The sequence below is a fragment of the Staphylococcus pragensis genome (assembly GCF_004785665.1).
Taxonomy (GTDB): Bacteria; Bacillota; Bacilli; order Staphylococcales; family Staphylococcaceae; genus Staphylococcus; species Staphylococcus pragensis.
The window spans coordinates 1-57,671 of sequence record NZ_SRPJ01000003.1 but is presented as its reverse complement, the minus strand read 5'-3'; the positions used below and the strand labels follow the sequence as shown (position 1 = coordinate 57,671).

Sequence of the window (57,671 nt, the reverse complement as noted above, 5' to 3'; positions counted from 1 at the left end):
TTACCAATTTCTTCATGATCAAAGCCGCCAATTGGATTTGTATCATAACCATGTTGTTTTGCTACTAACATAAGTTGCATTGCTGCGAGACTGCTATCCACTTTGACAATATCACTCATTGATTGGCGCGTACGACTTTTATAATTTTCAAGCACTATTGGAAGCATTTGCTCTTTCACTTCTTGAGGCATATGCCCATTTTTTACAGCTTGCTCATAAATATATTCGCCTTCTTCATAACATTGTAAGTCTCCAAATATAATAATCATTGCAGAAGATGTATCATTTTGATTGGTATTAAACTGAATTAATGGACGCAACTTCGCTTTCGCTTCATCACTTTCTACTACAACAAAACGCCAAGGTTGCATATTAACTGAAGACGGCGCTTTCGTCGCTTTAGCTATCATCTCGTTCATTTCTTCATGTGGAATTTTATATTCTGAATCAAATCCTTTAACAGATTTTCTATTTTCTAATATTTCATTAAAATCGTTCATTTATTCTTCCACTCTCCTTTAATTTCTATAATTTTTCGTATTCTAGATTATTACTGAATTTGAAAAGGATGAGAAGAAATATGCTTACAAAAAATTAATACTTATTTATTCAGAAAAAGTTTAAAGTTTTTCTGAATAAATGTATAATATAGTTACCATTTATACTAAGAATTGATTATTATTAATTAAATAGGGTATCATTAATTTTGGTAAAATAAATAATTTGTATTTTAGAAAAATTATTTATGATATAACAAAGGGTATACAACTTACAGTCATTATATTCAGTCATACATGTACCCACGAAAGGGAAGAACATTATGGCAGATAAGCTGCAAAGAGAATTAAGCAATAGGCATATACAACTTATTGCGATTGGTGGCGCGATAGGAACAGGGCTATTTTTAGGAGCCGGTGCTTCAATTCATTTAGCAGGTCCATCAATCTTGTTAACCTACGTCATCGTAGGATTTATTTTATTTATGTTTATGCGAGCAATGGGAGAAATTTTACTTTCAAACCTAGGATTTAAATCATTTGGTGATATTGCTCATCACCACATTAACCCAATGGCTGGATTCATGGTAGGTTGGACTTATTGGTTAACATGGATTATTTCAGGTATGGCTGAAGTAACAGCCGTAGCTAAATATGTAAGTTATTGGTATCCAAACATTCCAAACTGGATTACAGCTGCATTTACTATTTTAGTATTAATAGCTTTAAATTTATTTAGTGCGAAATTATTCGGTGAACTTGAATTCTGGTTATCACTTATTAAAGTTATTACTATTTTAGCTTTAATCGGTGTTGGGATTGTCATGGTTATCTTCGCTATGAAGACGTCATACGGTCCTGCTAGAGTTTCAAATATTTGGGAATATGGAGGCTTTTTCCCTAATGGCGTATCAGGTTTCCTTATGTCATTCCAAATGGCTATTTTCTCATTTATTGGTATTGAATTAATAGGTATCACAGCTGGGGAAACGCAAAACCCTCACAAAACGATTCCTCAAGCGATTAATAACGTACCATTCCGAATTTTAATATTCTATATTGGTTCATTAGCGGTTATCATGTCAGTCGTACCATGGCACAAATTAAACCCTGAGGAAAGTCCTTACGTTAAATTATTTGGTTTAATTGGTATCCCATTTGCCGCTGGTATTATCAACTTTGTAGTATTAACAGCAGCTGCTTCATCATGTAATAGTGGTATCTTTGCTAATAGCCGTACGTTATTCGGTTTAGCTGGCAGAAAACAAGGTCCTGCATTTTTACATAAAACAAATAAAAATGGTGTGCCGTTTTACGCTATCTTACTTACATGTGGTTTATTAAGTATTGCAATTATTCTAAATGCTATATTTAAAGATGCGACGAAGGTATTCGTTCAAATCACCACATTCTCAACGGTTTTAAATATTATGATATGGACATGTATCATGATTGCTTATTTAGGATTTATTAAAAAGAATCCTGAATTGCATAAAGAAAGTAAATTTAAAATGCCAGGTGGTAAATACACAGCTTATGGTATTTTAGTATTCTTCGCATTTATATTCATTGTATTATTAATCAATAGTAGTACACGTTATGCTGTATTATTCGCACCTGTTTGGGCGATTATCTTAGTAATTATGTATCAAAAATATAAAAAAGAATCTGAAAAAGCGAAGATTGAAATGGATGATGAAGATCGCGAACTTCAAGATAACGCTTAAATCGCGAACTTCAAGATAACGCTTAAAATGATGTAAGGGAGAGATACAGAAATCTAATTTATAAATAGGTTTCATTGTTTCATCCTAATTTACTGAAAGAGGTTACGATATTATTAAATATCGTAACCTCTTTTAATCTTCTGATAGGAACTAACGCCCTTTCAAGTAAGCACTACTTATTACTTGAAAGGGCGTTTTCTTCTATTTATTTTTCTGTTAAACGGCCATCTTCCATATGAAAGACTTTGTCACAGAATTGAGTTAAGCGTTCATCGTGTGTAACGATAATACATGTTTTATTGCGTTGTTTAGACTGTTCTTTCAAAATTTCCATTACTGCCATTGCATTTTCTGTATCAAGTGATGCTGTAGGTTCATCGGCTAAAATAATTGAAGGTTGCGTATAAATTGCCTTTGCAATGGCTACACGTTGTTTTTGCCCTCCAGATACTTCAGAAGGTAATTTATTTTCAAGTTCTTTTAAGCCTAAATCTGATAATAATTTATTATATTCTTCAGTATTCAACACATCTTTTTTATAATTTTTCAATAAGTGAAACTGTTGTTTAATTGTTAAAAATGGCACTAAGTTGGTCGATTGTAAGATAAATCCAATTTCTTGCATTCTTAATTTGGCTAATTGTTTTTGACTTAACTTAGAAATTTTCTTGTCATTAATATAAATTTCGCCCGATGTTGGCGTTTGTAATGCACCTGCCATGGTTAGAAATGTACTTTTCCCAGAACCTGAAGGGCCAACAATCGCTATGAGTTCACCTTTATTAAAAGATAATGTAGTAGATTTAACCGCTTCAATAATACGATTTCCATCTTTGAATTCTTTTGTAACTTGATCAAATTTTAACATTGTGGCACCTCCCTAACCGATTGCCTTGAGTGGATCAATTTTGCGAATAGATAATACTGAGAATAAACTGCCGATAAGTGACGTCACAATCAATACAATTCCAAAGATAATTAGCGTGCCAATATTAAACTGTACAGGCACAGCATCCGGTAAGACGAGACTTGTAAGTAATGTAAGAATGAGACCGATCAATGTTCCAATTAAGGCTAGAATAAATGTCTGAGCTAAGACCATTTTCATTAAGAAACCATTAGTAAATCCTTGCGCTTTTAAAACGCCGAATAAATTCTTCTTCTGCAAAGTAATGACGTATAGAAAGACACCAATGACTGTTGCAGAAATGACAAACAAGAATGTTATCATAAAGTTCATTGTTAAATTTTGTGGTTTATAACCTGGTAAATTTTCTATAAAATTATCTATTCCTACCACTTCGAGATGATTATCTACTTTTTTATTTTTCCAATTACTGTCTTTTACGACCACCGCATTGGTTTTATCAGTTGATAATGCTGGGTTTATCTTTTCAATAGTCTTATTATTTGCGAAAATAACGGGCGAGGCATTGTATTTAGCACTTTCTGAGATACCTACAATATGTAATTTTTCGTCAGACTGCGATAATTTTATCGTGTCTCCTATTTTAAATCCTTTGTCTTTTAACGTTTGGTCAATGACTACATCATTATCCTTATGAAATTTCTTGCCATCAATCATTTTAGGCATTAAAAAAGAATCCTCAGTAATACCAAAAAGTAACGCATTCTCCTTACTATCACCATTTGATGCAATGACACCTATTTGTTTTAATGGTGCTTCTTCCTTAAAATCACCTTTGACTTTAGACGTCTTAAATACAGACTGTTGCACTGTTTGGTTCGCATCTTTATTTACGACAATCGCATCTGCTTTCCACTTTTTAATGCCTTCAGTATTCATATTAATCAAGCCATTCGCTAACCCAGATAGTAAAAAGAGTAAATAACTAATTAAAACGAGTATACCGATAATTAATCCAAACTTTAGTTTATTACGCTTAATTTCATTCCATGCTAAAAACATTTAACCCCTCCTTTATTTAATTAGTCATTATTATATCAATAATATGGAAATGAGGAGCTTCGCTTATCGATAATTTATCATATAATCAAGTTCTACAAATTGGTTATATTGTGTGACGTTACGCAATTTTAAATCTACTTTGTTATCAATTTCATTAAATAATGAAACGCCTCCACTCAAGATTGTTGGTGCAATGGTGAGTTGAAGTGACGTTAATAGATTTAAATTAATAAGTTTAGAAATTAAATTTCCACCGCCTACAATCCATACTTTCTCTTCAGGCTTAAATTGCTCGAATAGCTGGTTTAAATCTCCATTGTAAAATTCAATATCCCAATCTATTGATATTTGTTGTGAACTTATTACGACCACCCTTTTATCTTTATAAGGATTCTCTTTAACATCGTTATCAAGCAACCATCTAAATGTCTTACCACCCATGATGACCACATCTACACTTGCATAAAACTGCGCATAGCCGTTATCACCTTGACCTTCCACTTCTTCTAGAAATTGCACGCTTTCCGATTGGTTTGCGATATATCCATCTACCGACGCTCCTAAATAAGCACAAATCTCTGCCATCTTGATTCACTCACTTTTCTTTATTTTTTGAACTTTAATCTAACTATACTGGTAAATGCCAATTAAACAAAGAAAAAGGCCAGAAGGACGAATTCACTTTAAATCCGTTCTTCTGGCCTATTCTTCCTATGATATTTATTTTACACGTTGCCAAACTAATTTTTGGTTAGGTACATTGCCATTTACAATACTAAGTGTATCGCCTTCCAATTCAAATTCACGAGGTTGTGTATCCCCTAACCAAGTAGGATTCATACTTACTTCCATTGTATGATAAACCGTTGAATTCTCTTCATCTAATTCAAAGCGGCCAGCATATGCAACATAACCGTGTGCTGCCTCAGCCATTTCATCTTTCGTACCAGTGTGTAAATCTCCAGAAGCATAGGGTTTACGACCTTGTTGCATTAATTGAGCTGACATATAACCATCTGGATTATACATAATAAATCCTTTTGCATCTTCGCCTAGTGGATAAAAAATATTGCCATCTTTATCTTCATCTTGATATCTCACTAATTTCCAAGTTCCAATTAATTGATCTTTAAGTTCTGCCATTCTAAATACATCCTTTCTTCATTTTTAATATATTTAATAATTATGCGTTTGAACCACCAGAAACACTAATTGTTTCTCCAGTAATTGCTGTAGCACCTCCTGAAGCTAAGAATATAACTGTAGCCGCAATCTCTGAAGGTTCTAATAAACGATTCATTGGCATTTTTCCTGTGATATATTTTTCCATTGCTTCTTGTTCTGTTGAGTCATCTTGTTGAGCAAGATGTTCTAATTGGTTTTCAATTAATGAGGTACGCACTGGACCAGGTAATACAGCATTTGCTGTTATACCATCTTTAACTGTTTCAAGTGCCACAGTTTTTGTAAAACCGATTTGCGCAAATTTAGAAGCTACATATGCAGATTTAAATGGATCTGCCATTTCTCCGTGTGCTGAAGAAATTGTGATAATGCGTCCACTTTGTTGTTGTTTCATTGACGGTAATACATGTTTCGTCATTAAGAATGTACCCGTTTGAATCACGTTAATTACTTTATTCCATTGTTCTAATGGGAAATCTTCTACTTTATCAATATGTTGAACGCCTGCATTATTAACTAATACATCCACTGCACCATATCGTTCAGTTACATCTTTAATAGCACTTGAAACTTCATCTTCATCCGTAATATCTACTTTATATGCCACACCGTTGTTTAATGAGTTAGCTGCTTTATCTGCCGCTTCTTGATTCATGTCGAAGATGAAGACTCTGTCATTCTCTTTATCAAATGCCTGTGCGATAGCATATCCTATACCTTGTGCTGAACCTGTTACGATTACATTTCTTGTCATCATTCATTACCCCTTTATCTTTGTATTGAATTTCCCTGAAAATGAATCACAATTTAAAGTAGTATAATATGTGTAATTTCTATTATTACGTCCACTTCTATTGTCTAACCAATTTCGAAGAATGTAAAAGACGTTTTCAACTATTAAAGCTATAACTAAAAAGTTATAGTTCCAAATATAAAATCTAGAAAGGAATGGAAGGTAATGTCCTATAAGCACGCCATCAGTTATTTAGAAGCAGTGCAACGTTATGGTAATATCTCGCATGCAGCGAAACATTTATACATTTCTCAACCCTATTTGAGTCGTTATATTAAAAACATAGAGGATGATTTAGGCGTCACTTTGATTAATCGTGACAGTAATCCATTAGAACTGACTTATTCGGCCGAACGTTTCCTTGAGTATTTACATGAAATTGAAGAGATTGATACTCAAATGCGTGAAGAATTGCAGACGATTTCTAATTTGAAAAAGGGGCGTCTCCGTATAGGGGTTAATCCAATTTTAGCAACACATACGTTATATAATATTTTGCCGAAATTCATTCAGAATTATCCTGGTGTGGAAATTGAACTTGTAGAGGAAGTTGCTCACAGAATCGAGCAAATAGTAGCTGATCAACAAGTGGATATTGGTGTCACTATCTTGCCTTTATATAATGAAGATTTATCTTATGATATTTTATATACTGAAAATATTTATTTAGCATTACCTCCGGGACATTCATTGCTTGATGAAGCTAGAACACATGCAGATGATGGCGCATTTCCTTTTCACTTATTAAATAATGAAAAATTCATTCTACTTAAACCTGAAATGACACTACGTCGCCTATCTAATCAAATCTTACAAGATTATAATGTTTCACCTAATATTATGCTAGAAACAATGAGTGTGGAAAACGCTCTACGCCTAGTCAATGAAGGCATCGCAATGACGTTTGTCCCTAAAAGCGTTAAAGATATGACTGCAGATCATTTTAATGGCACCTTTGTTCAACTTAATCCTAATCATTATTACAACCAAGTTGTATTAGCTTATAAAGAGAATGACAAAACATGCTTATCTAAAGCAGCGCAGACGTTTATTCAAATGGCAAAGTCAGAAGGCAACTGAAACTCGAGACCATATCTTGCTAAATCATTTAGATGAAAAGAAAAAATAGACCTCATCATCTAAATATAAATCTAGACATTGAGGTCACTACAAATATTATTTATTATATAAGACTAAATTCTTGTTAATTGTATTCATCTTCAATATCTCCGACGATTTCTTCCAGAATATTTTCTAAGGTAATAATGCCTTGGAACTCAGAATTACTATAAACTGTAGCGATATGAACTTTTTCTTTCTTCATTATTTCTAATATATGTTTCAATGGTGTTTCGATCTCAGCATTAATAATTGGATTAATAAAATGTTCTAAATCAGTAGGTTGTTCCACGTTAAACAATGATTTGGAATGAATAAATCCTATAATCTCATTATTCTTCGTAACAGGATATCTTGTATAAGCATTTCTTTTTATTTTTTGAATTGCCTCTTCGAAATGATCATTTATATCAAGCGTTTTGACATATTGTCGTTCAATCATTACATCTTTAGCAACTAAATTATCAAATTTGAAAGCTTGATTAATATGGTGAAGTTCACTTTCATTAATCTCGCCACCTTCATGACTATCATAAATCAATTGCTTCAATTCTTCTTCAGTGTGAAAGACTTCGCTCTCTTTCGCAGGTTTCATGTTAAACATCTTCAAGATAATGCGTGCAGCTCCATTTAAAATATAAATAAACGGATACATGATCTTATAGAAAAAGATAATTGGTTTGGCAAAGGCTAATGTGATAGCTTCCGCCTTTTGTATAGCGACCGTCTTAGGTGCCATCTCTCCAACGACAACATGTAAAAATGTCGCAATTACAAATGCGCCACCAATGGTAAACGGATGTATCCAAGACTCCGGAATACCCACGCTACTGAATAGTGGATGTAACATAAATTCAAATGTTGATTCACCAACCATACCAATACCTAAAGCGGTGATGGTAATACCTAGTTGACAAGCTGCTAAATATTCATCTAAATGTTCAATAACTTTCTTAGCCGCTACAGCTTTGTTGTCTCCAGACTTTGACAGCTGCTCAATCCTGGTCGATCTAACTTTAACAATCGCAAATTCCATTGCTACGAAAAATGCCGTTAGGACTAATAATAAAATAAAAGTAATAAGACTAAATGTGGTCCCCAAATATTTTCCTCCAAAAATTAAAATATTGTAGATATACTACTATACTAATTATATCTTTTTCATAAAATTATTCAAAATATTTAAATTATTATATTATTAACAAATAGTGCCTAATTAATTGGAAAAATAGAGACTTCATTTTTAATATTATTTTTACTTTTTAATGTTCATTGTATCCTGATTTAGACTTACCCCATGGCGGTCAGTCTCAAATAACTGTAATTCGTACATATGGTGATTCTCAGGCAGATGCTGTTCAAACTCATCCCAAATCCACATCGCAATATTCTCTGCTGTCGTATTCATGTCAGGTAATGTTTCATTTAAAATTTGGTGATCGACTTTAGGTTTGATGAATTGATTATAAATCGCATCTACTTCGTTAAAATCTAGTCCTAGGCCAAATTTCCCAATAGGCGATAACACATCTACATACAAACGATACGAATGATCAAAGAGGTCTTGATGTGCTGACTCACTAAAATAAATGCGATTATCACACTTAAATTCATAACTTTGTTTAAGAATCGTCTGACTTTCTTTATATTTGAAATGTGTCGGTGGTTGGATATGACTTAAATCTTTGTTCATACTCATCACTCCCAGAAAGCTTTAATCATGTCGGCATCTTGTCGGCCTTGATCTTGAGCTACTTTGAAAATGTCTGGACGAATGGCAGGGTTAACTGTATTGCCACCAAGTTCTTGTAATTGATTAAATACCGCTTTACTTGGTGTAATTAATTTAACTTCAGAACCATTTTGTTCCAATTCTTTAATAGCATCATCAAGCGTATAAGGGGTTGCTACTGGAAGATTTGTCGCAAAGATTAAGACTTTTTTTGCGCCTTTAGCTAGGTCAGCATTTTCCATAGAATGACAACCACCATCGAAATGTTTCTCTCCGTCAATTGTAGTCGCAGGCCAAACACCTGGTAATGAGCCACTTGATGCCATGGCTCTATGAATATCGACATTCGATTCTGATGTCAATGCAACGCGCTTTGCTTTGTTAGCATTTACCGCAGTAATCATCATATTAGACGGCCATTCTGTTACCTTAATTCTATTTTTTAAACGGTTAATATGTACACTTTCATCAAATTTATGATCTTCTAACGCATACTCACTATAGTTCTCAATCCACTCTTCTGGAGTTGAGGCATTCTTCTCAATTTCATTATAACGCGCAAATATTTTAGACATATCATTAACAGGAGGTGCTTCATTAGATTTAGGTGCAATTTGTTGGTCATAAATTTCTTCCCAACTATGGTCAGAAGTTAAGCTAGTACCAGCTTGAGCCCCACCTGAAGTACCAATGACTAAATCTGCATGTCTCACATCAATACCAGCTTCAGATAGTGCTGAAAGATAACCGAGTTCCCAACCAATCGCGAGTGAACCACCACCGCCTAATACAATGGCATGTTCAAATTTGTCTTTTTGATTATTCATGTTTGTTACTCCTTTAACTTATCATCTATAAATAACGATTATTATGAATATACGGCGTTTCATTGCGAAACACAAATAAAAAACAGCATCCCTATTAAAATAGATACTGTTTTTTTTAATATTATTTATCTAAATATTTATCAGCATGTTCAAGGCCAAATGTCTCATTCTTAGCTCTTTCTTCTCTATATTCTTCATCTGATAACTTTTTAATATCTTCTACTGCATAGCTTACTTTTTGTGCAAACTCTCTTACTTCGTCCTCACTATTCGCTTCCACAAATACAGTTAAAATATTATCGTCTACGATGTCTTTATAATGTTGGTATTGAAGTCTATAAATATTCATAAAAATCTCCTCCTTTAAGATATGCCCTATCATTTTTAACTTTTTACAACTTTCATGAATATATTTAACAGTAAATTTATCCCCTGTTTCAGCCATGTTCAAACTTAAATTCAATAACTATATAGAATTTATTTATGAAAATCCGTTATATCTTATACTTTTTCAGCGTCAAATCTATCTCATACCGAGGACATTTTAATTGTTTTGCCATTAAACGAATTAAGCACATATTGATCATGTGAAATAATGATGAGTTGCGTTTCTTTTAATGTTTTGAGCATTTGAAGTATGGTTTCTTCATTAACCACATCTAAATTGGTGGTCGCTTCATCTAATATTAATATTTGTGGCTCTACAATTAGCGCTTTAGCTATCCATATGCGTTGAAATTGACCCCCACTCAACGTGCCAACACGCTGATTTAATATTTCTGGTGGTAATGCACAACGCTCTAGCACCGCTTCGATTCTCTCTGAGTACGTTTCTTTTTGAAAATGATAATTCTTCAATGGCTCGGTTAAGATGTAACGCACCGTTTTACGTCCATTTAATGTATCACGTTGATATTGTGGTACATATTGAATAACCTTCATCCATTCTTTAATAGTATAATCTTCACGGAGGCTATGATTGAGATATAATTGGCCACTATAATCTGTATCTAATCCCGCTATAATCTTGGCTAACGTAGATTTACCACTCCCACTTTCTCCACTAATCAGTAAATGATGTTGTTTCATCTCAAAACTAATATTTTTGAAAATGATTTTTCCACCAAGATGTTTGGTCACATTATTAATTTCTAGCATAATCTCTTCTCCTATGTGCTATCTCAATTAACTTTTGCGTATAGATTTCAGATGGATTATTCAGAATTGCTTTCGCAGTGCCACTTTCGATGATACGTCCATTTTTCATAATACTTATATGTGTCGCATAGTTTCTAACTAAATTAATATCGTGGGTGATAAAGATAATCGTCATACCATAACGTTGTTGCACTTTAATCAAATATGACATCAACCGCTCAACGTTATCTGTATCCAATGCGCTCGTCGATTCATCTAAAAATAAGACGTCCGGGCGTCTTATTAATGACATTATGAAGGCAATACGTTGTGCCATGCCACCACTCATTTCAAAAGGATAACGTTTAAGCAACCTTTCTCCTTCATTCAAACCAAGTAAGCGCATTTGCTCTATTACCCACTCAGTTTGTTGTTCCGAAGTCATTGTAGATTTTGTAGCTTCAAACAAATATTGAAAATGTTTGCCTATGGTAACGTTTTGAAACATATTACTGTAAACATCTTGGAAAACTGCGTCCGTTTTACCTAAATCAATCTTTATCGAACCTTGATATCGCAAATTATCTCGCTTCATGCCAAGAATGGTTCTAGTTAACAATGATTTACCGCTTCCACTTTCGCCAATAATACAATGAAAGTCTCCTTTGTTCACTTTTAAAGAAACCGAATCAATCAAGATACGGTCGTTATCAAACACACTTAATTGTTCAACGTTTACTATCGGGTTATCTTTTTGTTGATGATTTGAAATAATAAAGCATAACCTCCTAACAGTAATCCAGGGAAGAAGAATAACCATGGTGCGCCATTGAAATAACTCTTACCATCAAATAAAATCGTGCCTAATTCTGGTGTGGGTGGTTTAATACCTAAACCGAGAAAAGCAAGACCTGAAATACTAAGCATAATCTTGCCGAAATCTGCAGTAATTAAAGCAAAGATGTTACTACATAAATGCGGAATCACATGTGTGACTGTTGTTTTCACTTTCGAATTACCGCTTAATACGGCATATTGAATAAAAGGTTGTTTTTGAATATCACGCGTCAAATTTCTAAAGTAACGTAAGTAGCGACCCATCCATCCTAGTGTGAGCGCAAGAATCATACCTATCATGGAATTGCTGACCAAACTTAAGACAACTAAAGCGATAATAAAAGAAGGTATCGCCAACAACATATCTGCCATAAACATCACGATTTGATCAAGCCATTTTCTTTCTATACCTGCAATTAGACCAAGCATCAAGCCAATTCCAACACTTAATATAATGACAATTGTAGTCAAACTAAGCGTTACCAAACTTCCCACACACAACCTAGCAAGGAAATCCCTTCCTAATTGATCTGTGCCTAATAAATGTTGCCAACCAGGAGATTGTAATGACGCAAACTGATGATTACTGCGCATAACGCTATAGGTAATTAATGCTATTAAGAGGATACCAGTCAGACTTACTATGACATATGTTTTACTGTGTCTCTTCATGTCAAATCTCTCTTCTCATCATCAACTTTTTCATAAGCATCACGACGACGTAATCTAGGTTCATTTTTCAAAATAATTAAGTCTCCTACATAATTAATAAGCATGATAATAACAATAATAATGACTACAATGCCTTGAATAAGCGGATAATCTCGCTGATTAATCGCATTAATAAGTAACTTTCCTATACCTGACATACTGAAGATGACTTCTAGAATAACTGCTTTTCCAATTAAATGAATAACGCTATTCACAGAAATAGTCATAAGAGGCGCAAAAACCTCTTTAATTTGCACCACAATACGCGCTTTTAACGGAAAGCCACGTAATAAAGCCAGTTGATAAGCATCATTAGCTAGTGTCCTTTCAATAAGATGCGCAGTCATTAATAAAATATGACAACCTTCAATCATGACGATGGCAATGATCGGTAATATAAAGTGTTGCCAAGAATCACTGCCAACAAATGGTAGGAGTTGCCAGCGAACGCCTAAATAATAGATAAGTAAGATTGCTAACCAATATTCAGGCATAGATGTCATCACTTGCGCGAATCCACGAATAACAGAGCTATAACGAGTTTGTGATTGTGTGCCAACCACATAGCCGATAACATATCCGACAGGCAACATAATACAGGCAGAGACAATCATCAACGTCAGCGTTGGAAGAATTGCCTCTATAATCATTGAAGTAACAGGCTCGTTGGTACTAAAGCTATAACCTAAATTTCCTGTAAAAGCATGACCAACCCAGTCGATATATCTAAGAAATAGATTTCGACCTAAACCAAGTTTATGTTGAGCTAACTCAATATTTTCTTGTGTAATTGAGGTATAACCATGACGTTGCAGATAAAGAATTGCTGGATTGCCGGATGTCTTTTCAACTAAGACAAAAATAATAAACGAACTCACTATTAAATAGAGCAATAATTTAAACGTGCGTTTTAGCATAATTACTCTTTAACTTTCAATGCTTTATAATCTATTGGCGCATCCGTTAATCCTGAGAATTTAAATTCTTTTACTTTATCGCTAACTACAAACGTTTCATTCGGATAAGCGATTGGCACACCATAATATTGCTTATTAAAGTGCTTAAAGATGTCATCAAAGGCGTGTTGTTGATTTTCTTTCGATATGTTTGCTGGATAATCATCTAATTGTTTGGTAAGCGCCTCATCATTAGCTAAGACACCCGATTTACCATCATCATTTTTAAACACTGAACTCATAAAGTTGTATGGCATTAACGCATCTGAATACGTTCTATAGAAAATGAGGTCATACTCCTTTTTAGTCCACAATGTGTCGTAATAAGATTGAGCATCTAATGTTTTAACGTTTACTTTAATTCCTGCTTGTTTCATATCACGTTGCACTTGTTCTGCTTTATCTTTCCAATTTGGAAACTCTGCCGTTTGAATGACTAAATTGAATGCTAATGGTTTACCATCTTTTTCAAAAATACCGTCTTTATTCTTGTTATAACCTTCAGTCTTCAACAGTTTCTCAGCACCGGCAATATCAAATACGTGAGGCTGCTGATTCTTTTTATTAACGTACTGCACATTATTCTGGAACAAACCTTCCACTGGTTTACCCGCAATAGCTTTCGCATTGATACTCTTACTTATCGCTTCACGAATCTCTTTGTTGCTCAATATTTTATTATTCGGATTAAAGGCCATGAAATGACTTACGGTACTTGGTCTATCCTCAACCGTTAATTTGTCGTTTTTCTTATCTTGTTTAATTTGTTGATCCGATAACATGCCTAGTGAACCACCGGAAATGTCTACTGAGCCACTTTGCACAGCAGAATTTCTAGAATCTCCATCTTCAATCGTTTGGAAAGCTAGATTGTACTTAACTGGATGATCATTATCGAAGTATTTATTAGGTTTCATCGTCGTCTTTTCTTTGCCCGTTTTATTAACTACGAACGCCCCAGTACCAATCGCTTTCTTGAATTTCCCAGTCACTTTCTCACCTTCTACAGAATGCGGACTCATAATGCGTAAAGGTCTTACTTGCGTTAATTCGTTCAACACTTGGTTCGACGGTGATTTCAATTTAATTTGAACAACATGATCATTTTTCACGACAACTTTATCTAATTTCTTCAACGTTTCCACTGTCGTTTCTTTATTCATTGCTTTGGCACGCTCAATGGAGAATTTAACCGCTTTGGCATCTAACTTTGAGCCGTCTGAGAATTTAACATTATCTTTTAAATGAAATTCATACACTTTACCAGATTTATCCACGCTCCATTTATCAGCTAAACCTGCTTTAATGCCTTTATCTTTATCGTATTTCACTAATGCGTCGTAAACCGCGCTATATACTGGCATTGCCGCGTCATAACCTTGTGCATCAAGCTTGTCTGCCTTTGCCTCAGTTGGTAATGACACTGTGATATCCTTGCCATCTTTATGGTTATTGCCACATCCCGCTAGTAAGAGTGTCGCACTTGCAGCCACTGTCATTATTAGTCTCTTGTTCATTCCCCAGTACCTTCTTTCAATCTCGCTTTTATTAAAAATGACTCTTCATACAGCGTGCGTAAATAATCATTTGGCGTTAAATAAAAATCACTATAATGTGTTAAATCTATGATGTCTGGAACTGGTTCTTTCATAACTGCGACTTCAAATCCAGCATCAACAAAGCTATCAACAATATGCTTTAACGAGTGATTCTGAGAAGGCGTCGCGCCATATTTATTAATCGTGTCATCCATAAATTGACGACTTGGATTATGTGTTAAATCTGCAAATGTTGCATAATAAACGCCACCAGGTTTTAACACCGCTTTTAAGTCTTGCGCATGCTGTGGCACATCTTCGATTAAATATAAGACTGATGTACTAACTGCCGTATCATATGTATACGATGTATCTTGTGGTTTGTCTGTTAAAAAATAGCTAAGCGGTCGTTGTCCTTTTAAGGCGTCTGCCTTTTCCAAAGATAAACGGGCTAAGTCAATACCTACGCCTGTTTTAAATTGAATCTTGTCGTATAACTGACGCAAAAATCCGCCTTGATTACATCCCACATCTAAAATCGTCTTGCCCTTAATATCTGAACTATCTAGTAGTTGTATCGTTCTCTCCCATGCTTCTTGGTGATCGCGGGCCATATCATCGTCTGTTTCGTCTCCCTTTTGCCACCAAACTTCATAACTCTTAGTCATCAAAATCTCCTCACTATTATCAAATCGTAATAATTACGATTTATATACTACTATAATATTTTTATTTGTACAATAGTGACTTTTTTAAAAGCATAAAAAATAAGCCATGATTAGCTCATACTAAATGAGTTAAACATAGCTTATAAATTGGGTAATTATTGAATTTGTCTGTGACCTCTAAAACGCACTTTATAAACAATGAAACCAATGATAAATCCGATAATTGCAGGGACAATCCATCCCATACCAATCGTAAAGAATGGTAAATATTTTTGAGCGAAACCGATTAATGCTTGCGCGAATGCTGTCTTCGCAAAGAATTCCGGACTCGCATTTACGCCATCAAAGAACGCCGCGAACATTGTGAAGAACGTTGTAAATTTATAAACAATCGTTGAATGATTGAATAACGGACTTGCCAATGTTAATAAGATGAGCGTAATCGCTAATGGATAGATAAACATCAATACCGGCGTTGAGTACATAATGATTTTTGTTAGTCCCACGTTAGCGAAGATACACGCTAGCACTGCCACACCTGTCGCTAACCATAGATAATTCATTTTCGGGAAGAGTTCTGTAAATGTTTCTGAAAATGCAGTAATCAACCCAATTGCCGTTTTTAAACATGCCACGATGATGATTAATGACAAGATGATAATGCCATAGTCACCAAGGTAATGTTGTGCGATTTGTGCAAGTGCGATACCACCATTTTCACTGACTTTAAAATGTCCTAAACTCATCGTACCCATGACAGCTAATAATGTGTAAATGACGCCCATCGCAATGATACTGATGGCACCAGATTTAAACGTTTCTTTCGCGATACCATTCGGGTTCGTCACACCTAACTTCTTAATTGTCGTTACAATAATGATACCGAAAGCAAGTGATGCTAAAGCATCAAGCGTGTTATAACCGTCGATAAACCCTTTAAGTAACACACTATTGCTATAATCCGCACTTACAGGCGCATGGCTAATGCCTCCCATTGGACGGATAAACGCTAATAGTACCACAATTCCTAACAGAATTAAGAATACTGGATTTAAAAATTTACCTATGTAATCAAGTATTTTTGAAGGTCTTCTCGCAAAGAACCATGCGATAACAAAGAACAAAATACTGAAAATGGGTAATAAAATTTTACCTGTACTAGGCGAAACGAATGGAGAAAATGCAATTTCATAAGATGTTGTCGCAAGTCTTGGTAAGGCAAAGAATGGCCCTATTACCAGATACAATGCGATAGTGAATAAGTAAGCGTATGTTTTACTTACTCTTGAAGAAATTTCAAATACGCCATTCGTTTTAGAGATGCCAATCGCTACAATCCCTAGGAATGGTAACCCAATTGCGGTAATTAAGAAACCAAGATTGGCGAGTAACACATTAGACCCTGCCGTTTGGCCTAGATGAATTGGAAAGATTAAGTTCCCAGCACCAAAGAATAAGCCAAACAACATTGATCCAATAAAAATATTATCTTTAATTGAAAGTTTGTGTTTCGTCATATGTCTGTTTCTCCTAATTATAATTTACTTGCTATTATACAAAATTTTCGGCTTTATTTGTTCGAAATATTCAATAAATTTTAAAAATTTTCTGATTTTAATGTATTTTAACGTTTCCGTCCATTGTTTATGACACTAATAAAACCTGAGACACCTTACCTTTGTCATAGGTCTTTACATGTAACTTCTTGATTGTCAATCTGACCTAAATTAATTAAATGTAGCCACAACCATGATTAAAGAGCGATTAAACCCATCTTTTCTCGAATAATTACATACACTATTCATATTTTTATTTACTATCTCAGCTTGACACATCTTATTTTAGGTGTTTATTATAAAATAAATTAGGTTAACCTAAACTTTTATTTAGGAGGTAGTTGGTTGATAGAAATTAGCAACATGAATTTGCATTTAAATCACAAACATGTCCTTAAAGATATTACTTTAAAGATTCCAATTTCTGGGGAAATCATCGGTATTATGGGGCCCAACGGTGCCGGTAAATCCTCTTTGCTGAAATGTCTAATCGGTGAATTTAACGCAACCGGCGAGATGCATTTATATGGCAAATTCATACATAAACAATTGCAATACGTTACATATATTCCTCAAAAAACACAATTAGACTTAGACTTTCCAATCAATGTGGAGAAAGTCATATTGTCAGGTTGTTATCAAACCATCGGCTGGTTCAAACGCGTCGATCACGCTTCAAAAATGAAGTTTCAAAAATTATTAAGGGATTTGGACTTAGCATTGTTACAATACAAACAAATTTCCGAGCTTAGTGGTGGCCAGTTGCAACGTGTACTTGTAGCAAGAGCATTGATGTCAGATAGTACTGTTTATTTATTAGACGAACCGTTTGTAGGCATCGATTTTAACAGTGAGCAACTTATTATGGAGAAACTTCGCCAATTAAAAAATCAAGGCAAGCTCATTCTTATTGTGCATCATGATTTATCTAAAGCAGAACAATATTTCGATCGAATCCTGTTACTTAATCGTACTGTTAGATTCTTCGGTGATAGTCATCAGGCGATGCACTCACAATATCTAAACCGAACTTTTCTATTTAATGGAGCTTCTACTATTGATGAAAGGAGAGCCCTATCAAATGACTGATTTCATTCAACATTTATTTGACTATCAGTTCTTAAACCGCGCGTTAATTACATCAATCATTGTAGGTGTTGTATGTGGGACTGTAGGGAGTTTGATTATTTTGCGTGGATTATCGTTAATGGGAGATGCAATGAGTCATGCTGTTTTACCGGGTGTGGCTTTATCATTCTTATTCAATATTCCCATGTTCATCGGAGCATTAGTAACTGGTATGATTGCAAGTTTATTAATTGGCTATATTTCAAACAATAGTAAAACAAAGCCCGATGCAGCGATTGGCATTAGTTTCACTGCATTTCTCGCAACGGGTGTCATCATTATCAGTCTTATCAATAGCACGACAGATTTACATCATATTTTATTCGGAAACTTACTCGCAATCACACGACAAACGTTTTGGACAACCATCATTATTGGCGTCATCGTGATGTTACTGATTGTCATACTTTATCGACCATTAATGATTTCAACCTTTGATGCTACATTCAGCCGTGTAAGTGGATTGAATACAACGATGCTACATTATTTTGTAATGCTATTACTCGCTTTAGTAACCGTCGCTAGTATTCAAACTGTAGGCATTATCTTAGTCGTTGCATTGCTTGTTACACCGGCCTCGAGCGCCTTTTTAATCACAAAGAATCTATATTCGATGATGATTGTAGCAAGTTTGATAGGCGTAATAAGTTCTATCATCGGCTTGTACTTTAGCTTTATTTACAATCTCCCTAGCGGTGCGACGATTGTGCTTGCAACATTTAGTATTTATATTTTTACTCTTCTCTTTTCAAAAATAAAAACAAAATTTAGAGGTGTACAAACAACATGAAAAAATTTATTCCATTACTTATTGCATTAATGCTCATTCTAGCAGCTTGTAGTTCAAATTCTAATAATCAACTTAGCAAACATCACGACAAATTAAAGGTCGTGACTACTAACTCCATTATTTATGATATGGTCAAACAAGTAGCTGGCGAGAAGGTAGACGTTCATAGCATCGTACCTGTGGGACAAGACCCTCATGAATATGAAGTGAAACCGAAAGATATTAAACAACTTACTGATGCAGACGTCATCTTTTACAATGGCTTCAATTTAGAATCTGGTAACGGTTGGTTTGAAAAAGCCTTAAAACAAGCAGGTAAATCTACTGATGATAAGTCCGTCTTCGCGGTGTCTAAAGGTGTTAAACCAATTTATTTAAATGGAGAAACTGGCAATAAAGATAAGATTGACCCACATGCTTGGTTGAGTTTAGACAATGGTATTCAATATGTGAAGAACATCCAAAAACAATTAATTAAAGCAGATTCATCACATAAAGCAGACTATGAGAAACAAGGTAAGACTTATCTTGCTCAGTTGGAAAAGTTAAACAAGGAGAGTAAAGATAAATTTAGTGATATTCCGAAACAAGAACGTGCCATGATCACAAGTGAAGGTGCTTTCAAATACTTTTCAAAAGCATTTGATATTAAACCTGGCTATATTTGGGAAATCAATACTGAAAAACAAGGCACACCTTCACAAATGAAACAAGCTATACAATTTGTTAAAGACAATCACATTAAACATTTATTAGTAGAAACAAGTGTAGACAAAAAATCTATGAATAGCTTATCTGAAGAAACTGGCAAAAGCATTTACGGAGAAGTATTTACAGATTCAATTGGAGAAAAAGGATCTAAAGGAGATTCTTATTATAAAATGATGAAACATAATATCGAGACGATTCACGGAAGCATGGAATAATTATTAATAAAGTAGTGAAAGAGGTTGAGACACAAATCGTTTATGTCTCAACCTCTAATTTTATATGTTCTTATTATATTAATGAATTATTTCTACAAAGTCTTTATTTGCTGTTAAGAAGTATCCGTCTTCAGTTACAAGACGAGGTGTTGAGCTTTTAGTATAGATAATGTTCTTAATCTTCAACGTTTCTCCTACTTTAAGAGGCGCAACTACATTATCTTTAAATTGACGTGAATCGTATAACTTACATCCTTTAATAATCTTAACTTCATTTGGTATCTCAGTGATGTATTTTTCGCTATTTTTCGTTTTAATTAGCGCGATAAAATCTTTATTGGCCGTTACAAAGTTGCCGTCTTCAAGCACTAATCTTGGCGTACCATTTGACGAATTTTGAATTCCTTTCGGATTTATACGACTTCCTGCTTCCAATCTTGCCACCTTTTCCTTAAAAGCTAAATCTTGATAAACATTAATCGTTTTAAGCGTCATCATTGGCCCACTAATATGCACAAAGTATTTATCCTCAATGGCAGTTTCTGAATTTTTCTCAGCTTCTGGATGAATCAGTTCCAATTTAAAACTTTGGCGTTTCATTGTATAGACATCATTGAAACTTGGGAACGAGGCATATACCAAGGAGTGATCCGCTTCGCCATATTCCACGCTAAGATTAATATTAGCTTTATCTAATCCTTTAAAATTGTCATGTAAAATATAGATTCTGTCATTCTCATATTCAAATTCTAATTCACAATTATTCGCCATGTTATTAATTTCTAGCATCTTCACAGCACGAATCTTAATCTCTTCTGGCTTCATTACACGTATCACTTCATATTTATTTCCATTAATGAGATGTGTCCCTTCATAAATAGGATAACAATCGACCCGAATTGGACTAATTGCGTCATAATGACGGACGAAATCTCTATAAATGACATTATCTTGAATAATATAGCGCCACTTATTATTGACCACATCTTTCGTAAAATGAATAAAGTCTGTTTTATCTTCTTTATGATATAACGTATACATCGCTTTGAACACAGGATTTGTTACTAGCGATGGCACGTCAATATTGTATTCAGTTAAAAGTTGTTCTAACTCATCAAAAATGTCATAAAACGCTTGTTTATCTTGAGATTTAATAAAAGTCTTTGTACGAAGGAAACGTGAAATGAAATCTATCTCAACAATTCGAGACATAATCATTTCTTTTAGAGATGACTCCATGTCCATCTCACAGATTCTTTTTGTGATTTCTAAGTTTAACTGTGCTTTCTCTAACATAGACGTTTGCTTCACTAATGATTCATTCGCCTCATATCGGTTCACATGATACATTGGCGCTACTGACATTGTGATGTCATTAACTTTCGAGAATAATTCAACGAAGAATAATTTATCTTCGCCATATTTCATATGTTCAAACTTAATTTGATTATCGATGACTAATTGACGTTTAAATACTTTCCCTGGTGGCCCTACTGCTCTGAACAACTTCTTAATCTCTTGAGGTTTCAGATATGACGCTTCTTTATAAGACGTGAATTTACCATGATACGATACACTCTTAGCTGTATGTTTGAAACATTGACCTAAACCAAAGTCCGCATCATCTGCGTCTACCTTTTCCATTAATTGAGGGAAGCCATCTACATCTAACCAATCATCCGCATCTAGTAGCGTAATATACTTACCTGTTGCTTTCTCGATACCCACGTTTCTTGGTTCAGAAGGACTTCCTGTATTGTGAGGCAATTGGATTAATTGAATAAATGCATGCTCTTTCGCATATTCTTGAATAATCTCCACCGATTGATCCGTTGAGCAATCATCGACAAAGATTGCCTCGATTTGGCTCTTATCCATCTTCAAATCAATTAATGATTCTATACATTGCCTTAAAAATAACTCTTTATTATACACAGATATAATGATTGAAACTAATTTCTCCATGGATGCGCTCCTTTATAATTACTTTATTAATGATTAAACTCTCTCTACGCTTCACGCTTCTTGAAAATTAAACCCCATTTAGCGTTACTGTTATGTCAGTCAATATTCTTTAACATAATACTTTGCAGTTTTATTTTATCTATTATATTAAATGTAATTTACATTGTACATTTTCTAAAATATAGAGCTATTCTGATGGGAGTCGTTCTACATATATTCTGACTTATTAAAAATAATATATAAAAATATCAACATTACAATTAAATAACCAATCATCCAAAAATTAATAAGTAAGAATGAAAAACTTAATACATCTGCTAGACTTTTATTTAATATATTAAGAAAATCACTAACCGGGGGAAAAATCCATAAAATATATTTTAAAATTGGAAATGATTGAATAAGAATTCTTCTTAACATTGATATTAAAAACATTAATACAATAAATAACCAAATAAGTTTATCAGAAACCTTAGTTAAAGATTTAATTAAAGTTGTCATAATTACGCCTAAAGCTATTATAATAATATGACTATATATACCGATTAAGACTTCTATTAATTTAGGCGAGTGTTCAAATTTAAAAGTAATAATAGGATAAATGACAGCCCATAAACCTAAGGGCAAAATTATGATAAAAGAGAATAGTAATTTACTAGTTAGGTAGTTCTTTTTAGATTTCAATTGTGTAAATAATAATTGTTTCTCTTTTATAGAATCTATATCAAAAATAATTACAGTTATCCACGCTGAAATAAAAAGAAGAAGCATTGAGGTACTAGCGAAACTAGATAGTATTGGCTGGCCTGAATAAGTATATAGAATTACTACCAAGATCAAAAAAATTATTAAAGGCCCAATCCACTTATACGATCTTATAAAGTTCTTAAAATGATAATTAATAAGTGCCATCTTCATTATCCTCTCTTACCTCTTTAATCAAGTAGCCTTCTTCAATCAACAGCATAATTAATTGGTTACTTTTAGCTACATTCACTTTAATTTGAACATTATTTATTGCTTGCGCTTCAAGTTTATTTAAATTTTTACATAGATTGGAATCTAAACTTTCTCTAGTTTTAACTATCATTGATTTAGCTTTAGCTTCATATTTATTCACTGCAAAAGAGTTTTTTTCTAAATTAAATTTATGGGTAACAAATGAATAATCCAACGCCTCTTCATGAGATGTTAGGACTACTGTTGCAGATTGTTTTAATTCAGAGAATATTGATTTTAATTGGACTATCGCACGCTTATCAAGACCAGAAAATGGCTCATCCATAATATAAATGTCTACTTTTCTCGCTAAGCATTGAATTAAATTCACTTTTTGTTGAGTACCTTTAGAACATTCTTTGATTCTTTTTTCTAAAAAAGGAGTTAAATTAAATCGACTAATCAATTCCTCAATATTCATACTAAAATGCGTGTTTGAATTTATATCTTTAATGAATTTTAGATATTCTTTAATAGTTAAGTTAATCGTTGATGGCAAGTGATCAGGTGCATAACTTACAATACCATTTACCTTTAATGTCCCACTTGATGGTTTTAATATATGAGCTAACATTTTCAAAGTAACACTTTTTCCAGAACCATTTTTTCCTTCGATTAAAACAATAGAATTATATGGAAAATTCATATTTATCTTTTTAATAATATGTTGATGATCTATTACTTTAGAAATATCTTGTCCTTCTATTACAAACTTTTCCATATCAACGCTCCTATGTATTAAATATCTTAAATTTCTCGTCGCTACTTTAACTTTTTAACAATAATGTAAATACCAATAATTACTAAAGGGATTTGGAAAAAATTACCAATTAGCATTACAACAATATAGAAAGGGATAATAAATAATAAAGATCCTAAAAAAATAGCTATAAATAAAATTAAAAATGACATACCCTCAGAGTCATCCTGTCGCAATCTATTACCTAACAAAATCCTAATTAAATCATTTACGAAAAAGACGCATTTCCATATACAATACATAAAAACTGCCAATAAAAATATTGAATAAGGTACGATTACTAACATTTGAAGAAACGCAATGATACCATCCATGTATTAATCTCCATGTTTTATTAATTACAATCAAATTTTCACTTTCTTAATTAAATTATTTATATTCACTATACCATTGATAGAAATAGTTAGCTTAGGTAACACTAATCACCCTCAAACACACTCTCTCGACCTTGTCATTACAATATTCAGCGCATCTTTACAGAACTTTTGAAAATAAAAAATAATAGCTCTAAATAATTCGGTAAATATAGACAATATAATCGTTAACAAATTTAATATTTTCGATATATGTTACAATATTAAAATGTTTAAAAAAACACATTATATATATTAAGGAGTTATTATATATGAATATCATATTAGGGGTCGGCACATTAGTGATTGTGCTCATTGTTATGAAGCTATTCTTGAAATTTGCGCCATATGGTCAAGAAGGATTGCAAGCTTTATCAGGGGCTGCTTGTGCCACTTTCTTACCACAGGCATTCTTAAGTTATGCTATTGGAGGCATTTTCCATATAAAATTCTTACAGGAAATCGGAGACTTGGCAGGGAGTTTAGGCGGTATTGCAGTCGGAATACTCGCGTGTATCAACTTAAAAATATCACCTGTATTCGCTGTTATCGTTGGTCTTACTTTAAAGGACTTTAGTTTATTACCTGCATTCATTGCAGCCTATTTAACCGCTTTCGTCATTAAATTGATTGAGAAAAAAATACCAGACGGTTTAGATTTAATCGTGGTTATTCTTGTTGCACCGGCTTTAGTCTATGGCTTAGCAACATTAATCAATCCAGGCGTTACCGCAGTCTTAAATTCAATCGCGAATGCCGTTAACTCTGTAGGAGATAGCAGTCCATACGCGTTAGCGATTATTTTAGGCTTAATCATTCCAGTAACAAGCATGACGCCATTAAGTTCAATGGTACTAGCAAGTATATTAGGTTTAACAGGGGTTCCAATGGCTATCGGTGCCATCACTTGTACAGGCGCATCATTTGCGAATTTCACATTATTTAATTTACTTAAAATTGGTAACAAGTCTAACCGCTTTGCCGTATTTATTGAGCCACTTACACAAATTGATCTTATCGTTAAATATGCGCCCGTCCTTTATGGGGCAAATGCGCTAATCGGTATGTTTACCGCATGTATTATCAATTTCAGTGGCTTGAAAATTGATGTAACGGGCATGGCGACACCAATGGCTGGTGCGATTGTATTATTCGGTTTCAACAACCCAATCACTTCAATTATTACAATTGTAGCAGTCGCAATTACAGCTGTTGTTTTAGCGTTTATTATCGGTTTCATTATTAAAAAATTCGACTTATTACATTTACACATTCCAATGCCTTGGAACAAAAATAAAGAACAACATTCAGAAGCATAATGTAAATACACAGGGAATTTAAAGAACTTTTCGGGAATGATTATTTTCTCGAAAGTTCTTTTTTTATTGCTTAACTTACAGAGTTGTAATTTAAGGCTTTTATCCTTAAATTCAACCTTATTATGTGTTTATATAGAGTTGAGGTGAAAAACATGGCAAATTACGAAGATAGATATAACGAACGAAGCGGTAATATATTAGGCGCGTTAAGTTACCTAAGTGTATTTTTTGCGCCAGTCCTTTTCCCATTGATTGTATGGATTTTCGCATCACCACCTGGATCAACGCATTCTAGAAACGCTTTATTTAATCACATTTGGACATGGGTACTCATTGGCTTAGGTTTCGTAGCATTAATGATTGTCCCAGCATTAGTCGGTTCACATCATGGCATGGGCTGGTTTGTAGGTCTTGTACTTGCTGTTATTTTCTTTATTTGGGCAGGTATATTATTCTTATTAAATATCTTTAGAGGTATTAAATTACTTCTTGTATAACGATTTAAAAACGAGCTAGACGACAATGTCTAACTCGTTTTTTGTATGATTTATTGGAAGTATTTGTAACTATTGATTCTTTGATTGTTCCAAATGGCTTCTGCATTTGTTTCTAAGAAATGCTTAAAGTCTTGGTCTTTAATTTTCTTAAACGCTTTGGCAGTGACGAATGGTCGATTAACATCATTATGGGCATCACTACCGATAATGTGGAATAATCGATGCTTTACCATATATTTGGCAGCTTTTTTAGCACTTCTACCATGATTACCTAAAATCGAACCTCCATTTAATTGCAAGATACATCCTAAATCCACAAACTTTTCAAGCAAGCTAAAATCTGTCTGTACAGAATTATATCGTTCAGGATGTGCGATAATAGGAACATAACCCATGTCTACTAGCCTAACAAGAAGGTCAAATATAAATAATGGAATATCATTAAATGAGAACTCTACTAATATGTAGGTTTGATTATCTAAAGATAGCGCAGTTTTTGATTCAATTTGTTCAAAAGAAGCGGGTTCTAAATAAATCTCTTCCCCTATCTTAATCGAAACAGGAAGGTTTAATTCTTCTAATCGTTGTTCTAGCAATGCTTTCTTCTCATATAAATCATCTTTATTCGGTTCATAAGTATCAATATAAAAATGCGGTGTCGCTATAATTCTAGTAACGCCTTGTGCGTATGCCATTTTAATCATATTAATTGTTTCTTCTATATCCTTTGCGCCATCATCTACGCCCCAAATTAAATGATTATGAATGTCTATCAAAGTTATCACCACGCTTAATTAAATTCTTTAAAATTAATAAAATAAATTCATGTTTTAACACTAAATTAGTAATCAAATAAACTAACATTCCGACTACAAGTAAAAGTATAGTTGAGTACACTGTTGGAGTGAGGTAGGCATTCAAAAACATCAACACAACGACCATGACAATAGACGCAAATACTGTTTTACTAAGATTTTTAACATCTAATTTAATGCCTGTCCCAGAAATATCAATTACTCTCCATAATAAAATAAGAAGTTCGGAAGTAATTCTGGCTATCCCAGCACCATAAATTCCGAAAAACGGTATAAATATAATGCAACAAATGAAGTTAACAAAAGCGCCTATAATTAACGACATATTATACACTTTCATCTTATTTTGAATAATAAGATATTGTCTGCTTATCGTCATATTGAGCGGAATAATAAATAGTAATATCGCTAATACAGTCATTAGTGAGACAGTACTTTTAAATTGCTCACCAAAAAACCAAACATAGAATGTAGGCATAATGGCAATAATACCTAGCACCATCGGAATTGTTAAAATCGGTTGCATATTTATATTAAGTTCTAGCATTTGTGTTAAAGCGTTATCTTGCTTACGTGCTAGTTTAGTAATTCTCGGAATCATGACTAAATCGATTGTATTCACGAGTAAAATAGCTACCGATAAAATATTAAATGTATTCGTAAAGATACCAACATCACTATAACTTCCAATTAATCCTAGAACTACACAGGCAATACTTGTAAAAAAGTTTAATTGGCCATTAGGTAACAAATAGACTAAGGAAGAATGAAAAATATGCCATACATTTTTCCAATTAATCCGTTTTAAAGTAATGTATTTTCTCAAATAATAATAAAGTGGCACTTGGTTAAGCACAGTCACAATAGATAACGTAAAAACATATAAGGGTAAATCTGAAGTGTCTCTAATAAAAAATACAACAATTACTAAAACAATCAATGATGCTACGATATTACTTAAACTTGGAATTTTAAATTTCTCAATGCCTGCATAAAACCATGAAATATCAACTGCAGCACCAATAATATAAATTCCTTGAAGTAGGAAAATTAAATAATACTCATGAATAAATATACTCATCGTAACAACGTAAAGTAATAAAACGGTTAATGAGAGGAGTAATTTACTCATAAAAATATCGCTAAACTGTTTCGATAATTGTGTTTTTTCATGCGCTACTTCTGCAATCAAACGATTAAAGTATAATTGCACCCCGACACTCGCAAACATTAAAAAATATTGAACCATACTAAATGAAAACGAAGCGACCCCTACTCCAGAAGGTCCAAATGCTCGTGAGATAATTGGAATCGTGATAATAGGCGTGATTGTTCTAATGACTTGATATAAACTCTGATAAATAATGTTTGTTTTAAGTGAGTCACTCTTCATGGGTATGTCTACCTTCTGTCTTATTTGATTGAACTAAATAAATCAGTATACCTATCACAAAGGCTACGTATCTTGAGTTATTAAAAGATACCGTCATAAAATAAACCATTAATATTAAAAGAATTGCTATCCATACAATGTTACGTCCATTTTCATTAAATTTAATTAAACTAAATAACAAGTAGATTAGGTAGAAAATAAACACGAGTCCAAAAACTATGCCCCATTCTGCAAATATTTGTAAATATGTATTATGGGCAACAAGACTAACCCCATTTAAATATGTACCGACATGAACATAGTCGAATAAGCCTAATCCAAATCCAAATGTATATTTGATTAAACTAATGGCGTTAAGCCACACAAGACTTCTGTCCGATCCACTCTCATTGATAGAAGCAGTTCCTTCTTTAAAGATGGAAGTCATTCTATTGAAAGAGCCTCCTAAATCCACATCATATGTGTGCCAATTGCCAAAATTAATCATATAAAATGTGCCTAATAATAAGATAGAAAAGGCTGATAGTACGCTAACAATACTTACAACATTTCTATTAAATAATTTAATGGCGCAATAGCCCATGATTAATAATAAAATGATAATCGAAGCGGTCTTTGAACCCGTTGTGAAAATAGATAATAAAATAATAAGTGACAATACTAACCTGTAAAAGAAACGATGTGTCAATTTAAATACTAAAATCAAACTGATAATTTGTGTCATCGCAAAGTAATTAGGATCGTTCATTAATCCTTTAGATCTAAGTTCATCAAAGAATAGTAAACGCATCAATAATGGTGTTTTAAAAACACTCGTAAACACACACAATATACCAATCATAGCGCTACTGATAACATAAGATTTCAGGAATATAGTTCTACTATTACTTAATTTTAAAATAATAGAGCCAATTAAAAGATAAATCACAACAAATGCAAATTTAATTGATGTTGCTAAAATTTCTTTTAAATTAATAATGAGAATATCATCAAAGACCCCTAAAATAACCGTCATTAGAATGCGATAAATATATAAAATAAGAATAAATATCAAGATAAAGTTAACTTCTATTATTTTGTTGTGATTGATTAAGATATAAGCAAATAAGATTAAAATAATAAAATCGGCAATTGAAATATTAATGCCACCAATAACAAAAGATTGTTGAATAAATATTGCTAAGCCTATCAATAATATATTTAAAAATGTGCTATTTTCTTGAGTACGCATTATAAACCATTTCCACTTCTTTTAACATTTTAGTTTCTGTAAAGTGCTCAAGATATTTCTCTCTAGAACGGTCACTTTGTTTAATATAATCATCATTCTCTAATTGTTGTTTTAAAGCCAAAGCAATAGTATGTGGTTCATTATCTTTAAGAATCTTTCCATTATTGTCTACTAACTCACTTATCCCACCTACGTCACTCGCTATAATTGGTAATCCATATGACATCGCTTCAATAATACTGATTGGCAAGCCTTCATGTTTACTCACTAAAACAAATGTATCGTAATGAGGTAATTCTTTTTGTGCATTAATCACATTACCTAAGAAACTCACTTCTTGTGTTACTTCTACAGATTGAGCCAACTCTTTACATTCATTTAAATTAATGCCATCTCCTATAAGGGTAAAATGGAAGTGTTTATCGGTCATATTTTTCAGTAGATTTAAAGCATTGATAATGTTCATCTGCAATTTAGGATAAGCAAATCGGGCTATCATAACGAATTGATGAGCGTCACCTTTCTCATGTGACAAAGACGTAAACTTGAATGGATCTTTAATTCCGTTATGAATAGTTACAAGCTTTCTAGGATTGAAGTTATATTTGATAGCTAATTGCTTATCAAACTCCGAAACACAAATCACGCGATTAGTTACTTTGAACATCATCTTCTCAATCAATAAATATAAATATTTCTTAAGTGGCGCAATACCGTCTGTAAATGACCAACTATGCGCTGTAAAAACAACTAAAGACTTCTTCCCCTTAGATAGTTTATAGGCTAGTCTTCCAATTGTGCCTGCTTTAGAAGAATGTAAATGAATAACGTCTGGACGAATTTTATTAATGAGGCGGGTTATTTTTTTAGTTGCTAAAATGTCTTGCTTCACATTGATAGGTCCGATTAAATTTTCAACTATGGTCACTTTAATGCGAGCATCTAATTGTTCTAGCATCGGCCCTTTACATCCTACTACTACGTAGACATCATTGTTTTGACAAAAGTAATTTGCGAGTTGAATTAAATGTGTTTGTGCACCGCCATTATCAGCCTTGGTAATAAGATATAAAATCTTCAAATTGATACAAGCCCTTTCTAATAATAGCCTTTAGTATTAGTATGTTTTACTTGATTTAGCACCACACCGAAAACAGAAATTTTCAAATTATCTAATCGTGTTTTAGCTTCAATAACTAATTCTCTCGGCGTTTTTTTACTATTTGCCACTAGGATGGTTTGATCCACTAATCTACCAATAATTAACGCATCAGTAACAGGTAAAATAGGTGGCGTATCAATAATCACATAGTCATACTCATCTTTAATATCTTCTAAGAAATCTTTAAAATTAGGCGAATCTAAAAGTTCTGAAGGATTGGGTGGTTTTGTCCCAGCAGGTATAATATCTAGATTTGAATCTTCACTATAATAAATGCCTTGTTCATAAGGAATTTGATGACTAATAATATTTGATAAACCATAATTATTAGGCACATTAAAGCGTTTATGTACTTGAGGTCTACGCATGTCTGCATCGATAAGTAGCACTTTATAGCGCGTATTTGCTAGTGACTCAGAAAGTGATTTGCTTACAAATGTTTTCCCTTCTCCTTGTCTTGAAGAAGTAATCATATATACTGTGCTATTTTCGCCAGTAACGTTGAAGGTTACATTTGTTCTAAGCGTTTTAATTTCCTCGTTGATTAAATCTTGGGCTGTGCTTATATATTTACTTGATTTATTACTCATTTTTTATCACCTAAGTCGCTAATCTTTCCAATTGTAGGAAGATGTAAATAGTTTTCAACTTCTTTTTCAGATTTAATTTTGTTATTTAATAAATATTTAGTGAACATAATTAAGAGCGCAATCACTAACCCGAATATCACACCGAACACTACATTAAGTAAGATATTAGGAGATTTTGGCGATTTCACTTGGCTATTTGTCGCTTTAGATAAAATCGATAAATTATCAACGCCCATTACTCTTTCAATTTCTTCTTTAGCCGCTTTAGCTACTTCATTCGCATAGGCTACTGCTTCTTTAGGATGTTCACTTAATACATTGATTTTAATAATTTGTGAATTCTCTACAGAATCTATAGAAAGCCCTTGATAGAGACTGTTTTTATCTTTCGCATCTATTTCATCTAATGCTTTATTTTTAATTTCTTCTGAATTGATAATTTCAGAATACGTTTTGATTAATTGAATATTTGTTTGAATTTCATTTGGATTTTTATATAAGTTGTCATCATTTGCACGTTTTTGATTAATAATGACATTTGAAGTTGCTTGATATTTTGGCGTAATGATAAATTGTGAAACTACAAAGCTAATAGCTCCAAAAATAACAATACACAAAATAATTAACCCAATATGTTCTTTTAAAATTTTTCCAAATTCACTTAAATTAAGATTTTTTCGCATTTTATCCACCTATCTTGATCCTGATCCTGTGATGATGATGTTAATTGTTTTTAAACAGATATAAATTTCGGTAAAAATATTACCTTTGTAAATGTATTTCAAATCGTATTTCAATTTTTCTTGAGGAGATAAATCGTAACCTCCTTTGACTTGCGCAAGACCAGTTAAACCAGGTGTTACTAAGCATCGTTTCTCAAATCCTTGTATTTCTGAACTAAATAATTCAACAAATTCTGGTCGTTCAGGTCGCGGTCCTATAAAACTCATTTCTCCTTTTAAAACATTAAGGAGTTGAGGCAATTCATCTATTCTTGTTTTTCTAATGAACTTACCGACTTTTGTGATTCTAGGGTCATCTTTCTCTGCCCATTGCGCACCATTATGTTCTGCATTGAGCTTCATAGATCGTAATTTGTATATCGTAATTAACTTGCCGTTTTTCCCGACTCTAATTTGCTTATAGACTGGGTTACCAAATGAATCAATAACAATTAATACCGCGAATAAGACCATTATTGGAAAAGTAAAATATAATAAGACGATACTCATCAATACATCCAATAATCGTTTCAATGGGTCATACCATTTCTCCACCGCTTTATAAGTGTTTAATTTCTTTTGGTAATCATATCTAACGACTCCAAATTCCGGCTTAATCACGCCATTTTGTAATTTAAGATCTTCAGTCTTAAAATGTTTCACGTTTATCACCTACGAAATAAAGCATAAATCGCATTGATATATCCCATTTAGTTTTTCTCTTTTAAGCTTTTCTAGGGTATCTTGTTGCGTTTAAGTCTTTAAATGTCCTTTACATGTTGTTAGAAAAGCGTCAAAGTCTGCCACCTTAACGTTTGATTACTTAGAATATATCATTAAACCGAAAAAGATTGTACCCATTCTATGAATAAAAAAATACTTTTTTATTTCAACTTTTTAATATTCAAAAACATATAAAATTATAATATTTTATCAGTGTAATAAAAAAACGCCTAGTTGAATGAGCACTTACACTCATTAACTAGACGTTATAATTTAATATTATTGTTTGAAAATAAATACATCGGGACTGTACAATTTCAATACTTTTCCAAATAAGAAATTGAAAAATAGAGCAGAAATGAATGGTACCACTCCATAAGCAACAATAACTATAAGCAAACTAGTCATTGTACCTGTATTTAAAAGTCCCATAGATTTAATAGGTCCAACTAAACCGATTAATCCAAAACCTGCAGAGTTGGGTGAACCTTGGATATTTAATAGTCCACCAACAAGGCCTGACACTGCTGCTGTACACACAACCGGCAAGATAATGATAGGATGTCGAATTAAATTAGGCATCATTACTTTAACCGCGCCTAATAATACAGTAATTGGAATACCGATTTTATTGACACGCCAACTAGCAACTGTCAACGTAATCGCACTAGCAGCTACTCCAACAGCAGCTGATCCTGCGGCTAGACCAGAAATCCCTATCGCAATACCAATTCCAATAGCGGAAATTGGAGATACAATTAAAATTGAAAAGATAATCGCAATCAAGATAGTCATGATAATGGGTTGCATGTTAGTCAAACTATTAACTAATTCACCTAATCCCACAGTGATTAACTTGGTAAATGGTAATAATAAATAGCCTATTAGTCCTGCTACTCCGGCCCCGACAAGAGGAAGTGCAATCATATTTAAACTGCCAAAACGGTCTTTAATTAATAACATAATTCCAACCGCAATCGCAGCAGTAATCATTGTGTTGATTAAATCCCCAATTCCAACAATCATCCATTTCTGATCTGAAACTACAGCTGCGCCAGAACCTACAAAAGCGGCTGCACCAGCTGATGCTACTTGAATGGGTGTCATTCCAAATTGCACTGCAATGAGTGCACCAGTAAGAACTGGAATTGTATATTGAATGCCTTGCGTTACAAATGCAATCTTTAAGAAGAAGTCATTGTATTGGCCTAAATATTTACAGAGCTCGCCTAGAATAGCATTGGGAATCATCCCTACCACGATAGCTAATGCTACTCCGTTTAATACATTAAATAAGAATGATCTGGGTGTTATTGTTTGTGTCTCGCCCATAATTCATATACCTCATAATTTCTATTATTTTTACATGATTTTATAGCATTGCATGAATAATTCAATCCTATTAAGTTTAATCCATAAAATTTAATATGTAATAATCATTATTTTTTCACAAATTGTTCACATTTTAAAGCGTTTTCATCATTTTTTGGTAAAAATTATTAATTTTTTGAAAAATAAATATTTTTGCCCTGTTATTTGGAATTTTAATTGAAATGAAAAAAGGATAATACAAACATGAATTATGTTTATATTATCCTTCATATATTTATTAACTAATTTTGAGTGCATTAAACTTATCCACTACTTAGTTATTTTCATAACTTTCTTCTATGTATTTTTTAGCTTTTTCAATATCCTCTTTATTACGTATTTCTATAGCTAAATTTCCAGTTCCATAGTGTCCTATGTTAGTTACATCTCTAATAAATCCTTTTTCAAAGGCTACATTTTTCACATCGACTTTAACATAAAGTAAAAGTTTTTGTTTGTTAGGAAGTATTTCCATACAAACAAAGTTTTTTATTCTTTTAAAGGCTAAATATAATTTTAATTCTTTAAATTGTACATCATCCCCCAAATTCATTAAATACTCTTTTAATTCTTTATATAAGTTGGTGAGATGTTCACTAGAAAATTTAAGTTGTTTATTTAAATATGTTTCTTTCTCTTTATTTACATCTATGATATTTTTCACTTCAAAAGTAGTATTAACCAAGTCCAACATTAAATATGTATTTTCAAAATATTTATAACGATATAACTCAATATTACGGTTAATTTGTTTAACCGCATGTTCGTCATATCTTGTAAACCCACCAGCAATACATAATAATCTTGGAGATGACCAATCTATCTTATCCGAAAAATCCTTACCCAATTTTTTCATTACTATGAGTTCAAATTCTGCTTTATGATCCAATAACCAATCAAGATAAAATAATCCTTGATTAATTACATTTTCATTAGTTGTACGCTTATATTCTATAATTACGGGACAGTAATTTTCATCAATAGCTAAAGTATCTATTCTTCCACCGTGATTTTTTCCAGTTGTATACTCAGTTTCTAAAAACTTAATACCTAATAGCTCTTCAGAATTTTCCTCAATAATATTTTGCAATGATTTCTCAATTGCTAAAGATTCTCCTTCTAATTCATGAGTATTTCCATCCTCAATTCTAAAAAGTTTTATATCTCCCAAAAGTAATTCATCTCCAAATTATTTTAACTAATTATTCATTTTACCTTTAAACTTATTTAACGACAAATCAATATTTTCTAAATGCTTTGGATATACTCAATCATTTTCATTAGTATTTCTTTATTTTGAGAAGGAATAACGTTGTTTAGTATAGTTTGCTCCGTATTACCTAATACATTATCCTCTATATACTCACAATCCGCTTCTACTATATCTTTCAACGTGGCCTCAGTGGTTTCCATATGGAACTGCAAACCTATCACATTATCATTATAAATAAACGCTTGGTTCTCACAATGCTCCGAACGATATAGTCTCGTAGCCCCTTTCGGCAAATTGAACGTTTCTCCATGCCAATGTAGCACATCTAACTTTTCCGGTAAGAAATCATACTGATTTGTCGCTTTCTGAATTTCACCAAACCCTACTTCTTTCCCCTTTTTATTTTGGAAAATGGTAGAACCCAATACCGACGTGATTAACTGTGCGTCTAAACATATACCAAGTATCGGCTTATTATACTCAATCATAGATCGAATTAAGTTCTTTTCTTGTGGTAACCACTCAATATCATCATTTACGCTCATAGGTCCCCCTAGAATAATAAGTAAATCTATATCTGCGGTATCAGGCAAACTGTAACCTTTTTCATATAATTTAATTACTTTCGCATCTAGCGTCTCTAATATACCCGGTTTCTCAAATGGGACATGTTGTAAAATATAAATGCTCATTCTATCCCTCCGTAACATTTTATTTCATTATACTTAATATTATGAAATAGAAAAAGCACCCGACAAGACCATACATGTCGGCTGCTTTATATTAAATCGAAAGTTGTTTTCACTATTTGATTCAGTTGTTTCTTAATTACTTTGAAATCCTTGTTTAAATCTAATGTCTTAACGCTCACTTGGTTTCCACTCATTTGAAACGTATCATCTGGAATAACGTTATCATCAGTTTTAGCGTAAAGTAACATGCCGGAAACTGTAATATCTTTATCTTTTAAATTCACAGATTGATTTTTTACATAAGTAAATATTTGATATAAATTGGCAGAATGAAGTTTCTTAGTTTCAAAATAGTTATTTAACGTGTTTTTATAATATTTGGCATCAATAATTAAACATCGCTTATTATACGTTATCATGATGTCACTTTTCATAATGGGTAACATTTCAAGGCTAGAAGCTTCCTCAATTGACCAAGGGATGTGTGAGGCCGTTACCGTTAACTGTGGAAATTCCTTTTTATAGTATTCAAATATGAACTTCTCGTATAAACGCGACATTTGTTGTTCATCTTCAAACGTCATTAACTGTTTATTGCCATCCTTTTCAGACTGAAGCACGCCGTCATGAATCAACTTACATATAGATAACAGCATTTTATATGTCTGATTATTACGCGTAAAATTGAAATTCCATTGAATATTGCGGTAATCTATTGTCTCAATTTTATCAAAATATAATAGCAATCTTTTAAGATTTTTCTTTCTCTCTTTTGAAATTTCCACATTTAGCAACGTAATTATCGTTGTTTTTAATATTTGGTTCATGTACGTATTAATAGAGAATTCCTCATATGTACAATTCATTCTCTTGTTCATCATATCGAGATTTTGTATAGATTGAGTGACATTTATTTTCCCTCTTAATACTTTTAAACTATCGTTGTATTCTACATATTCGTGATGCAAACCATTTTTTAATTGAGTTGACACACCTTTAATTAAAATTGCTGCATATAAATCAGCGATATTCTCAAATTCTTCAGTCGCTAATTTTTGATAACCCTTTTTATTTAAAATGGTGAACGCATACGACAGCATATAATAGATATTTTGAATCTTGATCATAACTCAAACGCATTCCTTAATTTCTCAGCCCACATGTCGACTTTCGAAGGTTCATCAAACCAATATTCATTGAGTAATGGTAAAATTTCAAATTCGATAATATCCGACAAATCAGTAGTAGTGACATTTTCAAAGTTACTAAAATAACTATGACCAATAACAAAGCTTTCGCCCAACATATCATCTTGGACAATGTCATTGTTCAACGCTTCAATACATTGAATTAATGCATCAAACTCTAGGCTATTTAAGCTTTTTTGATAATCTTTAAATTTCTCATTTTCAAAGGCAGGTTTCATATCAAAAAATGCAAATCTTCGACGCAAGGCATAATCAAGAATTGCTAAACTGCGGTCAGCCGTGTTCATCATTCCTATAATATAGAGATTCTCAGGCACAGAAAATGCTTCATCCGTATATAGCAACTCTACTTCTAAACCTCTCTTGTCATTCTCGATTAACATAAAAAGTTCGCCAAAAATCTTACTTAAATTACCACGATTAATTTCATCAATAATAAAGAAATAATCATTATCTAAATCTTGTTCAGCAACTTTACAGAAATCATAAAAAGCCCCTGTAGAAAGCTCAAAACCATCATTTGTCGGTCTGTAACCCATAATAAAATCTTCATAAGCATAACTTTGATGAAATTGAATTAGTTTAACACGTGACGCATCTTTAACGCCCATCATTGAATACGCTAAACGCTTCGCTACATACGTTTTACCTACGCCCGGTGGTCCTTGTAAAATCACATTCTTCTTTCTTTTCACTAGACGTACGAGACGGTCATAATTGCTTTCAGTCATAAATACATCGTTTAGTAAGTCGTCCTTTGTGTAAGGCGGAGATTTCGGCGGTGGGTCTGGCACTATAGGTTTTTCTTTTGAATAAACCCAAACTTCATGGCTGAAATCAATAAAATTGTCTACTGCTGTTTCACCACTAGATAAAAATGCTTTTAACATATCTATAATGGCTAAATAGTTCTCACCACTCAACTTACCTTTAGGTTCAAGCTCTTTATTAATAAATTGAGCTGGTATTTGATTCGTTTCAAAGATATAACTTTTTGTAAGAGAATCATAATTCGCAAACGTTTCTGGCGCAATCCAATATAAACCACTCGTTAGCTTACTATTACCAATTTCTGGTTGAACAATAACCAGATTAAACTTTTCAATAAAATTAATTCTCTTATCGTCGTTCTGTTCATGCGCATATTTCAAAGCACTCTCAAATAATGCCCACAAATTATCAATATCATCGGCATTACGCTTTCCATCAAACGCATAAAACGTGGCGCTCATATTATTAACTGTAGGAATACTATAAAAACTTGTTGGTACCTGAGTTTGGATATCAAAATAGAGCGCCAATTCATTTAAAATCTTAATCTTATTCACATCTCGCATAGATGCTTTATTAAATAACGCAAAAATCGTAAACGGATCAATATCAATCAGCTCATTGTTTTTCTCAAGTGTGGGTAATTTAATCCCTGCTCTTTCATATATCATCTCTATCATTCTTATTAACTCACCACGACGATGGCGATAATTTAATAATTCAGAAGCTAATGTTTTATAAAAAGGAACCCATGTTTTATCTATATTATTCAAGGTCAAAACCCCTTTAAAATTTCAATAATTATAAACAGATTATATTTTTCTTGATTATACTATAAGTATATAATGATTTTAAAAATTCGTATTTTAGACTACGCGTAGACGCCCCTCGCTGACATTATAACTTGTCAAAATTCCTTTTGTATAAGTTCACCATTTGTGGTAATATCATCATGCATAAAAATTAGAGATATTAATAAAGAAGAAGGTTTAAATATATTATGAAAGAAAATTTTTGGAGTGAGTTGCCACGTCCATTTTTTATTTTGGCACCTATGGAAGACGTGACAGATATCGTCTTTCGTCACGTGGTTAGTGAAGCAGCTAGACCTGATGTCTTCTTCACTGAGTTTACAAATACAGAAAGTTTTTGCCATCCTGAAGGCATCCACAGCGTGCGCGGACGTTTAACATTCAGTGAAGATGAACAGCCTATGGTCGCTCATATTTGGGGCGACAAGCCAGAGCAATTCCGAGAAATGAGTTTTGGCTTAGCAGAGATGGGCTTTAAGGGTATTGATTTAAACATGGGATGTCCCGTAGCCAATGTTGCAAAAAAAGGTAAAGGTTCAGGATTAATTCTACGACCTGAAGTTGCAGCTGAAATCATTCAAGCCACTAAAGCAGGCGGCTTACCAGTAAGTGTTAAAACACGTCTAGGTTATTATGAAATAGATGAGTGGAAAGAATGGTTAAAACACGTCTTCAAACAAGACATCGCAAACCTATCTATCCACCTTCGTACTCGTAAAGAAATGAGTAAAGTAGATGCCCACTGGGAATTAATCGCCGCTATTAAAGAAATGCGCGACGAAATCGCACCTAACACATTATTAACGATTAATGGTGATATCCCAGATAGACAGAAAGGTCTAGAACTTGCTAATAAATATGGCATTGACGGGGTGATGATCGGTAGAGGCATTTTCCACAATCCTTTTGCCTTTGAAAAAGAACCCCGCGAACATACAAGCAAAGAACTACTAGACTTATTTAGATTGCATTTAACATTGTTTGAAAAGCATTCTACTGAAGAAACACAACAATTCAAAGCCCTACGCAGATTCTTCAAAATCTACGTACGTGGCATTAAAGGCGCAAGCCAACTACGCCACCAATTGATGAGCACTGAAACAGTAGACGAAGCTCGTGCATTATTAGACGAATTTGAAGCTCAAATGGATGAAGCTTAAAAATATGACAAAACACCTTATTAAGTTAGATTAAATTCAACTTAATAAGGTGTTTTTATTTATTTACATTATTTCAAAAATGCCATTATATACACAGGATATTTAAAATTAATGTATCTATTCTTCTCTCATAGTTCTAGTCCACTAAATTTTGTTTATAACTTTGATAAAATTTTTCATACTTCATTTTCCCAATACCGCCAACGATATACTTGCCGTATTTACTTAAATTCATAACATAAGCTATACATACAGAGAAAGTTACAGTTAATGTAAATGTAAAAATAATATTAAAAAATGGATGCTCATGTAACGATCCTAATCTATGTACAAAAAAGTAGTGAATTAAATAAATTGAAAATGAATAATTACTAATAAAGATAACAAATCTTGGAACATATTTAATATACGACGATAATAAGAAGAATAATAAAATAACCATCGTTACATAAATAGGTGTATCAAACCGTTTAGAATCAACTAATGTCAAAATACCAGATAAATAGTTGAATATAACAAATAGTGTTACTACAATCGCACCAATCACAATATGTAAGGTATAGTTTTGAATTCGGTTCATCATTGTCTCATAGTAATATCCCATATAGAAACCTAATAAGAAGTAACTTAGCCATCCAATAAATAACATCCATCCTTCTCTTTGCCAAAGCCAATTAAAATAAACGCTTTCTGGCGCATCTATAAAGTTTCTCATAGCTCAAAATAAAGACGTAATCACTAATGAATAAATAATTAACTTAATTGGATTAAGTTTCACGAGATATTTAGCAAATAACACATGTAATAAATAAAACTGAAAAATGATAACAATAAAATAAGTTAATGTGCCTCCATGAAACATCATAAAACCAACTGATTCTAAATAATCTTGGAAATTTTTCGGATGGCCATATACATAAGCAAGTCCCATATTAATAATGATATAGGGTATTCCTAAAGTGAGTAATTTTTGTTTGAAAAAATTTTCCTTAACTTTAGTTTTATATTGTTTAGCTAATAAAAACTCTGAGATGAAAACAAACATTGGCGTAGCGTACAATAACAATAATTGAAAAATTCTTAATAAATATCCTTCATTTGGCATATCAAATTTATAAAAAGTCGTTGTTATGGAATGAATCATCACAACACTTAAACAAGCGATTGCTCTCATCCAAAAAATGATTGATGTATAAATCCTCATCTACATTCTCCCTTTTACATACTAAACCATGAATTTTCCTGCTTAAATTTAAAAAATCACAGTTGAATTTCATTATATAATATGTTTTTATGAAAATTCAAAATTATACAAATCAATCATTTTTGATATTGCAATTATTAATTTTTATGTATTTTAGATTACGCATTGAAATTTTCATATGATAATTGGAGTGAATAATGACCTTCATTTTTTATTTTTATGAAAAAATTGGACTAATGGTTTTGGCATCAGTCCAATTTATTATATAGATACTATTAATAAAAGTTTTTTAGCGAATGATAATACCTTTATTAGTCGTCTCAATAGTTGAATGTTTAGGCGCCTTGATCATTTTCCAAACCCAATAAAAGTCACCTATGCAACATCCTGCATGAAATGTAGCAAAGAAGAAAAAGAGACCTCTTGGAAACCATCCTAAAAATAAAGTGAATATGAATATAGCTGTGATAATTATAAAAGGCGCGATACTACTAATTGTAAAAGTTAATGGCGTAAATGTGCCTCCTGGTATCGCACAATAAATCATACCTTTAGTTGCCCCAAAATAAACTTTATTCTCAGGTGAGAATATTTTAAAAAATATGCCATGAATACATTCATGTATTGCAAACATAAGTATTAAGAGAATAATTACAAAAAGTGCATTGAATAATACTGAATCAAAGAATCTAGGGGCATCTGCAAATTTCATAATTATATAGAATATAATCCCAAAAATTACAAAACTAATATAAGAGTATATTGCAAGTTTATTAGCTAAATCTTTATCTTCTAATATATTAATTTCTTCCAAAAGTAACGCTCCTTTTTTTGAACTATGTTAATACTATTATTACCCTTCAATTCCTTAGATTTTTAAACTTTCTTAAGAATAATTTAGTCAGAACATAGTAAATTTTATGTTTTAGTACTAATCCTTTCCAGTGACTATGTCACCAATGATTGAACTCTCTAATTTTTCAAATTTAATTATCAAAAAGCACAATCATTAACGATGTAACGATGTGCTCTTTTATAGTTAAAAAACTGATTCTTACATTGACGGTGGACCCATAGGGGGACGAGTTATATCTGCATGGTTATAATAAATATTATTATTAGAAAATGTGTGGAGAATAGCAATTGTAAATAATTTATGTTTTTCCACAAAAGATCCTTTAAATTTAAGATAAATATAATCTCCTCTTTGATTCCAACTAGCCACTTCGTTATTGTCTTTTGTATCTATCATTTTGCAATGCTCTTTTTTATCAACACTCACTGTAAAAAGGTGATTTTCATACTCGAACAATCCTATTTTTTCTCGATTAAACTTTTCTTTTTTATTTAGATATATCTCATTGTATTCCTTGGAATTTGCATCGAAATAAGACAATATATATTTTCTCTTTTGTGATAATACTAATTTTCTAGACTTTACTATGATTTTGTCTTCATCATCTTTAAAAAGGTATCTCTCAAAAAAGTATCCAAAAGTTATATTGCCTATAATTTTTTTAAATATATTATTATAATACTTTTGAACAACTCCTACTTTTTTCCCTTTAGAATCGAATATGGTAGAAGATTTAGTCGAGTTAATATATCTTTTTTTATATTTATACATTATGTTCCACCTTTAATATAAACTTTTTGAACTGATCTCTTTAGTGTTTATAAGCATATATGTAACAACTTAATTATTAGCATTAAATTTTATTCATCGCTAATAATTAAGTTATAAATATCGCATTTATAAAACATTATCCTTTTGAAATTCAAATTTTCTTACATTGCAAACAATTTACTTTTTAGTTATATTTAGTAATGACTTACTACCCATTATTTATAGAGATTTATATATAGAAAAAATTTATCGGAGGTAATAAAGTTACTATGAATCAACTAAAGAATACATTATATAGGTTGTTTGAACCTATGACAGAAATTGAATTTTATCAAAGTGTGTTAATTAATATTTTAATTATCATTGCTTATATCTTAATGGGTATGATTGTAATTGCTATATTAAGAAAGTTAGTTACTAAATTTTTCACCGTTAATGGAAAGAAAAAGAATCGTCATAAAATTAAAAGAAGCGAAACACTATCAAAATTACTTCAAAATTTAATCAGTTATGTCGTATGGTTTATTGTACTTACGTCAATACTCTCACGCTTTGGCATCAGTGTATCAGCGATTTTAGCCGGAGCTGGAGTTGTTGGTGTCGCTGTTGGTTTTGGGGCACAAACGATTGTTAAAGATATTATTACTGGTTTCTTCATTATATTTGAAGGACAGTTTGATGTAAGTGATTATGTTCAAATTAATTCATCTGGCGTAACTATTGCAGAGGGTACAGTTAAAACGATTGGTTTAAGATCAACAAGTATACAATCAGATACTGGAGAAATCTATACATTGCCTAACGGTACGATTAGTGAAATAGTAAACTATTCAACAACAGACGTTTCTCCAATTGTAATGATACCACTTTCTCCTAATGAGAATTACGAAGTTATAGAAGAAAAATTATTAGAGTTTTTACCAACATTGAAAAACAAATATGACATGTTTGTAGCAGCACCTGAATTGCTTGGTTTAGATAGTGTTGATGGTAATGAAATGATTATTAAACTTCTAGCACATGTTAAGCCAGGAATGCACTTCCCAGGTCAACGCTTACTTCGTAAAGAAGTAATCCAGTACTTTAGTGAAGAAGGCATTCATATTCCTAAACCAACACTTGTAAAACTTGATGATGATTTGAGAAAATAATCTGCAAATAGGTTTTATATCGAAATGAGTAAAGCATCCCTCACTTTGTGTGAAGGATGCTTTTAATTTTAATCAAAGTAAATATTAATTTTATAGATAATAACTGAGAATGTCTTGTGAATTGGTATTTAAAAGCATCGTGATATAATCATCAACGGTATTTATATCACGATGGTTTGTTTTTTACCATTACTATCATTTTAGTAGTTATGATAATAGGATATATATGTACTAAAATTTTATTCGCTAATTACTAGATAAACATAAGTAAATAATTATTCTTCTAAACTTATACTACAACTATATTTAATTTATTGTGTTTGCTTGTTTATAATACATTGTAAATAAACTGCTATTAATATTTCTTTCTTTAATTTAGTACTGAGAATTTGTATATTGTGTTTTTCACCATGTTTTTTAGTTCTTTTACTTTTTGAAATATCTAAAAAACTGCGCTTTGCAGTGAATAAATTTTCATTTCCAGATGTTATTCTGGTTTCATTACTAAAAAATGGATTACTTACATCAAATAACTCAGATTTGTAATTAAGTGTATAAGGAATTTGTTGTTTTCCCCCACTTTTGAAGAATTTTTTCATTTCAAGTGTACCTACTTCTTCATTGTTCAAATAAATCGTATATTGGTGTCTATTAGCTGCAATATTTTTACGAATTACTTTCACGCTATTATTACGAGAATTCATGTGCAAACTATATTTTGTTTGAACACCAAAAGTACTCATTATCTTATGCAACATATTATCAAAAACAGGTTTATAAGTTATAGTCTCATTACCGTATATAACATTGCTTTGATTCTCAATGATATATAAAGGCATTTGCACGAAGAACTCTCCCTCTTTAAATTCTTTATTAATATCGGAGTTTATATTAGTTAGAGATTCCTTTTTTTGTAGATATTTTCTAAAGAGCAAAACACTTATTATAATTATTGTAACAATTCCCCATAATAACCATGTGCTCCATAAAGGTGCTTTAAACAATTGTATTTTTCCTATGAGTACTAAGAATGTGTTTATTAAATTAAATACTAGAAGTAAAATCCAAATCAATGCCTCACGAAACATAGTCATTACCATTTTCTCCTTTATTCAATTAATGATTTCACAATATATATTACACACCTTATTTGTTAATTTTATTTATGGTACGCTTCTTCTTATTAGTTATTTTGCTAAAAAACCTTCAAAGTTATTATTTTTTCAACAAATAATTTGAAGGATTTTTATTATTTAATATTAACTTTATTTAATTATTGATAATAATCGTGCGGCTAATAATACAGAGGCTATTACTGGACTAAATCGGCATTAGACTGTTCATCTGTTTCTAACAGTGTATTATTCTTAACTTGTGTTTGAGTTTCAATATTTGTTTGAGGCTTGAGTAGTACTTGAATTCTGTAATTGATTACTTTAGTTTGATTCGCTATTATAAGTTTTTCACTTTTAAACTTCATTATTCGCACTATTATTAGATAGTGTTAAATCTTGGATTTTTGTTGATGAGTAATAATCTACTTTAGTTAATTCTTGATAGTCAATCTCAGCTACAGCTCCAGCGTCATTTTCTACTAAACCATATTTATACTACATCCCCAAGTTCAGAATTCTTAACATGAAAACTCACAGAATAGTCTACTTTATCTTCAGGTTTTTAAAAAATTACATTTTCTAGATGGTAATATTGTTCTTTCATAACACTAATGTCTATATCTGGAACATTATTAGCTGTTACTTCGCTTTCAGTCGTATGCTAATTAATAAAGTATTTACTAATATAATTGTAGCAAAAATATTTGCTTTTATATCTTGCTTCAGATTTAATTCTTATTGTTTGTTTTCTTCTTTTTATTTTCTTAAGTAGTAACTCTCGAAATTGCACTACACATCCAATTCCTCAATAATATGCATTCCATTCGCTGTTATTTGTATTTAGTATTTCTAATTCCAACTTAATCGCAAAGAATTTATTTATATGAAAGTTATTTTTGTTTCTCTTTTTTGCAGAATATTTTATCAAATCAAATATATTTTTAATACTTTTTCTCTATTCTACGAGGATTATCGATTTCTTTTTAACCAAGCCAATTGGGATCATCAAGATGAGGTCCTCGTCCCCTGTTCTACGGGGTAGTTATCGAATTCCAAAAGACAAGCATCAATACAAATTGAAAATCACAGATGATAATCTGCAAGTCGATTACCCTCGTCAATTTCTGAAAGGCGCACATGCACCGAGTGTTAAAGCACAGCACGTTATTCATTGGGACGCCACCTTCTGGGTTTCGTCGTTATGGTTAGCGTGGTTTTATTAATATCTGCTATCATTTATATTGTAGTAAAACGTCGTAATTAATACGTCTGTCTTTTATTAAAAATATAATTGAAGGAGAGAGTATGGAAATGGAATTCAATGAGAACAATATCGACTTAGAGACGATTATCAGAGATGAAGTTAATAAATATTTATCTAGAGATATTGGAGACTTACCTGCGACACAACAGGCACCGCTCGAGTTGAGAGAGAAATATGAAAAGATGGAAGTGCCGAATAAAGGGCGAGATATCTATGAAGTACTCAAAGATTTAAATAATGAAGTGCTGAATTATTTATATCGTCCGAACCATCCACGTTCATTCTCATTTATACCAGGTCCAGCATCACGTCTATCATGGCTTGGAGACATTTTAACAACAGCAAATAATATCCATGCCTCTAATTTTGCCAATGCGACGCTGCCAATTAATATTGAGCGTAATTTAATTAACTACTTGGTAGGAAAAATCGGTTATGAGATCAAACCGGCCGGTGGTGTCTTTGTATCTGGCGGTTCAATGGCCAATTTAACAGCTATCGTTGCGGCTAGAGATGCACAGGTAGAAATGGAAGATATTAAAAAAGCAACCGTTTATCTTACATCTCAAACGCATCATTCTGTAGGCAAAGCCTTGCATGTTGCAGGCTTCCTTAAAAATAATATCCGCAGAATTGAGTACAACGATGACTTTACAATGAATACAGATAGCTTAAAAGCCGCAATTGATAAAGATATTGAAGAAGGTTATAAACCTGCTATGGTGATTGCGACTGCAGGCACGACTAATACAGGTTCTGTCGATGATTTCACCACACTTGGAGATATTTGTGATCACTACAATCTATGGCTCCATGTAGACGGTGCTTATGGACTATCACATATCTTATCCGATAAAGCACAACACTTATTTAAAGGCATTGAACGTTCAGATAGTGCCAGTTGGGATGCTCACAAATTACTGTTCCAAACATATAGTTGCGCTATGGTAATCGTGAAAGAAAAGAATCATCTGCTGCAAAGCTTTGGCGAAGATGCTGAGTACTTGGATGATATTGCTTCAGATGATGATGTGATTGATCCAGAAATGTTAGGCATTGAACTTACACGCCCTGCACGTGCTTTAAAATTATGGATTACTCTGCAAGTCATTGGTGAAGATGAAATTATCGAGCGCATTAAATACGGCGAAGGTTTAGCAGAATATGCAGAAGAATACGTGTCAAGTCTCGATAACTGGCGTATTATCTCACACGCTAATCTTTCCATTGTGAACTTCAGATATGAAAACAGTGATTTAACTGAAGCACAAAATAATCAACTCAATAGCATGGCTGCGCAAAAAATTGCAGATTCTGGTTATGCCATTGCTTATACCACAGTATTGAATAACCAACGTGTCATTCGTTTATGTACAACGAACCCATTAACGACACATGATGATATCAGAGAAACAATAAATCGCCTTGATCAGTATATTGGTGATTACGATATGAAAGATGCTTAATCAAAAATACTTCTTAATAGTAAGTAACCCCCAAAAAGTTGAACTTTTTAGGGGTTCTTTTTTCTCTTTATGAGGATTGATTATCTAAGTGTAACTTAGCATCTTTAGCAGGTTTTGCTGGTGTGACACGTCTACCTTCTCCTTATTAGTTATTTTGCTAAAAAAGAGAGGGCAGATTTTGTCCTCTCTTTTTAAACAACTCTATAATTTATTTAACAGATTAGAGAAAAATTGAATGATAGATTGAATAATTTCCACAATACCGTCCCATATGCGTTGAAGGAGATTTCTATTTTCTTCTGTATTCAAATCCTTGGCTTTATCTTTTGCTTTATTCAATAAATCATCTGAGTTTTTTTCAATATTTTTTAATACATCTTTTGCATTTTGTTTAAATGCTTTTGGATCAGAAGTTAAGGCATTAGAGTTTGCCACATTCACCATATTATTATTAATCATTTGAATTTGATTTTCTGATAATATTTCTGACAAGCCACGTTCATCGAGTACTTTATTGACCGTGTCTTCAACTTGTTGTTGTGTTATTTGTTTATCTTGATTTTGTTTAATATCTGCAAGTTGTTCTTTAATATCTGCTATTGAAGCATTCAAAGCTTCATCTGAATATCCATCTTTACCTTTATTTTCTTCTGAAATTCTACCTAAGTCATTCATTTCTTGATTAGAATTTTGAATATCTTCAGCGTTGAGGTTGTTACCTTTTTCTTCATATGCTTTATAAATACCAGCTAAAGCACCTTCACCAGTTACTTGGTCGACAGAAGCTATATGTATTTCTGCGTTTTTAATTCCTGCCGTAATTGCAGCATTTTGATATTGTTCAGATGTCACTTTTGTAATGTTATCTGGTGTATCAATTTTCACATCAACACCCTTACCCCATTTTTTATGTTCAATTGTTGCACTTGAATAAATATAACTTAGATTACTGCTGTTTGGGATATAATTACTCACATCATTGACGTTAACATTATAAGTTTCATAGTTATCATCAACGCCTAGATCATTCTCAGTTTGTTGTAAATCTTGCCCTTCTAAGTCAGCGCCTTTAATAAAAACAGGTTCATCCCAATCTTCTTTATTTTCAGCTGCTTTAACAACACCTGAAGCTGATAACAACAATGTAGCTACTGCTAAACTAGTTATTGCTTTTTTCATTTTCAAATACACCATCCCTTAAAATGTTTCATATATTTATATTAATCGTATCCAATAACACGTTTTTGGATTGTTTCAATCATTTCTGAATCAGCCTGTGTCATATCATATTTATAAATTTGGTTGAATCTTGGATTATAAATACCAATGTGACGTATATTCTCAAAGGTAGGCTTTTGAGATGTCTTCCCCATTAAATAATATATCACTAATTGAAGCGTACTGTTTTTCTGTGGTAGTTGTTTTGAAACTTTAAAATCCCACAAAGTATCTTCAGTTAGAAAGTCGCCATCTCCACTATCAATAATGCTTGTATACCCCCCCTCAAATGTGAAACCATCCATTTTAACTTCACCAATTTGATTAAAAAATGAAAGACTTCTGTTTATAAGTGATTTTATATTATTAATTGTGTCTTGATCTGGAATTTTAAATTCTTTAGGCATGCTTCCTGCTCTATATACCATATCGTAATTTACCAATTGACATGCTTTAATAATAGATAGATCATCATTATCATTAATATCTTTTAACAATGATTCGGCTGTTTGTAATTCCCCAGCTAATTTTGCGCCAGTTAACGATATGGCAAATGATTTTTCTTTGTCTTGATTTATAACCATACGAGTAAGGTAGTCTACGACTAAACCAATTGTTTGAGGTGCTATATTTTCATATTTTGTATCTATAAATGTTTCTGGTTCTAGTTGCTTAACTTCAAATGATTTTCTGTTTAAATACCCACCACGGGGTTGTTTAATTTGTGAAATTCTTTGTGTAACACTAACCAATTAAAGACTCCTTTTGATAATAATATTTTTATATTTATGAAGCTTTTGAAGTTTCTTTGTCATTTTCTGAACTTTTTGATTCTACATCTTGAGATTGTTCATTTTCATAATTGTTACCATCAGTATTTTCATCATTGTTTTGGTTATTATTTTCTTGTGCTGCATCTGGATTTTGCTTATCTTCGCTAGATGATTGTTCTATTTGTTGATTTGGATCCTCACGTTCCTCATTTTGCGAAGCTTCCTCGTTACTATTTTCTTGCTGTTCTTCATTATTTTGTTTTTGATTTGATTTATTATTATCTTCTTCAATGTTGTCTCGGTTTTGTTCATTTTTTGTATTTTCATTCGTTGATTGTTTACTATCATTATCTGTTTGATTATTTTCTTTTTTATTTTGAGACTGGTTGTTATTTGATGTTGATTGATTTGACTCATTGTCATATCCTTGTTCTTTTTGCCAATAATTACCTACGATTTTTGAAAGTTCTTTATATTTTTGTTCTGGTACATCAGAGTCGGCAGTTTCAAACTTAGGCATTCCTTTTTTGTATACGTAAGTATTGTAAAAATCAGCAGTTGAATTATAAATATCTTTATCTATATAACCGTTTTCCGCTTTTATAGGACCATCTGGATGTGTAATAGCGCCACCCGTTTTGATAATTTTTCCTGTATTTCTATCTATAATGGCGTGGTGCTTAACGGATTCGTTTATCCCACCAAAAGGCGTTTCAATAAAAATTTTATCATCATTACTTTTATCTTTATTGTAAATTAGATCATCTTTATTTTGAGTAAAATTGAGTATATATCTGTCTATTGAATTTTCAACATCATTGAAAAGTTGTTTGAATAAATCTGAATCATCTTTTTCATACTTAAATTTGCTTGTTGCTACTAATTTTTCAATGGTACTACTTCTATCGTATCTTTCTTTTTCAAACATTGTTTGCATATTGTAGTTAATACTTTCCTGACCTATTTCTTGATTCAAACAATTTATTAATAATTGATCCAAAAATGGTGTCTTTATTTTATATTTATCTACAAAAAACAAGATATAATTTTTACTTTCATTATCTTTTGCTTTTACTACGTTATTACTAAACTCAAAGCAATGATATAAATAAACAAAGTTTAGTTTCTGATTTTGATTTGTATTCTTGGACTGTAGCTTATTATATTCATGTTGGATATCGTTAATAACTTTACCATTGAATTCAGTAATATTCTCACTAATTTGCTTCCAATTCTTCACTCCACCATCTGTCAAAAAGTAATCTTTAAAATAATTGAAACGTGACTTATCTTCATTAGCCTCATTGATTGTTTCTTCAATTGCGTTAGACATCATTCTCAATAATTTGTTGCCCTCATAATAATTACTCTCTAAAACTTTATGCATAAAACTTTCAAGTTGCAATTTTAATTTTTTATTTTCAGAGTACCATCTACATTGGGATTGATATGTAAAATCAGTCAATAATTTTTCCTGTAAGGGAGAATTATCCATATTCATAATTTCTTTCATTATATCTTCAAAATACTCATAAAAATTATGGGAATCATCTCTTAATATTGCTTTTTCAATAGTAGGAGTATGTTTATAATTATTATCTGACTTTGGTAATGGATGCTTATCGAGAACTTTCGATAAAATTTCTATAACTTGATATTGGAGTCTATTAAACTCATAGTTGGATCTTTGAGTAATATACCTTCCATCAAATTCATCAATTTCATATTCAGGATTATTAGAATTATAAAATGGCTGATATCTTGCAACATCTACACCATACATTTTGTTCAATAATTTTAATTTGTTCGTGAAAGTTGTACCCTTGACCCCTTGTTTCTCTTGTAAATGTCTTTTTTTATAAGTTATTTTAGGATTTTCTTTTACAAGATTGAAATAACTAGATGCTTGATACTTATATTCAGATTTTTCTTTATTGTAGAGATAAATATCAATATGAACCTTAAACACCTCTTGAAAAGCTTGCTTTTTATTTTTAGAATCATTCATGAGTTGCTTTAAAGCATTATACAATTGATTTTTGTCCTCTTCTAATGTTTGATTTGAAAATTTGCATAAATACCATTCTTTAGTCACATCAATGTCATTTGTTCGCTTATTTAAGTAACAATGTTCTTGAATGCCTCGTTGAATACTACTTAGTGATTCACTTTCAAACTGTATTTTTATGCCTTGACTATCCAATATTACTTTACCAAAATTAATCATAAACTGCCTATATGTACTAATAAAATCTTGTACCTCTCCTGCATATTCTGGTTGTAACAACGGTGATAATGGAATTTTATTTTCCATAGGCAAAATTTTAAACTTTTTGGTACACTCTTTTATATTATTTATAATTTGATCATCAATATGAACCGTATACTGCATATATATAGTATTTTCAGTAGATTTTAGAGTTGTAATATTTTTATTCACTTAATTCACCTTCATTGACCCATCTTTATTTAATTATAACTATTTATGTATGCTGTAGCACTACCACCTTTTTTCATCAAAATTAAGATTAATTTGCTATTAGTACATACTTATTATTTTGGTTAATTCAGTTTTAACAGCATATTTCAAACTAATAGGAGATTCTACTTTGACATTGGCACCACATGTGACTATTAATTTAGCTATAAAATCTATATCTTTCGTGTTCACTTTTGATTTAAACAAATATGTCTCTTCTTTAATATTTTCAATCATATAGTCACTCCATAGGTATCCTTTCAAGATATTTAATCCAATAATATTACTTCTAATTTGTATATCAATCGTATTTTCGTTTTCAATCATGAACTGTTGAAAATTCTGCATAGTTATTTCATTACATTCTTGAGTTTCTCCTATTTCATATACTTCTTTTATTTTAGAAATATTTAACAACTTCACTAATTTTGATCCTATATTAACAACAACGAAGTACCACTTTTGATTTTTATATAAGATACCAATACCTTTATATTGACCATTCAAGTAGTTTTGTGAATAACAGATTTTAAATGACTTACTACCAATTGTTAATCTAATGATTTCATTAAATATCTTATAACTTTTGAACTGATATGTATCTTCATTAAAATATTGAAATATCTCATTATACTGGTTTATCAATTCTTTTTTATTCGAATTATTATATAACTTTTTTAATATTTCTTGATATTCTGTTTGAAAAGGTAACTTACTAACATTGGAGATACTTGAAAGTGTAAATACTAAAGCTTTCAATTCTTCGTCTGTGATTGCTATTTTCGTTTGGTTTCGATTACCTATGGTCATATAACCGCCATTTTTCCCTGTACTACTATATAAAGGCACTCCTAATGCTTCAATTTCCTTTATATCCCTTAAAGCAGTACTACGAGAAATATTAAATTCTGACATTAAATCATTTAACTTGAAATTCCTTTTTTTATTACAGTATTCAATCATATGATATAATCTAACAGATTTTTTCATTATTATTCCCCTTTTAGTATCAATAGGTGACACTAATACAGTATATACTTATTTATAACAAATTTAAGGAGGAAAAACTATGAATTTTCAAGTAAGTCCCTATTTTTTAATTATAGAAAATGCAGATGGTTTGAAAAGGTTGTATGAAGAGCTGTTTGGCGCTAAAACACTGTATATCCAACGTATCAAGGATAGACCGACAGATAAGCAACTTAATATCGATAAAAAAGATTTAAATAAAATTGATCAATGTGTACTTCAATTTGGAGATATAAAAATTATGATTGCGGATGATACCGAAGGTTTACCTATAACCCAAGGTAATAATATATCGCTTTGTATTACTTTTGACCATGTAGAAGAAACTAAGTGTGTGTATGACCAGTTAATAGAAAAAGGCAGTGAAGTATTAAAAGCATTCAGCCCAGAGTTCTATACTGAAGGTTATGGTTATGTAAGAGATCCTTATGGTATATCTTTACATTTATTTACGAAAAGGAAAGGTTAAACCAAGTTTCTAGTGTTCTATTACAGATATTGGTACAACTATAAGGACATTTGGGAACAAATTATCGCATGTTTTTTCAATATAAAAAGCCATGACATTATTGGACTGACCCCAATTAGTGGGAATTATATAAAACACTTTCGTTGAATTCATATTAAAATGAATCATGCGGAGGTGTTTTTTCTATGAAAAGAGTTGCTTATTCAGTAGAAACAAAGTATAAAGCTGTTGAAATGAAAACAGCAGGATTTTCAACAAAAGAAATTATGGAAGAATTAAATATTAGAAATAGAACACAAGTGAAAACTTGGTGGCGATGGTATCAAAATGGGGAAAGTTATAGATTTTCACAACACGTTGGTAAACAATATACCTACGGTAAAGGATTAGAAGAGCTGTCAGAAGTAGAACAATTAAAATTAGAAAATAAGAGAAAAGATATAGAATTGGATATTTAAAAAAAGTACAAGGCATTGGAAAGGAAGTGGTATCAACAGTAGTCATAGATTTAGTGGATCAATTAAAAGGAAACTATTCAATCAAATTGATACTAGAAGTATTAAACATACCTAAATCAACATATTACCGATGGAAAAACAAAACCTATAAAAATGATACTGTAACACAAAAAGTTATTGAATTATGTGAAGCTAACCACTATACCTACGGTTATCGTAAGATTACAGCACTGATTAATCAATGTTATACATCACCAATTAATCATAAGAGAGTACAGAGAATTATGCAGAAGCATCATTTGAACTGCCGAGTTAGACCTAAAAAGACGACAAGGATAGGTAAACCGTATTATAAAACTGACAATTTATTACAAAGACAATTTAAAGCGAGTTGTCCCATGGAAGTATTAACAACCGATATTACTTATTTACCATTTGGTCATTCTATGTTGTATTTATCTTCGATAATGGATATTTATAACGGAGAAATTGTGGCGTATAAAATAGATGATAAACAAGACCAAAGTTTAGTTAATGATACATTAAATCAAATCGATATACCCGAGGGGTGTATATTACATAGTGATCAAGGCAGCGTTTATACATCTTATGCTTATTATCAATTATGCGAAGAAAAAGGCATTATCAGAAGTATGTCCCGAAAGGGAACACCTGCTGATAACGCCCCGATAGAAAGTTTTCATTCCTCGCTAAAGTCTGAAACTTTTTACATCAATAATCAGCTTAATAGCTCTAATCATATTGTAATAGATATTGTCGAAAATACATTAAAAACTATAATAATAATCGAATTCAACAAAAACTAGGCTACTTATCTCCTGTAAAATACAGAGAATTAGCAGCCTAGAACATAGTGTTTTTATTAAGTTCCCATTTTAAGGGTTCAGTGCCTAAATCCCAGCCTTTTATTAGTTTAGGTTAAAACAAAAAAAGTGATGAACTCAGTCATCACTCAAAATCAATTATTTGTCATCTTTTTTGTCTTTATTATCGTGTTTTTCTCCACCAGTGTATTCATTAATTTGATCTTTTACTTTATTTACTTGTTCATTATCACTATTTTTAAATTTTTCAGCTGCATCTTTTGCTTTATCTACAAAACTCATTATAACAAGCTCCTTTCAAGTTAATTTTTTAATATGTGAGTTACTTTGACTTCCTATATTTGTTATCTACCACAATACTATCGTTATAAACATTTATCTCAAAAAAAATATATTAATAACGTAGTATGATTATACATTTATGAAACACGATAATTCTTGTTATAAGATGACGCATCGAATCATCTTATAATGAAACAATGGAGCGTCTATTGGGCCTCGTAGTGGTATGTTAAATTCAAAGTGTATTCTACTCTTTTTCCTTTACGTTTACATTGTACTGATATCAATCACAAATCGATACTTCACTTTTGATGACAGCACTTTTTCATAAGCGTTATCAATGTCATCTGCTGTAATTAATTCAATTTGTGGGGCGATATGATGTTCAGATCTGAAACTTTTTACATCAATAATCAGCTTAATAACTCTAATCATATTGTAATAGATATTGTCGAAAATACATTAAAAACTATAATAATAATCGAATTCAACAAAAACTAGGCTACTTATCCCCTGTAAAATACAGAGAATTAGCAGCCTAGAACATAGTGTTTTTATTAAGTTCCCATTTTAAGGGTTCAGTGCCATAAATTCATTTTATATAGAGGTGTTTTTTCTATGAACAGAGCCTCTTATTCAGTTGAAACAAAAGATAAAGTAGTAGAAATGAAGCAAAATAGATACAGCAGAAAAGAAATAATGGATAAACTAATATAAAAATTAAATCGCGAGCTGATACTTCGTGGAAATGGTGTAGAAATTGAGATTTAAAAAAAGTACAAGGAATTAGAAAGAAAGTGGTACCAGAAATAGTTATTGAGTTAGTAAAAGAATTGAAGTCAAGATATAACATAAATCTAATTTTAGAAGTTATATATATTCCAAAACCCAATTTTATAGGTGGAAAAATAAACCGTTTAGAAATAAAATATAACATGGATTCTAAACTTTCCCTTTTAATTACTTATAATTAATACATTAGTAAGGTAATTTACTCATATTGACTGAAGTTCTAGTAAAACCTTCCCTATTAAGCATTGTGCTTACATCGTTTAAATTTTTTTGACTTTTAGGATTAATGATTACTTCTTTTAACATTTCATGTGTTAATCTACAAGTTGTGAATGGTTTACTATTCATATACAATTCAGGCTTTAATAGATTATCCTCATTAATGTTGAAAATAATGTATCTAATTTCTTCTTCTTGTCTTAAATACGGATTTTTGAACACTAATGAAAAGAAATGCAGTGCTTGTACTATACTCCCTATTATTACTTCCATATCATCAGGGTCATATTTAAAATTATCATGAGCGACCAACCAAGCATGAGCTAAAGCTTTAATATATTTAGACTGTACTTCATAATCATATTCCACTTTTACAGGAAAAACATATGCATTACCAACTGTATATTCATCAAGTGTTTTCTTGCCCTTTGAGTAATAACTTGCAAGTTGCTCCATTATTCCCTGACTATCAAATCCTAGAGCAATATCACCATAATTTGATAACGCTTGTGAATAATCATTTTCACTAAAAGACCAAACATATACATCATCTGGCAAAATAGTATTTAGTTCTTCTAATTTGAGGATTATATCATTAGGTGCCTCCAATAATTTCAATTCCTTTTTCATTAACTCATATACATATTTAATTTCTTTATCATCATTCATATAGTGAATTGATCCAATTAAAAAAGTAGATGAAGATAGAATTTTTTCAAATGCTTCATAGGTAGTATAATGATATAAATTTTTAATTTTACTTGGATCTGCATAGAATTTATTTGCAATAAGCTCAGGTTGAGCTCGTTGATAAAAATTAGAATTTTCATCATAGTAATCATTTAATAATTGCATACCATCTTTATTCATTGATTGCACTGTTCTTTTTACATCTTCTGACACCTTTGGATCTTCAAGTATTTTTTCTAATTCTTTCATATTATCCTCTCCATTACATTTATGGTTCTGTTGCAAAGTTGAATTTATAGTATAATTTTAACAAAAAGGAGTCTTCTGTATGAACTATTTCAGATATAAACAATTTAACAAGGATGTTATCACTGTAGCCGTTGGCTACTATCTAAGATATGCATTGAGTTATCGTGATATATCTGAAATATTAAGGGAACGTGGTGTAAACGTTCATCATTCAACGGTCTACCGTTGGGTTCAAGAATATGCCCCAATTTTATATCAAATTTGGAAGAAAAAGCATAAAAAAGCTAATTACAAATGGCGTATTGATGAGACGTACATCAAAATAAAAGGAAAATGGAGCTATTTATATCGTGCCATTGATGCAGAGGGATATACATTAGATATTTGGTTGCGTAAGCAACGAGATAATCATTCAGCATATGCGTTTATCAAACGTCTCATTAAACAATTTGGTAAACCTCAAAAGGTAATTACAGATCAGGCACCTTCAACGAAGGTAGCAATGGCTAAAGTAATTAAAGGTTTTAA

55 protein-coding genes and 5 pseudogenes (1 of these 60 running past the window's edge) are annotated in these 57,671 nt (G+C 31.8%); 15 read left to right on the top strand and 45 right to left on the bottom strand.

Features of this window, described 5'->3' with window-relative positions:
- A protein-coding gene (locus tag E2558_RS08090) for a nitroreductase family protein (RefSeq protein WP_126564771.1) crosses the window boundary here: on the bottom strand, window positions 1-500 show its 5' portion. It extends 121 nt beyond the left edge of the window; 500 of the gene's 621 nt are visible here — the first part of the coding sequence; the start codon lies at window positions 498-500; its stop codon lies off the left edge, out of view.
- 320 nt (window positions 501-820) lie between these two features.
- Between E2558_RS08090 and E2558_RS08085 the strand changes: the two genes are divergently transcribed.
- On the top strand, window positions 821-2,224 hold the full coding sequence (locus E2558_RS08085) for an amino acid permease (RefSeq protein WP_126564772.1): 1,404 nt from the start codon (window positions 821-823) through the stop codon (window positions 2,222-2,224).
- A 205-nt stretch (window positions 2,225-2,429) separates the two neighbouring features.
- Here E2558_RS08085 and E2558_RS08080 read toward each other — a convergent pair whose 3' ends face one another.
- From E2558_RS08080 to E2558_RS08060, 5 genes are all read right to left on the bottom strand, one after another.
- A complete protein-coding gene (locus E2558_RS08080; RefSeq protein ID WP_126564773.1) occupies window positions 2,430-3,092 on the bottom strand; it encodes an ABC transporter ATP-binding protein in 663 nt (220 codons plus the stop codon).
- Window positions 3,093-3,104: 12 nt separating this feature from the next.
- Window positions 3,105-4,154 (bottom strand): ABC transporter permease, encoded by a 1,050-nt coding sequence (locus E2558_RS08075; protein WP_126564774.1) that lies wholly within the window; start codon window positions 4,152-4,154, stop codon window positions 3,105-3,107.
- A gap of 63 nt (window positions 4,155-4,217) precedes the next feature.
- The gene (locus E2558_RS08070; protein ID WP_126564775.1) at window positions 4,218-4,739 is read right to left on the bottom strand and encodes a dihydrofolate reductase family protein; all 522 of its coding nucleotides are present in this window, start codon (window positions 4,737-4,739) and stop codon (window positions 4,218-4,220) included.
- A gap of 135 nt (window positions 4,740-4,874) precedes the next feature.
- On the bottom strand, window positions 4,875-5,297 hold the full coding sequence (locus tag E2558_RS08065) for a lipocalin-like domain-containing protein (RefSeq protein ID WP_126564776.1): 423 nt from the start codon (window positions 5,295-5,297) through the stop codon (window positions 4,875-4,877).
- Window positions 5,298-5,337: 40 nt separating this feature from the next.
- Entirely contained in the window at window positions 5,338-6,093 is a 756-nt protein-coding gene (locus tag E2558_RS08060) for an SDR family NAD(P)-dependent oxidoreductase (RefSeq protein ID WP_126564777.1), read from the bottom strand.
- A gap of 204 nt (window positions 6,094-6,297) precedes the next feature.
- Here E2558_RS08060 and E2558_RS08055 point away from each other — a divergent pair, with 204 nt between their 5' ends.
- Window positions 6,298-7,212: a LysR family transcriptional regulator gene (locus E2558_RS08055; RefSeq protein WP_126564778.1), complete on the top strand. Its 915-nt coding sequence runs from the start codon at window positions 6,298-6,300 to the stop codon at window positions 7,210-7,212.
- 124 nt (window positions 7,213-7,336) lie between these two features.
- Here E2558_RS08055 and E2558_RS08050 read toward each other — a convergent pair whose 3' ends face one another.
- From E2558_RS08050 to brnQ, 11 genes are all read right to left on the bottom strand, one after another.
- Window positions 7,337-8,353, bottom strand: a complete 1,017-nt coding sequence (locus E2558_RS08050; RefSeq protein WP_126564779.1) for a hemolysin family protein — start codon at window positions 8,351-8,353, stop codon at window positions 7,337-7,339.
- A gap of 153 nt (window positions 8,354-8,506) precedes the next feature.
- Window positions 8,507-8,944, bottom strand: coding sequence for a 6-pyruvoyl trahydropterin synthase family protein (locus E2558_RS08045; RefSeq protein ID WP_126564780.1), 438 nt, complete (start codon window positions 8,942-8,944; stop codon window positions 8,507-8,509).
- 5 nt (window positions 8,945-8,949) lie between these two features.
- Window positions 8,950-9,810, bottom strand: a complete 861-nt coding sequence (locus E2558_RS08040; protein WP_126564781.1) for a patatin-like phospholipase family protein — start codon at window positions 9,808-9,810, stop codon at window positions 8,950-8,952.
- A 121-nt stretch (window positions 9,811-9,931) separates the two neighbouring features.
- A complete protein-coding gene (locus E2558_RS08035) occupies window positions 9,932-10,159 on the bottom strand; it encodes a hypothetical protein (protein ID WP_126564782.1) in 228 nt (75 codons plus the stop codon).
- 179 nt (window positions 10,160-10,338) lie between these two features.
- Window positions 10,339-10,968, bottom strand: coding sequence for an ABC transporter ATP-binding protein (locus E2558_RS08030; protein WP_126564783.1), 630 nt, complete (start codon window positions 10,966-10,968; stop codon window positions 10,339-10,341).
- On the bottom strand, window positions 10,955-11,719 hold the full coding sequence (locus E2558_RS08025; RefSeq protein ID WP_126564819.1) for an ATP-binding cassette domain-containing protein: 765 nt from the start codon (window positions 11,717-11,719) through the stop codon (window positions 10,955-10,957). The genes E2558_RS08030 and E2558_RS08025 overlap by 14 nt, the downstream gene beginning before the upstream one ends.
- Complete coding sequence (locus tag E2558_RS08020; RefSeq protein ID WP_126564784.1) at window positions 11,686-12,456, bottom strand: ABC transporter permease; 771 nt, start codon at window positions 12,454-12,456, stop codon at window positions 11,686-11,688. The genes E2558_RS08025 and E2558_RS08020 overlap by 34 nt, the downstream gene beginning before the upstream one ends.
- Entirely contained in the window at window positions 12,453-13,412 is a 960-nt protein-coding gene (locus E2558_RS08015) for an ABC transporter permease (protein WP_126564785.1), read from the bottom strand. Before E2558_RS08015 ends, E2558_RS08020 begins: the two co-directional genes overlap by 4 nt.
- Before the next feature lie 2 nt (window positions 13,413-13,414).
- Entirely contained in the window at window positions 13,415-14,968 is a 1,554-nt protein-coding gene (locus tag E2558_RS08010) for an ABC transporter substrate-binding protein (protein ID WP_126564786.1), read from the bottom strand.
- Window positions 14,965-15,657, bottom strand: a complete 693-nt coding sequence (locus E2558_RS08005) for a class I SAM-dependent methyltransferase (RefSeq protein ID WP_126564787.1) — start codon at window positions 15,655-15,657, stop codon at window positions 14,965-14,967. Before E2558_RS08005 ends, E2558_RS08010 begins: the two co-directional genes overlap by 4 nt.
- A 155-nt stretch (window positions 15,658-15,812) precedes the next feature.
- Entirely contained in the window at window positions 15,813-17,174 is a 1,362-nt protein-coding gene (gene brnQ, locus E2558_RS08000; RefSeq protein WP_126564788.1) for a branched-chain amino acid transport system II carrier protein, read from the bottom strand.
- 384 nt (window positions 17,175-17,558) lie between these two features.
- Here brnQ and E2558_RS07995 point away from each other — a divergent pair, with 384 nt between their 5' ends.
- The 3 genes from E2558_RS07995 to mntC are packed head-to-tail and all read left to right on the top strand — an operon-like array spanning window position 17,559 to window position 20,057.
- Entirely contained in the window at window positions 17,559-18,302 is a 744-nt protein-coding gene (locus E2558_RS07995) for a metal ABC transporter ATP-binding protein (protein ID WP_126564789.1), read from the top strand.
- Window positions 18,295-19,131: a metal ABC transporter permease gene (locus E2558_RS07990; RefSeq protein WP_126564790.1), complete on the top strand. Its 837-nt coding sequence runs from the start codon at window positions 18,295-18,297 to the stop codon at window positions 19,129-19,131. The genes E2558_RS07995 and E2558_RS07990 overlap by 8 nt, the downstream gene beginning before the upstream one ends.
- Complete coding sequence (gene mntC / locus E2558_RS07985; RefSeq protein WP_126564791.1) at window positions 19,128-20,057, top strand: manganese ABC transporter substrate-binding lipoprotein MntC; 930 nt, start codon at window positions 19,128-19,130, stop codon at window positions 20,055-20,057. The genes E2558_RS07990 and mntC overlap by 4 nt, the downstream gene beginning before the upstream one ends.
- A gap of 78 nt (window positions 20,058-20,135) precedes the next feature.
- Here mntC and E2558_RS07980 read toward each other — a convergent pair whose 3' ends face one another.
- The 4 genes from E2558_RS07980 to E2558_RS07965 all read right to left on the bottom strand — a co-directional run bounded on the left by E2558_RS07980 (window position 20,136) and on the right by E2558_RS07965 (window position 24,095).
- Complete coding sequence (locus tag E2558_RS07980; RefSeq protein ID WP_126564792.1) at window positions 20,136-22,022, bottom strand: glycosyltransferase family 2 protein; 1,887 nt, start codon at window positions 22,020-22,022, stop codon at window positions 20,136-20,138.
- A 207-nt stretch (window positions 22,023-22,229) separates the two neighbouring features.
- On the bottom strand, window positions 22,230-22,934 hold the full coding sequence (locus E2558_RS07975) for a hypothetical protein (RefSeq protein ID WP_126564793.1): 705 nt from the start codon (window positions 22,932-22,934) through the stop codon (window positions 22,230-22,232).
- Window positions 22,921-23,742 (bottom strand): ATP-binding cassette domain-containing protein, encoded by an 822-nt coding sequence (locus tag E2558_RS07970; protein ID WP_126564794.1) that lies wholly within the window; start codon window positions 23,740-23,742, stop codon window positions 22,921-22,923. Before E2558_RS07970 ends, E2558_RS07975 begins: the two co-directional genes overlap by 14 nt.
- Window positions 23,743-23,783: 41 nt before the next feature.
- A complete protein-coding gene (locus E2558_RS07965; RefSeq protein ID WP_126564795.1) occupies window positions 23,784-24,095 on the bottom strand; it encodes a hypothetical protein in 312 nt (103 codons plus the stop codon).
- A 311-nt stretch (window positions 24,096-24,406) separates the two neighbouring features.
- On the opposite strand from E2558_RS07965, the gene E2558_RS07960 reads away from it, so the two are divergent.
- Window positions 24,407-25,453 carry a PTS sugar transporter subunit IIC gene (locus E2558_RS07960; protein ID WP_126564796.1) on the top strand — a complete coding sequence of 349 codons (1,047 nt, stop codon included), beginning with the start codon at window positions 24,407-24,409 and terminating at the stop codon, window positions 25,451-25,453.
- A 152-nt stretch (window positions 25,454-25,605) separates the two neighbouring features.
- Complete coding sequence (locus tag E2558_RS07955) at window positions 25,606-25,950, top strand: hypothetical protein (protein ID WP_126564797.1); 345 nt, start codon at window positions 25,606-25,608, stop codon at window positions 25,948-25,950.
- A gap of 50 nt (window positions 25,951-26,000) precedes the next feature.
- On the opposite strand, the gene E2558_RS07950 is transcribed toward E2558_RS07955, so the two are convergent.
- From E2558_RS07950 to E2558_RS07895, 12 genes are all read right to left on the bottom strand, one after another.
- Window positions 26,001-26,726 (bottom strand): tyrosine-protein phosphatase, encoded by a 726-nt coding sequence (locus tag E2558_RS07950; RefSeq protein WP_126564798.1) that lies wholly within the window; start codon window positions 26,724-26,726, stop codon window positions 26,001-26,003.
- Complete coding sequence (locus tag E2558_RS07945; protein ID WP_126564799.1) at window positions 26,710-28,158, bottom strand: oligosaccharide flippase family protein; 1,449 nt, start codon at window positions 28,156-28,158, stop codon at window positions 26,710-26,712. The genes E2558_RS07950 and E2558_RS07945 overlap by 17 nt, the downstream gene beginning before the upstream one ends.
- Window positions 28,148-29,389: an O-antigen ligase family protein gene (locus tag E2558_RS07940; protein ID WP_126564800.1), complete on the bottom strand. Its 1,242-nt coding sequence runs from the start codon at window positions 29,387-29,389 to the stop codon at window positions 28,148-28,150. Before E2558_RS07940 ends, E2558_RS07945 begins: the two co-directional genes overlap by 11 nt.
- Complete coding sequence (locus E2558_RS07935; RefSeq protein WP_126564801.1) at window positions 29,370-30,470, bottom strand: glycosyltransferase family 4 protein; 1,101 nt, start codon at window positions 30,468-30,470, stop codon at window positions 29,370-29,372. Before E2558_RS07935 ends, E2558_RS07940 begins: the two co-directional genes overlap by 20 nt.
- 17 nt (window positions 30,471-30,487) lie before the next feature.
- Complete coding sequence (locus tag E2558_RS07930; protein ID WP_126564802.1) at window positions 30,488-31,141, bottom strand: CpsD/CapB family tyrosine-protein kinase; 654 nt, start codon at window positions 31,139-31,141, stop codon at window positions 30,488-30,490.
- Entirely contained in the window at window positions 31,138-31,824 is a 687-nt protein-coding gene (locus E2558_RS07925; protein WP_126564803.1) for a YveK family protein, read from the bottom strand. Before E2558_RS07925 ends, E2558_RS07930 begins: the two co-directional genes overlap by 4 nt.
- Before the next feature lie 9 nt (window positions 31,825-31,833).
- Window positions 31,834-32,526: a sugar transferase gene (locus E2558_RS07920; protein ID WP_371869278.1), complete on the bottom strand. Its 693-nt coding sequence runs from the start codon at window positions 32,524-32,526 to the stop codon at window positions 31,834-31,836.
- 339 nt (window positions 32,527-32,865) lie between these two features.
- Window positions 32,866-33,918, bottom strand: coding sequence for a PTS sugar transporter subunit IIC (locus tag E2558_RS07915; RefSeq protein ID WP_126564804.1), 1,053 nt, complete (start codon window positions 33,916-33,918; stop codon window positions 32,866-32,868).
- 313 nt (window positions 33,919-34,231) lie between these two features.
- Complete coding sequence (locus tag E2558_RS07910; RefSeq protein WP_126564805.1) at window positions 34,232-35,128, bottom strand: DUF5655 domain-containing protein; 897 nt, start codon at window positions 35,126-35,128, stop codon at window positions 34,232-34,234.
- A 77-nt stretch (window positions 35,129-35,205) separates the two neighbouring features.
- On the bottom strand, window positions 35,206-35,862 hold the full coding sequence (locus tag E2558_RS07905; RefSeq protein ID WP_126564806.1) for a type 1 glutamine amidotransferase: 657 nt from the start codon (window positions 35,860-35,862) through the stop codon (window positions 35,206-35,208).
- 86 nt (window positions 35,863-35,948) lie between these two features.
- Window positions 35,949-36,989, bottom strand: coding sequence for a 5-methylcytosine-specific restriction endonuclease system specificity protein McrC (gene mcrC, locus E2558_RS07900; protein WP_126564807.1), 1,041 nt, complete (start codon window positions 36,987-36,989; stop codon window positions 35,949-35,951).
- Window positions 36,986-38,614 (bottom strand): AAA family ATPase, encoded by a 1,629-nt coding sequence (locus E2558_RS07895; protein WP_188349591.1) that lies wholly within the window; start codon window positions 38,612-38,614, stop codon window positions 36,986-36,988. The genes mcrC and E2558_RS07895 overlap by 4 nt, the downstream gene beginning before the upstream one ends.
- 227 nt (window positions 38,615-38,841) lie before the next feature.
- On the opposite strand from E2558_RS07895, the gene E2558_RS07890 reads away from it, so the two are divergent.
- Complete coding sequence (locus E2558_RS07890) at window positions 38,842-39,813, top strand: tRNA dihydrouridine synthase (protein WP_126564808.1); 972 nt, start codon at window positions 38,842-38,844, stop codon at window positions 39,811-39,813.
- Window positions 39,814-39,949: 136 nt separating this feature from the next.
- Here the strand turns inward: E2558_RS07890 and E2558_RS07885 are convergent.
- From E2558_RS07885 to E2558_RS12465, 3 genes and pseudogenes are all read right to left on the bottom strand, one after another.
- Window positions 39,950-41,017: pseudogene (locus E2558_RS07885) on the bottom strand (acyltransferase family protein).
- A gap of 289 nt (window positions 41,018-41,306) precedes the next feature.
- Window positions 41,307-41,831 carry a DUF3267 domain-containing protein gene (locus tag E2558_RS07880; RefSeq protein WP_126564809.1) on the bottom strand — a complete coding sequence of 175 codons (525 nt, stop codon included), beginning with the start codon at window positions 41,829-41,831 and terminating at the stop codon, window positions 41,307-41,309.
- 240 nt (window positions 41,832-42,071) lie between these two features.
- Entirely contained in the window at window positions 42,072-42,644 is a 573-nt protein-coding gene (locus E2558_RS12465) for a tubby C-terminal domain-like protein (RefSeq protein WP_229716410.1), read from the bottom strand.
- A 269-nt stretch (window positions 42,645-42,913) separates the two neighbouring features.
- Between E2558_RS12465 and E2558_RS07870 the strand changes: the two genes are divergently transcribed.
- Window positions 42,914-43,795, top strand: coding sequence for a mechanosensitive ion channel family protein (locus tag E2558_RS07870; RefSeq protein WP_126564810.1), 882 nt, complete (start codon window positions 42,914-42,916; stop codon window positions 43,793-43,795).
- Window positions 43,796-44,106: 311 nt separating this feature from the next.
- Here E2558_RS07870 and E2558_RS07865 read toward each other — a convergent pair whose 3' ends face one another.
- The gene (locus tag E2558_RS07865; protein WP_126564811.1) at window positions 44,107-44,889 is read right to left on the bottom strand and encodes a hypothetical protein; all 783 of its coding nucleotides are present in this window, start codon (window positions 44,887-44,889) and stop codon (window positions 44,107-44,109) included.
- Between the two features lie 218 nt (window positions 44,890-45,107).
- Window positions 45,108-45,275: a hypothetical protein gene (locus E2558_RS07860; protein WP_162837078.1), complete on the bottom strand. Its 168-nt coding sequence runs from the start codon at window positions 45,273-45,275 to the stop codon at window positions 45,108-45,110.
- A 645-nt stretch (window positions 45,276-45,920) separates the two neighbouring features.
- Between E2558_RS07860 and E2558_RS12615 the strand changes: the two genes are divergently transcribed.
- Window positions 45,921-46,133 (top strand): DUF1958 domain-containing protein, encoded by a 213-nt coding sequence (locus E2558_RS12615; RefSeq protein WP_126564823.1) that lies wholly within the window; start codon window positions 45,921-45,923, stop codon window positions 46,131-46,133.
- A gap of 88 nt (window positions 46,134-46,221) precedes the next feature.
- Window positions 46,222-47,640 (top strand): pyridoxal phosphate-dependent decarboxylase family protein, encoded by a 1,419-nt coding sequence (locus tag E2558_RS07850; RefSeq protein WP_002498810.1) that lies wholly within the window; start codon window positions 46,222-46,224, stop codon window positions 47,638-47,640.
- A 201-nt stretch (window positions 47,641-47,841) separates the two neighbouring features.
- Here the strand turns inward: E2558_RS07850 and E2558_RS07840 are convergent, their stop codons facing one another.
- The 4 genes and pseudogenes from E2558_RS07840 to E2558_RS07825 all read right to left on the bottom strand — a co-directional run bounded on the left by E2558_RS07840 (window position 47,842) and on the right by E2558_RS07825 (window position 53,100).
- Window positions 47,842-48,819: a DUF1002 domain-containing protein gene (locus tag E2558_RS07840; protein WP_002484888.1), complete on the bottom strand. Its 978-nt coding sequence runs from the start codon at window positions 48,817-48,819 to the stop codon at window positions 47,842-47,844.
- 41 nt (window positions 48,820-48,860) lie between these two features.
- Window positions 48,861-49,610: a hypothetical protein gene (locus E2558_RS07835; RefSeq protein WP_126564813.1), complete on the bottom strand. Its 750-nt coding sequence runs from the start codon at window positions 49,608-49,610 to the stop codon at window positions 48,861-48,863.
- Between the two features lie 34 nt (window positions 49,611-49,644).
- A pseudogene (locus E2558_RS12570) lies at window positions 49,645-50,421 on the bottom strand (hypothetical protein); the annotation flags it as partial.
- Window positions 50,422-52,170: 1,749 nt separating this feature from the next.
- Window positions 52,171-53,100 (bottom strand): helix-turn-helix transcriptional regulator, encoded by a 930-nt coding sequence (locus E2558_RS07825; protein ID WP_048665469.1) that lies wholly within the window; start codon window positions 53,098-53,100, stop codon window positions 52,171-52,173.
- A gap of 79 nt (window positions 53,101-53,179) precedes the next feature.
- Here E2558_RS07825 and E2558_RS07820 point away from each other — a divergent pair, with 79 nt between their 5' ends.
- The gene (locus tag E2558_RS07820; RefSeq protein ID WP_002490405.1) at window positions 53,180-53,608 is read left to right on the top strand and encodes a VOC family protein; all 429 of its coding nucleotides are present in this window, start codon (window positions 53,180-53,182) and stop codon (window positions 53,606-53,608) included.
- A gap of 185 nt (window positions 53,609-53,793) precedes the next feature.
- A pseudogene (locus E2558_RS07810) lies at window positions 53,794-54,934 on the top strand (IS3 family transposase).
- Window positions 54,935-55,049: 115 nt separating this feature from the next.
- On the opposite strand, the gene E2558_RS07800 reads toward E2558_RS07810, so the two are convergent.
- Both E2558_RS07800 and E2558_RS07795 read right to left on the bottom strand, forming a co-directional pair.
- The gene (locus E2558_RS07800; protein WP_000011355.1) at window positions 55,050-55,193 is read right to left on the bottom strand and encodes an SAS049 family protein; all 144 of its coding nucleotides are present in this window, start codon (window positions 55,191-55,193) and stop codon (window positions 55,050-55,052) included.
- A 267-nt stretch (window positions 55,194-55,460) separates the two neighbouring features.
- Window positions 55,461-55,592: pseudogene (locus E2558_RS07795) on the bottom strand (alcohol dehydrogenase); the annotation flags it as partial.
- Between E2558_RS07795 and E2558_RS12460 the strand changes: the two are divergent.
- Window positions 55,581-55,735 (top strand): annotated as a pseudogene (locus E2558_RS12460) (IS3 family transposase); the annotation flags it as partial. The pseudogenes E2558_RS07795 and E2558_RS12460 sit on opposite strands and share 12 nt — an antisense overlap.
- 436 nt (window positions 55,736-56,171) lie before the next feature.
- Here E2558_RS12460 and E2558_RS07785 read toward each other — a convergent pair.
- Complete coding sequence (locus tag E2558_RS07785; protein WP_002499392.1) at window positions 56,172-57,143, bottom strand: hypothetical protein; 972 nt, start codon at window positions 57,141-57,143, stop codon at window positions 56,172-56,174.
- Between the two features lie 79 nt (window positions 57,144-57,222).
- On the opposite strand from E2558_RS07785, the gene E2558_RS07780 reads away from it, so the two are divergent.
- Window positions 57,223-57,671: IS6 family transposase (locus E2558_RS07780; RefSeq protein WP_135789024.1), on the top strand; the 449-nt coding region annotated here is incomplete at its 3' end.

Coding starts and splice junctions, on each gene's coding strand:
- E2558_RS08085 (WP_126564772.1), top strand. CDS start 821: ATGGCAGATAAGCTGCAAAGAGAATTAAGCAATAGGCATATACAACTT.
- E2558_RS08080 (WP_126564773.1), bottom strand. CDS start 3,092: ATGTTAAAATTTGATCAAGTTACAAAAGAATTCAAAGATGGAAATCGT.
- E2558_RS08075 (WP_126564774.1), bottom strand. CDS start 4,154: ATGTTTTTAGCATGGAATGAAATTAAGCGTAATAAACTAAAGTTTGGA.
- E2558_RS08070 (WP_126564775.1), bottom strand. CDS start 4,739: ATGGCAGAGATTTGTGCTTATTTAGGAGCGTCGGTAGATGGATATATC.
- E2558_RS08065 (WP_126564776.1), bottom strand. CDS start 5,297: ATGGCAGAACTTAAAGATCAATTAATTGGAACTTGGAAATTAGTGAGA.
- E2558_RS08060 (WP_126564777.1), bottom strand. CDS start 6,093: ATGACAAGAAATGTAATCGTAACAGGTTCAGCACAAGGTATAGGATAT.
- E2558_RS08055 (WP_126564778.1), top strand. CDS start 6,298: ATGTCCTATAAGCACGCCATCAGTTATTTAGAAGCAGTGCAACGTTAT.
- E2558_RS08045 (WP_126564780.1), bottom strand. CDS start 8,944: ATGAACAAAGATTTAAGTCATATCCAACCACCGACACATTTCAAATAT.
- E2558_RS08040 (WP_126564781.1), bottom strand. CDS start 9,810: ATGAATAATCAAAAAGACAAATTTGAACATGCCATTGTATTAGGCGGT.
- E2558_RS08035 (WP_126564782.1), bottom strand. CDS start 10,159: ATGAATATTTATAGACTTCAATACCAACATTATAAAGACATCGTAGAC.
- E2558_RS08030 (WP_126564783.1), bottom strand. CDS start 10,968: ATGCTAGAAATTAATAATGTGACCAAACATCTTGGTGGAAAAATCATT.
- E2558_RS08020 (WP_126564784.1), bottom strand. CDS start 12,456: ATGAAGAGACACAGTAAAACATATGTCATAGTAAGTCTGACTGGTATC.
- E2558_RS08015 (WP_126564785.1), bottom strand. CDS start 13,412: ATGCTAAAACGCACGTTTAAATTATTGCTCTATTTAATAGTGAGTTCG.
- E2558_RS08010 (WP_126564786.1), bottom strand. CDS start 14,968: ATGAACAAGAGACTAATAATGACAGTGGCTGCAAGTGCGACACTCTTA.
- E2558_RS08005 (WP_126564787.1), bottom strand. CDS start 15,657: ATGACTAAGAGTTATGAAGTTTGGTGGCAAAAGGGAGACGAAACAGAC.
- brnQ (WP_126564788.1), bottom strand. CDS start 17,174: ATGACGAAACACAAACTTTCAATTAAAGATAATATTTTTATTGGATCA.
- E2558_RS07990 (WP_126564790.1), top strand. CDS start 18,295: ATGACTGATTTCATTCAACATTTATTTGACTATCAGTTCTTAAACCGC.
- mntC (WP_126564791.1), top strand. CDS start 19,128: ATGAAAAAATTTATTCCATTACTTATTGCATTAATGCTCATTCTAGCA.
- E2558_RS07980 (WP_126564792.1), bottom strand. CDS start 22,022: ATGGAGAAATTAGTTTCAATCATTATATCTGTGTATAATAAAGAGTTA.
- E2558_RS07975 (WP_126564793.1), bottom strand. CDS start 22,934: ATGGCACTTATTAATTATCATTTTAAGAACTTTATAAGATCGTATAAG.
- E2558_RS07970 (WP_126564794.1), bottom strand. CDS start 23,742: ATGGAAAAGTTTGTAATAGAAGGACAAGATATTTCTAAAGTAATAGAT.
- E2558_RS07965 (WP_126564795.1), bottom strand. CDS start 24,095: ATGGATGGTATCATTGCGTTTCTTCAAATGTTAGTAATCGTACCTTAT.
- E2558_RS07960 (WP_126564796.1), top strand. CDS start 24,407: ATGAATATCATATTAGGGGTCGGCACATTAGTGATTGTGCTCATTGTT.
- E2558_RS07955 (WP_126564797.1), top strand. CDS start 25,606: ATGGCAAATTACGAAGATAGATATAACGAACGAAGCGGTAATATATTA.
- E2558_RS07945 (WP_126564799.1), bottom strand. CDS start 28,158: ATGAAGAGTGACTCACTTAAAACAAACATTATTTATCAGAGTTTATAT.
- E2558_RS07940 (WP_126564800.1), bottom strand. CDS start 29,389: ATGCGTACTCAAGAAAATAGCACATTTTTAAATATATTATTGATAGGC.
- E2558_RS07930 (WP_126564802.1), bottom strand. CDS start 31,141: ATGAGTAATAAATCAAGTAAATATATAAGCACAGCCCAAGATTTAATC.
- E2558_RS07925 (WP_126564803.1), bottom strand. CDS start 31,824: ATGCGAAAAAATCTTAATTTAAGTGAATTTGGAAAAATTTTAAAAGAA.
- E2558_RS07915 (WP_126564804.1), bottom strand. CDS start 33,918: ATGGGCGAGACACAAACAATAACACCCAGATCATTCTTATTTAATGTA.
- E2558_RS07905 (WP_126564806.1), bottom strand. CDS start 35,862: ATGAGCATTTATATTTTACAACATGTCCCATTTGAGAAACCGGGTATA.
- mcrC (WP_126564807.1), bottom strand. CDS start 36,989: ATGATCAAGATTCAAAATATCTATTATATGCTGTCGTATGCGTTCACC.
- E2558_RS07890 (WP_126564808.1), top strand. CDS start 38,842: ATGAAAGAAAATTTTTGGAGTGAGTTGCCACGTCCATTTTTTATTTTG.
- E2558_RS12465 (WP_229716410.1), bottom strand. CDS start 42,644: ATGTATAAATATAAAAAAAGATATATTAACTCGACTAAATCTTCTACC.
- E2558_RS07870 (WP_126564810.1), top strand. CDS start 42,914: ATGAATCAACTAAAGAATACATTATATAGGTTGTTTGAACCTATGACA.
- E2558_RS07865 (WP_126564811.1), bottom strand. CDS start 44,889: ATGACTATGTTTCGTGAGGCATTGATTTGGATTTTACTTCTAGTATTT.
- E2558_RS07860 (WP_162837078.1), bottom strand. CDS start 45,275: ATGAAGTTTAAAAGTGAAAAACTTATAATAGCGAATCAAACTAAAGTA.
- E2558_RS12615 (WP_126564823.1), top strand. CDS start 45,921: ATGAGGTCCTCGTCCCCTGTTCTACGGGGTAGTTATCGAATTCCAAAA.
- E2558_RS07850 (WP_002498810.1), top strand. CDS start 46,222: ATGGAATTCAATGAGAACAATATCGACTTAGAGACGATTATCAGAGAT.
- E2558_RS07840 (WP_002484888.1), bottom strand. CDS start 48,819: ATGAAAAAAGCAATAACTAGTTTAGCAGTAGCTACATTGTTGTTATCA.
- E2558_RS07825 (WP_048665469.1), bottom strand. CDS start 53,100: ATGAAAAAATCTGTTAGATTATATCATATGATTGAATACTGTAATAAA.
- E2558_RS07820 (WP_002490405.1), top strand. CDS start 53,180: ATGAATTTTCAAGTAAGTCCCTATTTTTTAATTATAGAAAATGCAGAT.
- E2558_RS07800 (WP_000011355.1), bottom strand. CDS start 55,193: ATGAGTTTTGTAGATAAAGCAAAAGATGCAGCTGAAAAATTTAAAAAT.
- E2558_RS07785 (WP_002499392.1), bottom strand. CDS start 57,143: ATGAAAGAATTAGAAAAAATACTTGAAGATCCAAAGGTGTCAGAAGAT.